Source organism: Rhodopirellula islandica, assembly GCF_001027925.1.
Classification (GTDB): Bacteria; Planctomycetota; Planctomycetia; order Pirellulales; family Pirellulaceae; genus Rhodopirellula; species Rhodopirellula islandica.
The window spans coordinates 172,366-230,036 of record NZ_LECT01000016.1; the positions used below are offsets into that span (position 1 = coordinate 172,366).

Annotated in this window: 43 protein-coding genes (2 of these 43 only partly in view); 21 read left to right on the top strand and 22 right to left on the bottom strand. The window is 56.9% G+C overall.

The genetic code is table 11. From position 1 onward, the window contains the following. Positions 1-1,159, bottom strand: partial view of a citrate synthase gene (locus tag RISK_RS07735; protein WP_047813690.1) — the 5' portion only. 158 nt of this gene lie to the left of the window's left edge; only the first 1,159 of its 1,317 coding nucleotides appear in the window; it begins with the start codon at positions 1,157-1,159; the stop codon falls past the left edge of the window. A gap of 935 nt (positions 1,160-2,094) precedes the next feature. Between RISK_RS07735 and RISK_RS07740 the strand changes: the two genes are divergently transcribed. The 5 genes from RISK_RS07740 to RISK_RS07760 all read left to right on the top strand — a co-directional run bounded on the left by RISK_RS07740 (position 2,095) and on the right by RISK_RS07760 (position 7,089). Further along, positions 2,095-2,844 carry a response regulator transcription factor gene (locus RISK_RS07740; RefSeq protein ID WP_047813691.1) on the top strand — a complete coding sequence of 250 codons (750 nt, stop codon included), beginning with the start codon at positions 2,095-2,097 and terminating at the stop codon, positions 2,842-2,844. 85 nt (positions 2,845-2,929) lie between these two features. After that, on the top strand, positions 2,930-3,553 hold the full coding sequence (locus tag RISK_RS07745) for a superoxide dismutase (protein ID WP_047813692.1): 624 nt from the start codon (positions 2,930-2,932) through the stop codon (positions 3,551-3,553). A 147-nt stretch (positions 3,554-3,700) separates the two neighbouring features. Then, positions 3,701-4,711 carry a class II fructose-bisphosphate aldolase gene (fba, locus tag RISK_RS07750; protein ID WP_047813693.1) on the top strand — a complete coding sequence of 337 codons (1,011 nt, stop codon included), beginning with the start codon at positions 3,701-3,703 and terminating at the stop codon, positions 4,709-4,711. Positions 4,712-5,690: 979 nt separating this feature from the next. After that, positions 5,691-6,329, top strand: a complete 639-nt coding sequence (locus RISK_RS07755; RefSeq protein ID WP_047813694.1) for a hypothetical protein — start codon at positions 5,691-5,693, stop codon at positions 6,327-6,329. 397 nt (positions 6,330-6,726) lie between these two features. Then, positions 6,727-7,089, top strand: coding sequence for a SpoIIAA family protein (locus RISK_RS07760; protein ID WP_047813695.1), 363 nt, complete (start codon positions 6,727-6,729; stop codon positions 7,087-7,089). A gap of 534 nt (positions 7,090-7,623) precedes the next feature. Here RISK_RS07760 and RISK_RS07765 read toward each other — a convergent pair. The 3 genes from RISK_RS07765 to RISK_RS07775 all read right to left on the bottom strand — a co-directional run bounded on the left by RISK_RS07765 (position 7,624) and on the right by RISK_RS07775 (position 11,069). Then, complete coding sequence (locus RISK_RS07765; protein WP_047813696.1) at positions 7,624-8,571, bottom strand: hypothetical protein; 948 nt, start codon at positions 8,569-8,571, stop codon at positions 7,624-7,626. Between the two features lie 29 nt (positions 8,572-8,600). Beyond that, entirely contained in the window at positions 8,601-10,007 is a 1,407-nt protein-coding gene (locus tag RISK_RS07770) for an ArsB/NhaD family transporter (RefSeq protein ID WP_047813697.1), read from the bottom strand. A 90-nt stretch (positions 10,008-10,097) separates the two neighbouring features. Continuing rightward, positions 10,098-11,069 carry an alpha/beta hydrolase gene (locus tag RISK_RS07775; protein ID WP_047813698.1) on the bottom strand — a complete coding sequence of 324 codons (972 nt, stop codon included), beginning with the start codon at positions 11,067-11,069 and terminating at the stop codon, positions 10,098-10,100. Between the two features lie 219 nt (positions 11,070-11,288). Between RISK_RS07775 and deoC the strand changes: the two genes are divergently transcribed. Then, a complete protein-coding gene (deoC, locus tag RISK_RS07785; RefSeq protein ID WP_047813700.1) occupies positions 11,289-12,014 on the top strand; it encodes a deoxyribose-phosphate aldolase in 726 nt (241 codons plus the stop codon). Between the two features lie 94 nt (positions 12,015-12,108). Here the strand turns inward: deoC and RISK_RS07790 are convergent, their stop codons facing one another. Both RISK_RS07790 and RISK_RS07795 read right to left on the bottom strand, forming a co-directional pair. Then, positions 12,109-13,656 (bottom strand): SGNH/GDSL hydrolase family protein, encoded by a 1,548-nt coding sequence (locus RISK_RS07790; RefSeq protein ID WP_047813831.1) that lies wholly within the window; start codon positions 13,654-13,656, stop codon positions 12,109-12,111. A gap of 288 nt (positions 13,657-13,944) precedes the next feature. Beyond that, a complete protein-coding gene (locus tag RISK_RS07795) occupies positions 13,945-15,318 on the bottom strand; it encodes an IS4 family transposase (protein WP_047813701.1) in 1,374 nt (457 codons plus the stop codon). 297 nt (positions 15,319-15,615) lie between these two features. Between RISK_RS07795 and RISK_RS07800 the strand changes: the two genes are divergently transcribed. Further along, positions 15,616-16,008 (top strand): GxxExxY protein, encoded by a 393-nt coding sequence (locus tag RISK_RS07800; RefSeq protein WP_047813702.1) that lies wholly within the window; start codon positions 15,616-15,618, stop codon positions 16,006-16,008. Positions 16,009-16,105: 97 nt separating this feature from the next. Here the strand turns inward: RISK_RS07800 and zigA are convergent, their stop codons facing one another. Together zigA and RISK_RS07810 are read right to left on the bottom strand one after the other, a co-directional pair. After that, positions 16,106-17,368, bottom strand: a complete 1,263-nt coding sequence (gene zigA, locus RISK_RS07805) for a zinc metallochaperone GTPase ZigA (protein ID WP_047813703.1) — start codon at positions 17,366-17,368, stop codon at positions 16,106-16,108. Positions 17,369-17,483: 115 nt separating this feature from the next. Beyond that, complete coding sequence (locus RISK_RS07810) at positions 17,484-17,948, bottom strand: hypothetical protein (RefSeq protein WP_047813704.1); 465 nt, start codon at positions 17,946-17,948, stop codon at positions 17,484-17,486. A 173-nt stretch (positions 17,949-18,121) separates the two neighbouring features. Here RISK_RS07810 and RISK_RS07815 point away from each other — a divergent pair, with 173 nt between their 5' ends. Further along, the gene (locus tag RISK_RS07815) at positions 18,122-19,132 is read left to right on the top strand and encodes a CobW family GTP-binding protein (protein WP_236696128.1); all 1,011 of its coding nucleotides are present in this window, start codon (positions 18,122-18,124) and stop codon (positions 19,130-19,132) included. 32 nt (positions 19,133-19,164) lie between these two features. Here the strand turns inward: RISK_RS07815 and RISK_RS07820 are convergent, their stop codons facing one another. The 9 genes from RISK_RS07820 to RISK_RS07860 all read right to left on the bottom strand — a co-directional run bounded on the left by RISK_RS07820 (position 19,165) and on the right by RISK_RS07860 (position 37,998). Further along, the gene (locus RISK_RS07820; RefSeq protein WP_047813705.1) at positions 19,165-19,803 is read right to left on the bottom strand and encodes a MerC domain-containing protein; all 639 of its coding nucleotides are present in this window, start codon (positions 19,801-19,803) and stop codon (positions 19,165-19,167) included. 276 nt (positions 19,804-20,079) lie between these two features. Further along, positions 20,080-21,012, bottom strand: a complete 933-nt coding sequence (locus RISK_RS07825; RefSeq protein ID WP_047813706.1) for a ZIP family metal transporter — start codon at positions 21,010-21,012, stop codon at positions 20,080-20,082. Positions 21,013-21,146: 134 nt separating this feature from the next. Beyond that, complete coding sequence (locus tag RISK_RS07830) at positions 21,147-21,806, bottom strand: hypothetical protein (RefSeq protein WP_150122516.1); 660 nt, start codon at positions 21,804-21,806, stop codon at positions 21,147-21,149. A 58-nt stretch (positions 21,807-21,864) separates the two neighbouring features. Further along, positions 21,865-22,512: a PEP-CTERM sorting domain-containing protein gene (locus RISK_RS07835; protein WP_047813708.1), complete on the bottom strand. Its 648-nt coding sequence runs from the start codon at positions 22,510-22,512 to the stop codon at positions 21,865-21,867. Positions 22,513-22,556: 44 nt separating this feature from the next. Beyond that, entirely contained in the window at positions 22,557-32,513 is a 9,957-nt protein-coding gene (locus tag RISK_RS07840; protein WP_047813709.1) for a choice-of-anchor M domain-containing protein, read from the bottom strand. A 135-nt stretch (positions 32,514-32,648) separates the two neighbouring features. Beyond that, on the bottom strand, positions 32,649-33,119 hold the full coding sequence (locus RISK_RS07845; RefSeq protein WP_047813710.1) for a hypothetical protein: 471 nt from the start codon (positions 33,117-33,119) through the stop codon (positions 32,649-32,651). After that, complete coding sequence (locus tag RISK_RS07850; RefSeq protein ID WP_047813711.1) at positions 33,116-34,255, bottom strand: DUF1559 domain-containing protein; 1,140 nt, start codon at positions 34,253-34,255, stop codon at positions 33,116-33,118. Before RISK_RS07850 ends, RISK_RS07845 begins: the two co-directional genes overlap by 4 nt. 10 nt (positions 34,256-34,265) lie before the next feature. Then, positions 34,266-36,953 (bottom strand): spermine/spermidine synthase domain-containing protein, encoded by a 2,688-nt coding sequence (locus RISK_RS07855; protein ID WP_047813712.1) that lies wholly within the window; start codon positions 36,951-36,953, stop codon positions 34,266-34,268. A 220-nt stretch (positions 36,954-37,173) separates the two neighbouring features. After that, positions 37,174-37,998 carry a choice-of-anchor M domain-containing protein gene (locus RISK_RS07860; protein ID WP_083434850.1) on the bottom strand — a complete coding sequence of 275 codons (825 nt, stop codon included), beginning with the start codon at positions 37,996-37,998 and terminating at the stop codon, positions 37,174-37,176. Between the two features lie 205 nt (positions 37,999-38,203). On the opposite strand from RISK_RS07860, the gene RISK_RS31430 reads away from it, so the two are divergent. The 4 genes from RISK_RS31430 to RISK_RS07875 all read left to right on the top strand — a co-directional run bounded on the left by RISK_RS31430 (position 38,204) and on the right by RISK_RS07875 (position 40,224). Beyond that, positions 38,204-38,425 (top strand): hypothetical protein, encoded by a 222-nt coding sequence (locus RISK_RS31430; RefSeq protein ID WP_150122518.1) that lies wholly within the window; start codon positions 38,204-38,206, stop codon positions 38,423-38,425. Positions 38,426-38,943: 518 nt separating this feature from the next. Beyond that, entirely contained in the window at positions 38,944-39,312 is a 369-nt protein-coding gene (locus tag RISK_RS32790; RefSeq protein WP_201778937.1) for an ArsR/SmtB family transcription factor, read from the top strand. 31 nt (positions 39,313-39,343) lie between these two features. Next, positions 39,344-39,691, top strand: a complete 348-nt coding sequence (locus tag RISK_RS32795) for a hypothetical protein (RefSeq protein ID WP_047813714.1) — start codon at positions 39,344-39,346, stop codon at positions 39,689-39,691. A gap of 101 nt (positions 39,692-39,792) precedes the next feature. Next, complete coding sequence (locus RISK_RS07875; protein ID WP_047813715.1) at positions 39,793-40,224, top strand: Fur family transcriptional regulator; 432 nt, start codon at positions 39,793-39,795, stop codon at positions 40,222-40,224. Between the two features lie 47 nt (positions 40,225-40,271). Here RISK_RS07875 and RISK_RS27960 read toward each other — a convergent pair whose 3' ends face one another. After that, a complete protein-coding gene (locus RISK_RS27960) occupies positions 40,272-41,708 on the bottom strand; it encodes a prepilin peptidase (protein ID WP_053061093.1) in 1,437 nt (478 codons plus the stop codon). Positions 41,709-42,155: 447 nt separating this feature from the next. On the opposite strand from RISK_RS27960, the gene RISK_RS07885 reads away from it, so the two are divergent. Genes RISK_RS07885 through RISK_RS07895 form a run of 3 tightly spaced genes read left to right on the top strand, consistent with a single transcriptional unit; the run spans position 42,156 to position 45,479 of the window. After that, positions 42,156-44,189 carry a type II and III secretion system protein family protein gene (locus RISK_RS07885; RefSeq protein ID WP_236696129.1) on the top strand — a complete coding sequence of 678 codons (2,034 nt, stop codon included), beginning with the start codon at positions 42,156-42,158 and terminating at the stop codon, positions 44,187-44,189. Then, positions 44,179-44,754, top strand: coding sequence for a hypothetical protein (locus RISK_RS07890; RefSeq protein WP_236696130.1), 576 nt, complete (start codon positions 44,179-44,181; stop codon positions 44,752-44,754). The genes RISK_RS07885 and RISK_RS07890 overlap by 11 nt, the downstream gene beginning before the upstream one ends. Then, on the top strand, positions 44,754-45,479 hold the full coding sequence (locus tag RISK_RS07895; protein WP_047813718.1) for a tetratricopeptide repeat protein: 726 nt from the start codon (positions 44,754-44,756) through the stop codon (positions 45,477-45,479). The genes RISK_RS07890 and RISK_RS07895 overlap by 1 nt, the downstream gene beginning before the upstream one ends. 100 nt (positions 45,480-45,579) lie before the next feature. Here the strand turns inward: RISK_RS07895 and RISK_RS07900 are convergent, their stop codons facing one another. After that, positions 45,580-46,908: an NAD(P)/FAD-dependent oxidoreductase gene (locus RISK_RS07900; RefSeq protein ID WP_047813835.1), complete on the bottom strand. Its 1,329-nt coding sequence runs from the start codon at positions 46,906-46,908 to the stop codon at positions 45,580-45,582. Between the two features lie 245 nt (positions 46,909-47,153). Here RISK_RS07900 and RISK_RS07905 point away from each other — a divergent pair, with 245 nt between their 5' ends. Beyond that, positions 47,154-47,603 carry an MgtC/SapB family protein gene (locus RISK_RS07905; protein ID WP_047813719.1) on the top strand — a complete coding sequence of 150 codons (450 nt, stop codon included), beginning with the start codon at positions 47,154-47,156 and terminating at the stop codon, positions 47,601-47,603. A 40-nt stretch (positions 47,604-47,643) separates the two neighbouring features. Here the strand turns inward: RISK_RS07905 and RISK_RS07910 are convergent, their stop codons facing one another. Together RISK_RS07910 and RISK_RS07920 are read right to left on the bottom strand one after the other, a co-directional pair. Next, a complete protein-coding gene (locus tag RISK_RS07910; protein ID WP_047813720.1) occupies positions 47,644-48,336 on the bottom strand; it encodes a DUF502 domain-containing protein in 693 nt (230 codons plus the stop codon). Positions 48,337-48,722: 386 nt separating this feature from the next. Continuing rightward, on the bottom strand, positions 48,723-49,556 hold the full coding sequence (locus RISK_RS07920) for a polysaccharide deacetylase family protein (protein WP_047813836.1): 834 nt from the start codon (positions 49,554-49,556) through the stop codon (positions 48,723-48,725). A 754-nt stretch (positions 49,557-50,310) separates the two neighbouring features. Here RISK_RS07920 and RISK_RS07925 point away from each other — a divergent pair. The 5 genes from RISK_RS07925 (at position 50,311) to RISK_RS07945 (ending at position 56,852) form a co-directional block, all read left to right on the top strand. Beyond that, positions 50,311-50,670, top strand: a complete 360-nt coding sequence (locus tag RISK_RS07925; RefSeq protein ID WP_047813722.1) for a hypothetical protein — start codon at positions 50,311-50,313, stop codon at positions 50,668-50,670. A gap of 381 nt (positions 50,671-51,051) precedes the next feature. Further along, positions 51,052-51,957 (top strand): hypothetical protein, encoded by a 906-nt coding sequence (locus RISK_RS07930; RefSeq protein WP_047813723.1) that lies wholly within the window; start codon positions 51,052-51,054, stop codon positions 51,955-51,957. A gap of 141 nt (positions 51,958-52,098) precedes the next feature. Then, complete coding sequence (locus RISK_RS07935) at positions 52,099-52,788, top strand: PRC-barrel domain-containing protein (protein WP_047813724.1); 690 nt, start codon at positions 52,099-52,101, stop codon at positions 52,786-52,788. Positions 52,789-53,020: 232 nt separating this feature from the next. Beyond that, positions 53,021-54,565 carry a sulfatase family protein gene (locus tag RISK_RS07940; protein WP_047813725.1) on the top strand — a complete coding sequence of 515 codons (1,545 nt, stop codon included), beginning with the start codon at positions 53,021-53,023 and terminating at the stop codon, positions 54,563-54,565. 214 nt (positions 54,566-54,779) lie between these two features. Then, a complete protein-coding gene (locus tag RISK_RS07945; protein WP_236696131.1) occupies positions 54,780-56,852 on the top strand; it encodes an ATP-binding protein in 2,073 nt (690 codons plus the stop codon). Between the two features lie 135 nt (positions 56,853-56,987). Here the strand turns inward: RISK_RS07945 and RISK_RS07950 are convergent, their stop codons facing one another. Beyond that, a protein-coding gene (locus RISK_RS07950; RefSeq protein ID WP_047813726.1) for a POT family MFS transporter crosses the window boundary here: on the bottom strand, positions 56,988-57,671 show its 3' end. It continues 732 nt past the right edge of the window; only the last 684 of its 1,416 coding nucleotides appear in the window; its start codon lies beyond the right edge, outside the window; the stop codon is at positions 56,988-56,990.

A 57,671-nucleotide genomic window follows, 5' to 3' on the forward strand; every position in this document is an offset into this window, starting at 1 on the left:
TGGGAATCCCAAGCGCTCGGTAAATCACGCCAGAATAGAAATCAACGTTCGGGTAAAGCTTCCGCTCGATGAAGTATTCGTCTTTGAGCGCCACTTCTTCCAACTTCTGAGCGACCTCGAACAAGGGATCATCCAGATTCAACTTGGCCAGCAATTTGTCACAGCTGGCTCGGATGATGGTCGCTCGGGGATCCGAGTTTTTATAAACGCGGTGACCGAAGCCCATGATGCGGAAGTCGTTCGTTTTGTCTTTCGCCATGTCGACGTATTTCTGAACGTTGCCGCCATCCGCTGCGATTTGCTCCAGCATGTTGACGCAGGCTTCGTTGGCACCGCCATGCAACGGTCCCCACAAGGCACCAATGCCGGCGGAGATCGATGCGAACAGGTTGGCGTTGCTGCTGCCAACCATGCGAACGGTCGAGGTGCTGCAGTTCTGCTCGTGGTCAGCGTGCACGATGAACAGCAAGTTCAGTGCTTCCGCGAAATCAGGATCGACCAGGTAATCCGAGGTCGGCGTCGCGAACATCATGTACAAGAAATTCTCGCAATAATCCAACTCGTTCTTGGGGTACATGAACGGTTGGCCCATCGATTTTTTGTAGCTGTAAGCTGCGATCGTGGGCAATTTCGCGATCAATCGATACATCGAGATCTCGACCTGGCGAGGGTCATTCAGATCCATCGAGTCCTGGTAGAACGTCGACAACGCTCCCACCACACTGCTGAGGATCGCCATCGGGTGAGCATCGCGAGGGAAGCCGTTGTAGAACGACCGCATGTCCTCGTGAATCATCGTGTGTTCACGAATGCCCGAACGGAATGTTTCGATTTCGTCCTTGCTGGGCAAATCACCAAAGATCAGCAAGTAGGCGACCTCGACGAAATCGCAACTCTTGGCCAGTTCTTCGATTGGATAACCGCGATAACGCAGGATGCCCTTTTCACCGTCCAAAAACGTGATGGCACTGCGAGTGCTGCCGGTGTTGACGAACCCGTCGTCCAAAGTGATCACGCCGGTGTCGGCACGCAGACGACTGACATCAATCGCCTGTTCACCTTCGGAACCTTCCAACAAAGGCAACTCAAGGTTGGTTTCCCCGAATTGGACTCGGACAGTGTCGGCTCGTTGAATTTCCAAACTGGAGGAGGAGCTCATGGGCGATCTATTGGATGCAATTTACGAGTGGGCGGGACGTCTTGGGGGCGACAGACGTAGTGTAGCCCTGCGTCCTGCGAGCGACAATCAGCGGACCCCCACATCGACCGCCAAGAACCACCGTTTTCACCCCCCCTGGAGTTTTTGAGCCGGCAACGTCTCCCGGTTGCATCAAGTCTCCGGATTGGGAGCCGAATCGAGGTCATGCAGTTGATCGAAGCCGCTTTTCAGCGGTTTCCGCCTGATGCACCGCTCCCGAAACGCCGTTTTGATTGATGAGCCTTTTCCTCGTTCCCAGGCTCTGCCTGGGAACGCAATGCACGGCAGGCTCCGCCTGCTGAGACACAACCGGGAGGCAGAGCCTCCAAGACAGTGTGTTCCCAGGCAGAGCCTGGGAACAAGAAAGAAAGGAAAGCCGCTCGTTCACAGGCGGCTTTCGCAAGTGGGAGCCACGCACGCTCCTCGTACCCAGGCTCTGCCTGGGAACGCGATGCACAGCAGGCTCCGCCTGCTGAGAAACAACCGGGAGGCAGAGCCTCCAAGACAGTGTGTTCCCAGGCAGAGCCTGGAACAAGAAAGAAAGGAAAGCCGCTCGTTCACAGGCGGCTTTCGCAAGTGGGAGGCACCGCACGCTCCTCGTACCCAGGCTCTGCCTGGGTACGCAATGCACGGCAGGCTCCGCCTGCTGAGAAACAACCGGGAGGCGGAGCCTCCAAGACGTTGTGTCCCCAGGCAGAGCCTGGGAACAAGAAATACCCCTGGCCCGAAGCGGTCCGCCCCTCCCCAAGGGAGAGTGAAGCAAAACGGCCCGACCTCCAACCGCGACGGCCAGGTTGCCACCGGCGTCTTGGTCGGAACCTTTTTCCGTGTCACAATTTCCCAGGCCCGCTAGGAACCGGGCCCGCGAAAGCACCTTCTAAGGATCAAGGGATCGGATGCGAGCTCACATATTGGTTGTCGAAGACGAGCGGCACCTCGGTGTCGGCATCAAATACAACCTGGAAGCCGAGGACTACCGTGTTTCATTGGTCGAAGACGGCCCTTCTGCCCTGCAACTGATCGAACATTCCGGCAGCTCGATCGATTTGATCGTGTTGGATTTGATGTTGCCGGGCATGAGCGGGTACACCGTTTGCGAACAAATTCGCGAATCGGGCAACATGACTCCCGTTCTGATGCTGTCAGCTCGCACGTTGTCCGAAGATCGCGCCCGCGGGTTCGACGTCGGTGCGAACCAGTACATGAGCAAACCGTTTGACTTGTCCGAACTGATCAGCCGCGTCAAAAACTTGCTGCAAGCCGCCCCCGTTGGCGCGGTGACTCGCACCGCACCCGTGTCGGAAAGCGTGGACTCCATTGCTTTCGGCCGGGTGGAAGCGGACTTTCGAACCCACCAAGTCTCCGTCGACGGCCAGCCCATCAAAATGACCCCGAAGGAACTCCGTTTGCTCCGGTACTTTGTCGAAAATCCCGAACGCGTGATCAACCGCTCCGAGCTGTTGACTCAGGTCTGGGAAATGTCCGGCAATCTGCAGACTCGAGCGGTCGATCAATTCATCGCGAGATTGCGGAAAGCCATTGAACCGTCTCCTGCTGACCCGATTCATTTATTGACCGTGCGGGACGCGGGTTACCGATTCGTTCTCGACCCCGAAACATTGGAACCGGAAACGTCCGCGAATTGACCCGCTCGCCCGCCCCTAGACGGCTTGGTACGCTATCGCGAATCACAATTTTTACTTCCGCCAACCACAAACCCCCACGAGCACCATGGCTTTCACGCTGCCCGAATTGCCGTATGCCTACGACGCCCTCGAGCCGCACATTGACGCGCGGACGATGGAAATCCACCACACGAAGCACCACAATGCTTACGTGACCAAGACCAACGACGCGTTGGCTGGCACCGACTTGGCTTCCAAGTCGATCGAAGAAGTCATCTCCGACCTGTCGGCTGTGCCCGATGACAAACGCGGAGCCGTTCGCAACAACGGTGGCGGACACGCCAACCACTCGTTGTTCTGGACCATCCTGGGCCCCGGCAAGGGCGGCGCCCCCTCCGGCGACCTGGCCGCTGCCATCGACGAAGCCTGCGGCTCGTTCGATGCCTTCAAAGAACAGTTCGCCAACGCAGCTGCCACTCGCTTTGGTAGCGGCTGGGCTTGGCTCTACGTTTCCGACGGCAAGCTGAAAGTTGGCAGCACCGCCAACCAAGACAGCCCGTTGATGGGTGAAGCCGTTGCCGGCATCGCTGGCACGCCGATCCTGGGATTGGACGTTTGGGAGCACGCTTACTACTTGCACTACCAAAATCGTCGCCCCGACTACATTTCTGCATTTTGGAGCGTGGTCGACTGGGATGCCGTTGCCACCCGCTTTGCGGCTGCCAAGTAGCCCCTGAGCGACCAACTCCATTGACTTGCCAGACCGCTTGCCCCTCCACGGGCGAGCGGTTTTTTCATGCCCTTGCGAAATGGGGTTCCACCGAGATAATTGCGGCTTTCCCACTAAAAACACACGACTTCTCAGGAACTGAACGCCATGCCACTCGTCCCCCTTCGCGTTGTCTTGGATCACGCCGCCGAAAACGATTACGGTGTTGCGGCGTTCAACGTCAACAACATGGAGCAGATCCAGGCGATCATGGAAGCTGCTGATGAAACCGATTCGCCGGTCATCATCCAAGCCTCGCGTGGCGCTCGCGCTTACACCCAAGACATCTACCTTCGCCACCTGATGCTCGCCGCAGCGGAACTGTACCCACAGCTTCCCATCGTCATGCACCAAGACCACGGCAACAGCCCCGAGACCTGCTTGTCGGCCATCGAAAATGGCTTCACCAGCGTCATGATGGACGGTTCGCTGGAAGCTGACGGCCAAACCCCAGCCGACTACGACTACAACGTCAAAGTCACCGCGGAAGTCGTCAAAATGGCCCACGCTCGTGGCGTCAGCGTCGAAGGCGAACTCGGTTGCCTGGGATCGCTGGAAGACGGCGGCGGCGAACAAGAAGACGGTCACGGTGCCGTTGGAACACTGACGCACGACCAATTGCTGACCGACCCCGATGAAGCCCAACGCTTCGTCGAAGAAACCGGCTGCGATGCCTTGGCGGTTGCCATTGGAACCAGCCACGGTGCCTACAAGTTCACCAAGAAACCAACCGGTGAAGTTTTGGCCATGGATCGCATCGAAGCCATCCACGCCAAGCTCCCCAACACGCACTTGGTCATGCACGGCAGCAGCAGCGTGCCACAAGAATTGCAAGACATCATCAACCAGTACGGTGGTGAGATGAAGCAAACTTACGGTGTGCCCGTCGAAGAAATCCAACGTGGTATCAAGAGCGGTGTTCGCAAGATCAACGTCGACACCGACTGCCGCATGGCCATCACCGGTGCGATCCGCAAAGTCTTGACCGAAGACAAAGCCGCCTTCGACCCACGTGCGTACCTGAAACCAGCCCGCGCTGCCATGAAAGCTGTCTGCGTCGCTCGCATGACCGCCTTCGGCCAAGCCGGCAACGGTGCCAAACTGCGTGCGACTCTCTAAGCAGTTGGGAGTGATCGAGAAGACCTGTGAACCGCCTGGGCGTTAAGCAGGTCGGCAGGAATGATCGGGCATCATCATGTGAGCCGTTTGGGCGTTAGCCCCGGTTGGACGTGGGAGCAACGACGCTTACCGAAACAGTCCAAATACCGACCTGTTTAGCCGCCTGTGGATTGAATCAGCCGCAACGCGCTCGCGTCCGGTTCGTCTCCTGCAGCCACGGGCGAACCCCGATCGGCCGATCGCTCCATCTGCGAAACGCATCGAATCAAAAGCCTGGAACGGAACCCTCCGCTCCAGGCTTTTTTCATGCGTTCTTGGACCAGTCACAACGCCACGGACGAGCAATCTCTCACGCCCCCAAAGCAGAAGGTCACAGCCGTAGCGAAAGTCGTCAAGACTTTCGATCTCCCCGCACAACCAAAAGCGAGACGAGTTGCGCCACACCAGCCCTGGAACAGACCACCAAGCAATGGATGCCCACCAGCCCTTCACGCCGAAGGCATGAAAAAAACCAACCAACGGACGAGCAAAGCGAACACCACCGAAGCCGTGTTGCAAACCTCCCAGCCCGCCCCCAAACGCGATCGCCCATCGCCCATGCTGAATTCCGCGACACCCTTTCGGGGTCGGCTGCAATGGTGTCTTCCCATGTTCCGCCGGTCCGTTCCGCGACCAACGGCTACCATCTAAAATCCCTCACGGAATAACACGCTGACTGCCGGGCAAGCAACAGCTAGCTCGCGAATCTTCACAGGACGCGAATTCACTACTCCGGCGTCGGCCGCCGGTGCATCGAAACTTGCCAAGGTCTCCACAACCTCTCCCATCCCCCAGGTTCTGCTAAGTTCTATATCAAATAGATTGTTCACACGTGATTGGCTTCGGGAAGTTAAAACGTTCGGTGCTCTTACGGCGTCTCGATCTTCATTTAATCATGCTTAGGAACGTGTGTAATCGAGTATAAAGGAGCTGATTGCAAATGAATTTCTCGGATTGGATTGCTTTCTCTGCGCTACTTGTTTCTGGTGTCGGGCTGCTTGTCACTATTGTCGGATTAATTTGGGGGCCACGCCTCCATGCCTACTTCCATCGAATAGTTCTGACAATTGAACTCAAGAATCAATTTGGTACTACGTACCAGCCGAAAACACCGAATCCTCCTTCCAAGCACGTTCGACACATCAAAATCTCAACCGCGAGTAAAGTCCCGGCTGAGAACGTCACTGTTTTTCTCGAACGGATTGAAAAACTTGATGATGAGGGCGAATGGTCCCCCGTCTTCGAAGAGGGGAGGCTTGCTTTGAAGTGGCAATACGAGCAAGATGGCGGTAAACGCATCGGCCCGTATTTGTTCTGCAATCTCGTTCGCATTGAGCAGGGCAAGGCTCTCCATTTCGTCCCTCAAAAGAACACTGCCAGCCTCAACGAAGACACAGCTATTCCTGCGACGGGCGGCCGAATGAAGGTCTGGATTCAAGCTGTGGGCGATAATGGGGAGTCACCAATTGTAATAATGGAAATCAATTACCGCGGTGGATGGGCATCGACCAAAGAAGAGTGGGGAGAGATTCTGACGATCAGCGAACCAAAGCCATGCCAACAATTGCCCAAGCAGTAAGGCTGTCGCATGTCAAATAGAGACAATAAAGATCAGTGAAGAAGAAAACGTACGCGGACTCACTTCCGGCGAGGCTTGACGCTTTCGTCGCACCGGTGGCCGACACCGTCGCGTAAACCTCTTTGTTCGATGCACACCGTTTACATCGACCGAACGAAACGCTTTCACTGGTGCCCCCCCTCCGACAGAGAACGTTGAATATTGGCCGGAGCGTTTTGCTTCTGTGAGACAAGACCTCGGAGGCAGGCCGCTCGTAGGAAACTACCGGATCACGAGAACTCGCTCACGCCAACCGCTGAGCGAGCTATTTGGCGCGGACACCACCAGCCATTCGTACCCTTCGCTAAACTAATCTGGAACGTTTGACGTCCATTCATTCACTCACACGGAAACCAGCATGTCGTACGAAATCACGGAACTCGCTGACGGCAAAGTCATCGAACTCATCCTCTCTGGCAAATTGACCGGGGAAGCTTACGAGCAGTTTGTCCCGGTGGTGGATGCCCAAATCGAACGCTGGGGGAAAGTCCGGATGATGGTCGTGCTCACCGATTTTCATGGCTGGGACGCTGCCGCACTCTGGGCCGACACCAAGTTCGCAATGAAACATTTCAGCGACATCGAACGACTCGCACTCGTCGGCGAATCGAAGTGGGAAGCCGGCATGGCTACCTTCTGCAAACCGTTCACCAAAGCCGCCGTCAAATACTTTGACCACGCGGACATCGAAGATGCCCGGGCTTGGATCCAAGAAGCCTGAGCAGGTTGGCCACTCTTGGCCGACATCCGCCACTCGGACGGGCAAGAGTGCCCATCCCACAGGCGTTGAAATGCCGTTGACGAATCAATCAACAATCCAAGAAAGGATTGGGTGCAATCAGGTGACTGCCGTTTGGGCGTTGGGTAGGCCATGCGCAAGTTTCATCCCGCAGGGATGAAGAACGACTTCGCCCCATCGGGGCAGTTCTATTCCAGCCCAGGGCAACGCCCTGGGTTGTGGCGGCACCAAGATTGCAAAGCCCCAACGGGGGCGGTCCTAACGAAGCAGGCTCCCTAGAATGCAGGCCAACACGGTTCTTCACGCGATGTGAATTGGACCGCACCAACCAGCTCTCAATCACAACCCGAAGCGTCAGCGGGGGATCAACAGGCTCGCTGCAATGGCACGCGATCCCTCGCTCACGCTTCGGGTTAGGATTCAATCAACAAGCCGTCACGAGTTTCGACTTGCCTGACAAATCCCCGAAAGTCTTCACGACTTTCGCTACGGGGCTGCAGACCGACCACCAGAAAATCACTCCGCGATCACGTGCCCAGGCACGATCAACAACGGATGCGGGCTGCGACGAAGGCGATCGTTCACAAAGCCTTGGATGAAACGGTCATCGACTTCCAATGGCATGACCAGCAACTGCTGCGTCGAATCCGAGAGTGGATGCGGAGGCGCGAGCTCGCCGGCTTGTGGCACCAACGCGTAATTCATTTTCATCTCGCGAGCGGTCGCGTTCATCGCGGCGTGCAATTGCGTGTGCGATTGCGCGAGAGCATCACTCAACTTGTCGACGTCAAACGTTTCTCCAGGACGAATCGCTTCCAAAATGCTGCGCACGTTTTCGAAGTGCTCTTTCTCAACGACCAAGTTCAACGAGACCTCCGCTCCCGGTGCCGCCAAACCAAACGCCCACGCCGCCGCTCGACTCTCGACATCGCATTCACTGCCCGCCATCAGCAGGACCCGTTTGCGACAGGTCTGAAAGACTTGATCGGCTCGGCGTGTCACCAAGATCGGAACCGGACACCGCGACAGCAGCACGTCCATCACGGTGCCCACACTGTCCGTGCCGACTCGTTCGAAGGAGCGACCAAACGGGCAGGGAACGATGACCATGTTCACGTCGTGGGTTCGCAACGCCTGCAAGATGACTTCGAACGCCTCGCCTTCTCCTCGCGCGATCGCGCGGCCACCGCTCATTTGACGAGCGGCCTGAATCGCGTCTTCCGTGGCCACATCGGTCGCCTCCGCGCCATCGCGAGCGTCCAGCACCAACGTCTCGGTATTGAACTCGTCGCGAAGCGTTTTCGCGGTTTCGATGGACGTTGCATCCTGGGGCGATCCATCCAATACCAAGATCACTCGGGCCGGACGAATCGGCGTCAGTGGCGTTGCCGAGCCCACTTTCGCTCGTTCGAACATCCGCATCGCATCATCGACATCACGATCCAAATCGGGTGATTGATCCATTACTCAAGTCGCTCGCTAGAAAAGAAATCTCAGTGGACAGGCAACGTCGGCACCGCCGTGATATCAGGAATGTAACCCTGATGGTGCATCCACATCACGTAGAAAATCGCGCCGATGACTTGCACCACCATGATGCCGCCACCCAGCTTCAAAAACGTGCCCCAACCCACGTGAATGCCGGCCTCCCGTTTCAAAGCGTAAATCGCGATCACGCAGGAAATCGAACCAATCGGCGTTCCGTTGCCGCCCAGATTGCAGCAAATCACCAGCGTCCACCACAGCGGCTCCGCAGGCACGCCGGTGTCGCCACCTGAAACGTCTTGGACGATCGGGATCAGGGTCGCCGCGACCGGGATGTTGTCGACGATCGAACTGGCCACCGCGGAAAAACCGCCCATCAATGGCACCAGCAACTCAATCCGATTGTCGGACACCATCACGACTTGCTGCGCCACCCATTTCAATGCCCCGGTGTGTTTGACGCAGCCGATGATGATGAACAGTCCCATGAAAAACAAAATCACGGTCCAGTTCACCTTGCCAATCGCGTCCTCGACGCCTTTGCCAGAGAACAGCAAGGCGGCGGTGGCTCCCACCATCGCGACAAAATCCATGCCCACGCCCATTGGCTGAGCCAACGCAAAACCAACGACCGTGCCCAACAAAATGAACGTGCTTCGCAGCAAGACGCCTTTGTCCTCCACCAACGCCCAGGGATCGAACCCTTCAATCTGTTGCTTCAGCGCGGCCTTGTCCTCCTCGGATTGCTTCCACGGCAAATCGTTCCGGAAGAACCATCGCAGCCCCGCGATCGCAACGACCAAACTGACCACGGCGTAGGGCAACGACACTCGCAAGAAGTCGACGTAAGGAATCCCGGCTGCGGTTCCGATCATGATGTTGGGCAAACCACTGGCGAACGTCGCGATCGCACCGCTGTTGGCACACACGGCCACCGACAACAACAACGGCATCGGTTTGTAACCGAGCGAACGGCAGATCACCAAAACCAATGAACTCAGAATCAACATCGCCGGAACGATGGTCAGCACGCTGACGAACAAGAACGTGACCACACACAACGTCATGAACAACCGATTCGCTTGGCCTCCCGTCAGCCGCACGATCCACATGCTGATGAAGTGAAACAGCCCGCTTTTGCCAACCACGTCCACCAAAATCCCGGTGCCGATGATGACACCAAAGATGTTGAGATCTTCTTTCAGGAAGTTGTAAACCGTCGGGTACTCAAACAACCCCAGCGAGACGCTCAGGATCACCAGAACCGCTGCACCGCACAGGGCCGCCACCGTTTTATGAAAACGCTCGACCGCCACCCCCACGTAGGTCGCCATCATCACGACAGCGAACAACACCATCACCCAAGCGGGCGCGGACGCAGTGGGCATTTCAGTGAGCGACGCGGCCAACATCATAGAATCACTCCGGAAAGAACTCGGACTCGTTCATGCGGCAGCCTAACGCACGGCCCGAAAGCAACCAACCGCGGATCCCCACCAATCCGATCAGCCCAGCTGATTCGAGATTCGCTTTCCAAGTGACCGCATCGCGGTGACTCCCGTCTCAAACTGGCCGGCAAAGTGAACGAAACCGTGCAGCATGTCGGACGCACATTCTCGAGTCACTTCCACTCCCGACGCGTCCAACTTGTCCGCGAGAGCCAACCCTTCGTCTCGCAACACGTCGTACCCCGCCACCAAGACATGCGTCGGCGGAAACCCACCGAAGTCGGCCTTCAGCAGATCGGCCAACGGATCCGCCTCGTGACAAGCGTCGACATCAAAGAGTTCCGCTCCGTCCCGGCCGAAATAGTTGGCCCAGAACCACTGCATCGTCCGCTTGGTCAATCCAAACCCTGACTCAAATTCGCGGTACGACCCGGAATCGAACGTTGGCGTCACCACGGGGTACACCAACACGGCGTACTTCACCGAGACATCGGGATCGTCTTTGGCGAGCAATGCCACCGCCGCTGCCAAGTTCCCTCCCGCACTGTCGCCCATGACCGCCATCCGGCCCGCGTCCAAACTAAATTTCCCCGCCATTTTCGCGATCGCTTTCGTCGCGACAAAGCAATCCTGAACGGGCCCAGGAAAGGGTGCCTCGGGTGACAAGCGATAGTCAACGGACGCCACCACTGCCCCGGAAGCATCCGCCAAACGACGACACGTTGAATCGTGCGACTCAACATTCCCCAGCACCCAACCGCCGCCGTGATAGAACATGATCACGGGAGCATCGACAGGCAAACCGGTGGGACGATACAGCCGAACCGGCACGGACAGCCGCTGGCCCTCGACAGTGGTTTCCTCCACCAAACGATCCTCGACGGTTTGCATCCTCGGCCCTTCGCCAAAGCTGTCGACCAAAGCAGCAAACCCACGACGAGCTTTTTCAACACCGAGCTCTTCCCAGCGTGGCGGCTGAGCTTCTCGCAACCAAGCGACGAACGTTTGAGCTTGCGGGTGAAGTGTCATGAATCAATTCCGTCGGGGGCCGTGATGTCCGGCGTATCGTAACAATCTACCTCCTCGATGCACGCCCCCACCGGATCGAGATTCGCGCCAGCGTGTGCATCAACTGCTTTGATTGTGGCTACGTCGCTTGGGCGGTAAGCTTTGGCCGTTTCGACTCCGTCGTTCCATGACTCGAAACACCTCCCCCCTTCGCAATCGCTCCACGGACACCCGCTCCCCATGGCTGACTACCAGTACCACGACGTTTCCAAGATGGTGGACCACTCGCTGCTTTCACCAACGCTGATCGAAGCCGACTTGAATTCCGGAATCGACCTGGCGATTGCCTACGAGGTCGCCAGCGTTTGCATCCTGCCGTACTACCTGAAACGCTGTGCGGAACGACTGGCGGGAACCGGCGTGAAAGCATCGACCACCATTGGTTTCCCACACGGTGGGCACACCACGGCGATCAAGAAAGCCGAAGCCGAGCAAGCGATCCAAGATGGCTGCGAAGAGCTCGACTACGTCGTCAACATCTCGCAGGTCCTCAGCGGTGGCTGGGACTACGTTCAAAACGAAATCGGTGCGGTGACCGAACTGGCGCATGCGGCCGGGCAAAAGATCAAAGTGATCTTCGAGAATTGCTACCTGCAAGACGAACACAAAATCCGCCTGTGTGAAATCTGCACCGAGCTCCAAGTCGACTGGGTCAAAACCTCCACCGGCTACGGCACCGGCGGCGCGACCATGGACGACTTGCGTTTGATGCGAGCGCACTCGGGCGAGAACGTCCAAGTCAAAGCCGCCGGCGGCGTCCGAGACCTGAAGACCCTGCTCGAAGTGCGAGCCCTTGGTGTGACCCGCTGCGGCGCCAGCCGAACCGCTGAGATGCTCGGCGAAGCCCGCCAACAACTCGGCTTGCCGGCAATCAACATCACCGCAACCGGCAGCTCTGGCTACTGATTCGTTCGGCTTGGCCGTGGAAGAACAAACGGTCGGGCACCGAACTGGATGGGTCCATCTCATTCGATTGAAACGGCCTGATCGACCAACCTGATCAGGGACGCTTCTGCTTGTCTTGCAAGTTGGATGGGTCCTCATCGATTTCGGTCGCCAATTGCCCCGCCCGTCCCTGGGTCCACAATCGCAGTCCTTCCAAACGCTGCTTGCCACGAACGTAGTAATCCTGCCCGAGCATCCCAAGGTGCTCTTTGACGGCATTCGCGTTGAGCTCCGCACTGGACTCGGTCAGCGCGACCCAACCAAGCTTCTGAAATTCCAGCGCCAAGGCAGCCGCGATTCTTTGGTGACCCGCAATGCTCGGGTGCACATGATCGACAAACCGCCCCGGGTCAGGAACTTGGTCCGCAATCATGTCGCCATGGACATTTCGCTCGTCCAGCAACGCTGGCGTGTCGACCAACGGGACGCCGTACCGATCGGCAATCTCCCTGGTCGCCCCAATGATCGCACTCGGTGCTCGCAACGGACAAACATCATGGTCACGAGCCGCGATCACGTAGGGACGCGCTGAATCACTGTCACCTTGGTCATAGAGCAGTCGCCCCAAGGCGTAGTTTGCCCCAGCATGATCTCGGTCAATCCGCAAGCATTCTCGAAGAGCGTCGATCCGCCGCGTTGGATTCAGCTCCAGATCACAAGCGATCGTCCATGCGGACCGAAAACGATCTTCCTCTTCGTCCGTCCAATCCGCTCGCGTTTGCATTTTAAACGGCGGCGTGTTGACCAGATCCGACGCGGGCACACACACGATCAGCGGCAGGTTGTTCTTCTGTGTTCGCTCAACCATCTTTTCCAGTGTGGCTGCAAAGTGTTCTTCCACACCACGTTGCCATGATGGGTCGCGTTGGTAACTGTCCAATCCACCAGGATGGTCCAATTTCATGTCAACATTCGCAGCCAACTCCGGCCGTTCTTGCGACGCAATGAACAACGATTGCACCCAACGAACCGTGTGCAATTTCGATCCGATCCCGGTTGCCCAACGACTCACCGTGCCCATCTCGCGAACATGTGCGTAGGTGCGGTCTTCTAAGAATTCATTGTGCCCTGTGTACAGCACAATCGCATCGGGTTCGTGCTCCAAGACTTCGTCCAGAATCTTGGCCACCCGGTAGCTGGCGTAACCTGTTCCACCACAATTGATGACTTCGTACTTCGTTTCGCGGTCAGCCGATTCCAACGACAGACGCAACCAAGTTGAGAAAGCCGTTTCCGTCGCGTAGGGTCGCCCTTGAACCGTCGACCCGCCCAAAACGAACACACGTCGAGTCCCAGGTGCTTTCTTCGCGGAGAAAGATTCCGGCCGGAAGAAATTGTATCGCTCCGATGGGATTTCCCATCGATCTGATTCTTCATTCAGAACAAACAGCGGTCGCAGTTGATTCAGCCCCACATACGGATCGTAGTCGATTGCCTGGGGCTCGGAATTGTCCAGGCCACGCAGTCCCAATTCCAACAGCAAAACCGGTAGGCATGCGAGCAGCGAAGCCATCAACCGCATCGTCCATCGCCTGCGTCGTCTCTTCCAGGCACGAACATCCTCGCTTGCACACCCGTCGTCAGTGAAAGGCTCGTACTTCAACGAAATGCCCTGGTGAGCTTGATGGTTGACTTGCAAGAAAGACGAGGAGCATGATTGTCTGGAAACGATCGACCATGACTGACGAGCGGTCTCAGGTCCCGGACGCTCCTTTCCGGCACTCAATTTACAGTACTCGCTCAACCACCGTTCATCAAAAAAGCACATCCACTCCTCCTGGCAACCCGACGCGTCAGTCAGCCAGGCACGCGTGGCAGACCCGACGCCGGCCCCGTCCGGGGCGACCGTCTGTGGTCCGCGATCGGTCTCGGGGCTTCCGCCGAATGGCACTTACTTTAGATCCGAGTCTTTCAGTTTTGACGGTGGTTTCTTTCGCTTTTCGAATTGCGCGTCTTTGGGCCGTTTGCGGTACGCCTCGCGTCGGTATCTGCGTTTGCCTCGAATTGGCAACTTGTCTTTGCGGGCGATCGCCAGGGCGGTTCGGTAGGCCTCGCGCCACTGGCTAGGCTCGGTGTGCATGTGTCGCAACAAAAAAGTCTGAAAGGTGGTCCACGTTCGCTTGAAACTCATTCGACGCGGCCGAACTTCCTCCATGGCGGCCGCTTCGATACGAAGCTGACTGGTCAGGTTGTAAGCCACGACTGACGTGTAGAGTTCTTTCATGAATGTGTCGACACTCTTGGCACGGATATTCTCGGCATCCATCACCACCTTGAAGTTGCAAATGTCAATTTCTACATCGTAGCGACGCTCAAATAATGCGGCCAACGTGAAAGCTTCGTCGGCCAGCGTGCTGACCAGATAAAGCGTCAGCGAGTCGGTAACCTTGACCTCGTGCAGAAAAACATCGCACTGGCAATCCGCGGGCAACTCCGGTTGGGTCTGGCGATTCTTCTTCGTGGGTATCCACGTGTGTCGGTAACTTTTGTGATGTTCGGATTGCTCAATCAGCTCGGCATTCTTCTGCAGCGAATGAAAGTTAGCCTTCTTCATTCGCAGCAAAATGTCGTGCCCTGCATTGATGGCTTCATACGCGACTCCAAAGATCCCAAAGCCCGCATCGGACATAATGATCGAGTGCTCGGGAAGCTGCTCAAAACCTTGGCGAGCAAGTTGCGTCTCGGAGACTGCCTCGGGCCCGTACATCGGTCCGACTTGCGGAAGCATTGCAGCGCCGCTGGCAAGTTCATGAAAGACGGTTAACAACGCGCATGGCCAGATACCTTCGCCGAGTTGGTTGCTTGCCGGTGGAAACGCTTGTTGGAGTTCTTTTTCCGGTGCAAGAGCCATCGTGGTTCCGTCAATCAGGAACACGCGTTGTTGGTTGAATGTAGGCTCGGTGGCCGAAATGATGCCGGAGCTGACTTCCTCGGCAAACCAACGAACGACTTCTAGAGGCAGTCGAGATCGCGCTCGGCTGTAGGCACCCGATGCGGTCGAGATCGTGTTTTCGTCGAGTCGTTTGTTCTCGGGAAGATAGCTCGGCCGAGTATCGATCAGGTGTTTCACCGCGTTTTCGAGTGAGGCATCGGGCTTGAGACGCTGGTAGACGAGCATCCAAAGGACAACGCAGGCGGTGTAGACAGTGTGAGCTCGCTGGGCAAAAAGCTCGTTCGCATCTTCGAAGTTGACAAGCTGATGCAGCAGTTCGAAGGAGCGGTCAAACTGCTGGTCGGCTTCCATGCTTCGCTCGGAATCGTTCATGCCAAAATGGCTCCTTTTTGAGAAAGGAAGCCTGAATGCGCAAAAACTGTGCCAAGATTATCGCAGCTGAAGACTCAATCTAAAGTAAGTGCCATTCGGCTAACGCCCAAACGGCTCACATGGTTGTGCTTGATCATTCCTGCCGACCTGCTTAACGGTCGTCTTGCACCGCATTCGTTTGGCCACAAAGGCACAGAGGGCACAAATAAAGATCGACTTTGTAGCCAAAACCTCTGTGCTCTTTGTGTCTCTGTGGCGAAACTGTTTATGCACCATGTTTTTGAATAGGCCTAGGAGATGAGTGTCAATCAAGACTGGAGTGACGTGCGAGTCAAAGAGCTTTGCGATCGGGTTCGACAGATCGCTTACGATTTGCATGTCTATTTGGGCACCGGTTACCTCGAGAAGATTTACGAAAACGGATTGCTTCATCGTCTGGCTAAAGCGGGTATTCGCTGTGAAAAGCAGGTGCCGGTGCAGGTGCTTGATGACGACCAATTTTGTTTAGGCGAATACAAGTTAGACCTTGTCGTCGAAGAAATTCTGGTGGTTGAGATCAAAGCCGCTCGAGGAATCGATGACAAACATGTTGCACAAATCCTCGGCTATCCAAAAGCGACCACGCTGAGTCACGGGCTGCTCGTCAACTTCGGATCAGCGAAATTTCAAATCAGGAAATTTAAGATGTAGGATTTGGGTTTGCGGCAGAGACAAGGAGGGCACAGAGAGCTCGCTCGTTGGCGTTGCTGCGTTTTGTGCCCCTTTGTGTCTCTGTGGCGAATTACAATCAGCTGGAAACGGTTTCTTCGTCATATTCCAGCTCGATGGGCGGCAATGGATCTTCCATGTTCGTCCAGGCTTCCGGGCCTTGAGCAAATTCAACGTCCGTCAGCAAGCAGTCATCGAGAATCTGGGTGATTCGTTCTCGGCTCATCGCGTTTCCGATGAACACCAATTCTTGATGGCGATCGCCATGTTCGCCGACGAACTTGGATCGAATTTCTTCAATGGACTCGGAGTCGTCGGGCCATTCCTCTTCCGGTGCGGCTGCCCACCAGAAACCGGCTGGGTTCATCCGGATCGAGCACCCGGCTTGCGACCAGTCGTAGGCCCAGTCGTGTCGCGACGCGATCCACATCAATCCTTTGCTACGAAGCACTCCGGTGAACAAACCTTCTTCCATGTCGGCGTCGAGAGCGCTGGTCAAACGTTTGGGATGAAATGGGCGTTGGGCTTGATAGACGAAGTTCGAGATGCCGTATTCTTCGGTCTCGGTTTCTTCTTCCCCACGCGGTACCTCCAACCATCCGGGTTGCTCCTCGGCTTCACTTAGAGAGTAGAGCCCGGTGCCCATGATTTCGGATAGCTCAATGCGGCTTTCTGTCGTGGTCAGGATTTTGGCCTCGGCGTTGAGTTGACGTAGAATCTGTTTGAGCTGCTCCAGTTCATATGGTGAGATCAAGTCGGTTTTGTTGACGACGATGACATTGGCAAATTCAACTTGATCGACCAACAGATCCACAATGTTGCGAGTGTCTTCTTCGCTCAGACCCAAACGTCGATCGGTGAGATCGTCCCACGAGCCAAAGTCCTTCATGAAGTTGCCTGCGTCGACAACGGTCACCATCGTGTCCAGTTCAGCGACCAACGACAGGCTGTCGCCCTCTTCGTCTTCGAAGGTGAAGGTTTCTGCGACCGGCATCGGTTCGGAGATGCCGGTGGATTCGATCAGCAGGTAGTCGAAGCGGCCGTCGCGAGCGAGCCGGCGAACTTCAATCAGCAGGTCTTCGCGTAGCGTGCAACAGATGCAACCGTTGGACATCTCAACGAGCTGTTCTTCCGTTCGCGAAAGATTCGCGTCACCTGATTTGACCAACGCCGCGTCGATGTTGATTTCGCTCATGTCATTGACGATCACCGCGACTCGTAGGCCTTCGCGGTTGGTCAGAATGTGGTTGAGCAGCGTCGTCTTGCCGGCTCCGAGAAATCCGGAAAGCACGGTGACAGGAAGACGTTCCGCCTGGGGCGTTGTTGGATCGGTTGGGTTCATTGGATTTTCAAGAGGGTGGTTGGGATGGGTGCGGCATAGGCTTCCAGCCTGTGTTGGTCTTCCACAGGCTGGAAGCCTATGCCACTTGGAGTTATCCGTTCGGTTCGATTGCTGCTTACTGCAACTTGGCCAACAGCGCACTCTTCTGCAGTTCTTGATTGCGACGCTGGGACGGTGAGGCAATGGGAATGACTTTCACGCCATGGTTTGCCAGACGCTCTCGATAGATGGCTTCGATGGGCAGTTCTTCGCTTGGGCAATAGAGGTAGCACTTCGCGTTGAGCAATCGAGCGATGGGTAAAGCCGGCACGGTCCGTTGAGCGTTGTCGTCGGCTAGGTTTTCTCGATCGAAGAGGCATTCTGCCGGAGCGTCGGTCCACGTCGCAATTCTGTCGAGCAAGCTCTTGTGAGCAACGACAAGAATCGGGCGATCTTCGTGCACCGACTCGCCGGTGCCATTCGCGGCGATGTTGCTAGCGGTGTCAGTGGGCTGCTGCGGAGAGGGTTGGTCGGCCGCGGCGAGGGGCCCGCAACCAGCCAAGGCAACGACCAAGCAGAGTGTTCGGAACTTGAGCAACATAGAAGAACCCTTCGTAGGAAAAGAAGCGATGAGTGCCGTCAGGACACGTTCAGTTTATGACAATACGACGCACATGCAATACGTGTGCAGAAAGGAAGTGTTCTTGGGGATCTGCTAAAGTATCCAAAATGGATGCCAAACCTCAGCCAGTAAAACAGCCCCGTTCGAGTTCGATGATGCCGATCCCAACCAATTTGATCACGGGATTCCTTGGGTCAGGGAAGACCACGGCGATCAATCGCTTGCTTGAGCATCGACCGGATGGCGAACGATGGTCGATTTTCGTGAACGAGTACGGCATGGTGACCGTGGACGAGTTGCTGATCGACTCGGAGTGTCCGGAGGTCAACGTGCAGGAACTTGGCGGCGGTTGCCTGTGCTGTACCGTCGCGTTCGCTTTTGATGCGGTCTTCAGCCAATTCATTCGCCGCAGCAAGCCAGATCGGCTTCTGCTTGAACCCAGCGGCGCGGGGCATCCAGCGGCATTGGTTGACAAGTTGAGGGACGACAACTTTCGACGGGCAATTGATCTGCGGGCGACAATCTGTTTGATCGACCCTGAAGACTGGAGCAAGCCGCAATGGCGTGATTCCGAAGTCTTTCATGACCAGGTTCAAATGGCCGACGTCGTCGCCATCAACTTCACCGACAAACGAGACCCTGAGTTGACGCGGCAATGCCGTGAATGGGTGGAATCATTTGACCCGCCCAAAATGCTGATTGCTGAAACGGACCACGGGCGAATTGATCCCGCGTGGCTCGATCTCCAGGGCACGGTCGTTCGCCCACCGAAGTTTGGTGAAGCCCATGCCCACAATCATTCCCATGCCGCGGATCACGTGGATGCGGGCGGGCTGACCTCGATCGAAGTCCCGCCGATGTTGGGGAAGCCCAAGCGGATTGAAAACGAGGGCGACGGCCAGTGGGCGTGTGGCTGGATCTTTTCCGTCGACGAGGTTTTCGACCGAGACCAATTGCTCGACCTGCTTGGCTACCTGCAACCGGTCGTGCGGCTCAAAGGTGTGTTTCGCTGCCAGGATGATTGGTGGGTGATCAATCGTAGCAAGAATGAGACCTCGTTCAGCACCACGGCGTATCGTCGCGATAGCCGCCTAGAAATCATCACCGACAGTCCAACCTCCGGCTGGGAGGAACTGGAGCAACTGCTACTGAAGTGCAAGTAGCGGATGAAGGTCGTGCCTTGATGCCAGGCGGGTCACGCAGCTTGTGTGGCTGGTTCGCAGCACCCGCAGAGGCATCCGTATCGACGGTTCAGCAAGTGAGCGCAGACCAGCAGGAGTCCACCGATCGGTGTGATCCAAAGTGCGAAGGGAGCGACCAAAGCTTGCAGCCCGGAAACTTCAGGGGGGCCTCCGCTCGCGGCGAGGCTGCTCAGGTTGGCTTCCGACTCATCTGGACCGGCTTCTGCCTCTGCGGTGCAATGCTCGCAACATGCGTCGGTGCAAACGGCGGCATCGGTTGCCGCGATGGTGGAAGTCTCGCAGGCCGCACAGCAGTCACCAGCCATGCCAAATGCCGCGCTGGTGATCAGAACCAAGCCCACGCTGGCGATTGCGATCGGTGTCATCCGGCGATGCTTGCGGAAGCCAGGGACGAAAGCTGCGATCGCGATCAGGAAACAGGCCAGAGCCATCCACTGGTGAAACGATTCATCCGCCAGGAAGCTGAGTCCCAGTGCGGGCAAAAATGCGATCACAAACGGCATGGCCGCACAATGAATCGCACACCCGATCGAAGCAACGATCCCGACCCAGTCACGCCAGGTGGCAATTTTGGTGGGTTCGGGACTGCTGAGCGGTAGAGGACTGGCGGGTTGATACGGGACATCGCTCATTGATCAGGCTCCATCAGGTCGTCGGGGACGCCCGATTTCAACGGTGGAAACGCGGCTGGCTTCCCTACGGCGATCCTACGAATCGCTCGTGACGGCCAGCACGCAAATGCAAGTAGTGTGCATTAAAGAAGTCTGGGCTTTCCCTGTCAAGTGATAATGCAATCGTTGTGCAAAGACTGGGGAGGCGCAACGATTGGCGACTCTTGGAGCGGTTGGCCCCCGCCTCCAGGGGAAAACCACTGGGATCGTGCAGCAGCGATCGTCCTGCTTCCGATATCAATGATCGTGATCGTGATCGTGGACGCTGTGGTCGTGGTCATGTCCGTGATCTTCGTGCCCGTGATCTTCGTGCCCGTGCTCAACCTGCCCACCAGCAGGATGGTGTTCGTGGCTGTGCCCGGGCAGGTTCTCGATACCGACTGCAATCGCGACCCCAAAAAGGAACGCCATCGTCAGCTTGACGCGATCATGGTCGTGAAAGGCGACCTCAGGCAGGAGGTCCGCCAGGGCGATGCCCAGGAAGAAACCGGCTGAAATCGCGAGTCCCCAGCCAAGGAACGCATTGTTCGCGTCAAACTTCATCGCTCCGAAGTAAAACGCGGCGGCACCGATGGGACAGGCCAACGAGAACGCGGCGTTCGCGATGTTTTGGGCGGACACAGACCACTTTTGTTTGTTCATCACCGAGGTGATGGCAAAGGCGTCGAGCGGTTTGTGCAGCGCAACCGCCAGAAAGGTCCCCAGGCCAGCCAAGCCCAACCAGGCACCGTGCTCGGCATCAATCAGAACACTGCTGGCCAGGGCAACACCGTCGACCAACGTGTGAAGTGCAAGCCCGAAGAACAAGCCGAACCAACTGATGCCTTTCTCGGAATGATGGTGATCGTGACCATGGTCGCATTCGGAGTTGGTGCCGTCTGACTCGACCGGGACTCCGTGGTCATGGGTGTGGAACAGGCGAATCGTCAGGAACATGACCAACAGGCCGATCAGTGCACCGCGGCAAGCTTTCGTTGGGGAATTCAACACTTCAGTGGCGTGCGGCAGTAAATGCAGCAACGCGATTCCCAGCATCAATCCCCCGACGCCGCTCATCAAGAGTTGCGTCCGCAGGTGTGTCATCCGCAGCAGGGACGAAAGTCGCCCGCCCGCCATCGACGCGGCCAAAACGAAAACACAATAGACAAGAAGGAGCCAGTGAGCAGGCATGACAGGAAGGTCTCAGCGGTCAAAACCCCAAGTGTACCTTGACGCAAACTGCTTGCACATGCGGTCGTTGCGTCATTGTTTTCGAACGGCACTTCACCAGATTGCCTCTCGTTTGAGTGTTATCTCAAATGAGATCACGCGGGACGTGTTCTCACGGAGACGGCTCGACGATGCCTGCGATGTGCACGAACCCCACCACCAATCAGGATGGCTGTTATCAGAGTGACGGTTGTTGGCTCGGGAACCGCCGCGACCGTCAAACTAACACGATCAGGGGTGAACGAAATGGGTTGGACGGAGTCATCGAAGAAGCTGGAACTGTCAAGGAGATCGATCGTGAAGTCTCCCGGACGCAATGCGGTCAGGTCGATTGTCGCCAACAGCCAATTTTGATCTTCGAGGTCTCGTGGGAACGCATCGCCACGCTCGTCAACGCTGAGGTCTGTCACCGCAAGTCGTGACGGACCATCATTCGTCACGGCTGAAAGACCAAAGGATTCGGATCCGCTGCGATTGGCAAAGACATAGCGTGAATCTTGGATGTGCGTCTCACGCTGCACCTCCGAAAAACGGAGTCCATCTCCCCCCGAAATTGCCAGCTCGATTGAAAACGAATCCAATTGATCGTCGGAATTGGAAGTGATGAACACGTCAATCGTCGTTGCGGTTCCGGCGGCCAAGCTCGTCTCTGCCGGCACCAGCGAGGCGACGATCGCCGCGGATGCTTCGGGCGGCGCGAACAACCATGTCAGGCCAATGAGCACGGGCGCCCAGCGGGTAGTGCGAAATTTCATGAATGCACTGGCAGAGATGGTTGAGATGTGACTTGAGCGTCCAGTGTGCTGCAACATTTCACGCCCGCTGTGTCTTACCGCGACGACGCCATGCAAGTCCCCCTGCCACCCCAGCCATGGCGAGCAGGCTGGATGGCTCCGGCACGGCCGTGACACTGAGCGGAGTTGAGCTGAACGGGGTTAAATTGAAGCTCAAATCATTGAAAGATGATGTGGGATCGATCGCGATTGAGAATGTTCCTGCACTGACCGCATCTACCGAAAACTGCCCAATCAGTTGTGAGTCCACGCCAAGAGTGAACGGGTCGGGCAATCCGACGTCAGGAGCAGCGCTCTGATCGTCCGAGAAATCCGCGATGCTCAAGGAACCGCCCGCCAAAGTCGTCGCCGGCAACCCCAACGCCACATTGCCGCTCCGGTCGAAAAACACGTAGTCCGGGTTGGTTAAAAAGTCATCGCTTTGGGTAGCGGAAAAGGCAAGCCCCGGATCGCCAGAGATCGTGAATAGCATTGCAAAGAAATCCACTTCGTCGTCGTTGTCGCTCGTGCCAAAAACACTGTACGTCGCTGATTGACCGACTGTCAGTTCCTGAGGCCCGTCAATCGTTAGCGTCAGTGCCGCCCTTGCTTCGGTGCTGGCCAAGGAGGAAAGAGTCAGGCCGATCGCGAGCAAGGCAATCTTCATCGTCAAGTTTGTCATCTTCATGGTGGTGGTAACTCAAGTAGTAGGTTCAGTGATCCATTGTTTGTTTAGTCATCCCAGCCGAGACCGTCGGCCAATCGGCGATTCATTGCACGGGATGTCAGCACGAAGTCCAGACTGTTGACCACGCCATCGCCGTTGACGTCGGCTTCGTCCGACTGCGAACTCAAGCCGCGTTGCACACGCAGACGGTCCAGGGCATCGACCCGGCCGTTGCCATCGGTATCACCGAGCAAGCGGTAGAATTCCTGGAACACATCGGCCGTCCCGTCGCCATCCATGTCGATGCCGATGCGGTAGTGACCGTCACCCGCGTTGGAGTTGCGATTGCCGCCAAGACCTTCGTCGCCAAAGTCCAGGCTCAAGCGGTTGCCGTCGACGCTGGCCGAGTAGTCCGAATCGTCCATCAAAACGCCGTTGTTGCCATCCAAGTCATACTTGGTGATTTGAACCCGTCCGGCAGCCATCAGATCATCAAGGCCGTCATCCTGGCCAAACACCAGATCGACGTTGCCAACGTGCGAACGCTGAGTTTCGCCATTTTCGACGTCCAGAGCCTCGACCGTGTTTCCGACTTGGAAGTAGTAAGTCACCGGGCCACTGTCGGTGGCGTGTCCGTCCGCATCGATGCCCGAGGCAATGAAGGTGACCGCGTACATCCCCATTTTGGTGAACGCGAAGTTCATGTGGTTGTGGCTGCCCGCTGGCACTTCGATTTGGTCCGTCTCGTCGACGCCATCGCTGGTCGCCATCTTGACGTCAGGAGTGCCAAACGTGCCGGTTTGCCACACCGAGAAATCGCCCGGCCCAGAGACCGCTGCCAGTTGAAGTGTTGCAGTATCGCCCTGCAGCACTCCCTCTTCGAGTTCTTCACCACCGATGCCCAAGAACAAAAGGTTTGGATTCTGGGTTTGTGGCAATACAAACAGCGATTCACCAGCATCGACCCCCAGGAAGTCGAAACCAGTGGTTGCCGCGGGGAGTGTGATTTGGGCATCCATCCCCACGTACAACAATGCCTCACTCGGTTCGTATTCAAGGTCGCCCGCATCGTGTGCGTGGATGTGAAGATCCCACGAAGGTTCTTCCTCATCATGATCGTGGTCATGGTCGTGCTCACCGAAAGCCACACCGATGTCGGTGTCGCCTGTTGTGAGGACCGACTCGAAGTCACCCAGCACGGGAGCAGCCGTGATGCTCACCGTTGCGAAGGTGTCGGCAGTTCCATCGCTGAGCATGTAGTTGAACGAATCTTCACCATCGAAACTGTCGTCGGGTGTGTAGGTGAAGGTGCCATTGGCGTTCAGCACCAAGCTGCCGTGTTCCGGAGCCGTGGATTCACTGATCACCGGCGTTGCTCCAGCGGCGACTGCGTCGTTGAGCAACACGTTGCCGCGAACTGTGTTTCCGGAGCCCACCATGTAGACGTCCTCAGCAGCAATCGACATGTCGCCAATGATGAACGTCAGCGTCACCGCTTCGCTGGAAACCGGTGTTGAACCGTCTTGCAGGACCCCAGAGGTCTGCACGGTGACCCGATACGTTCCTTCTTGGGTGAAGCCCCAGTTGTAGTGGGCGTGTGTGCCTTCGGGCAGATCCACAACGTCGGCGTCGGTGATCCCATCGCTGCTGGCCAAGAGGACTTCGGGTGTGCCGAAAGCGTCTTGCTGCCACAGCGAGAATTCGCCAGGACCGTCGACCGCCACCAAGTGGAGAGAAAACTCGTTGCCCACGAACGTATCGACTTCGACCTCTTCCGAGTTCAAGCCCAGGAAGGGAAGTTCCGGCAAGTTCGCTTGAGGCAAGACATGCAAGGTCTCACCCGCTGCCGCACCGGTGAAGTCAAAGGCGGAATCCGCAGGCCGGGTGATCGCCGCCTCGGCACCGCCATAGATGATCACTTCATCCAGGTGCAAGCCTTCCCCGTGATCATGTTCGTCACCTTCGTCATGGTCATGATCATCGTCGTCCTCGTGGTCGTCGTGATCATCTCCTTCGTCATGCTCATCGTCGTGACCATGCTCATGACCGTCTTCGCCGAGGACGGAGAAGTCCCAGTGGTCGCCGTGGTAGTTGATCAGGAAGTCCGCGTGTCCTTCGGCGATCACCTCGCCTTGAGGCAGAGCGGCCGCCGTAATGCTCACCGTTGCGAAGGTGTCGGCTGTTCCATCGCTGAGCATGTAGTTGAACGAATCTTCACCATCGAAACTGTCGTCGGGTGTGTAGGTGAAGGTGCCATTGGCGTTCAACACCAAGCTGCCGTGTTCCGGAGCCATGGATTCACTGATCACCGGCGTTGCTCCAGCGGCGACTGCGTCGTTGAGCAACACGTTGCCGCGAACTGTGTTTCCGGAGCCCACCATGTAGACGTCCTCAGCAGCAATCGACATGTCGCCAATGATGAACGTCAGCGTCACCGCTTCGCTGGAAACCGGTGTTGAACCGTCTTGCAGGACCCCAGAGGTCTGCACGGTGACCCGATACGTTCCTTCTTGGGTGAAGCCCCAGTTGTAGTGGGCGTGTGTGCCTTCGGGCAGATCCACAACGTCGGCGTCGGTGATCCCATCGCTGCTGGCCAAGAGGACTTCGGGTGTGCCGAAAGCGTCTTGCTGCCACAGCGAGAATTCGCCAGGACCGTCGACCGCCACCAAGTGGAGAGAAAACTCGTTGCCCACGAACGTATCGACTTCGACCTCTTCCGAGTTCAAGCCCAGGAAGGGAAGTTCCGGCAAGTTCGCTTGAGGCAAGACATGCAAGGTCTCACCCGCTGCCGCACCGGTGAAGTCAAAGGCGGAATCCGCAGGCCGGGTGATCGCCGCCTCGGCACCGCCATAGATGATCACTTCATCCAGGTGCAAGCCTTCCCCGTGATCATGTTCGTCACCTTCGTCATGGTCATGATCATCGTCGTCCTCGTGGTCGTCGTGATCATCTCCTTCGTCATGCTCATCGTCGTGACCATGCTCATGGCCGTCTTCGCCGAGGACGGAGAAGTCCCAGTGGTCGCCGTGGTAATTGATCAGGAAGTCCGCGTGTCCTTCGGCGATCACCTCGCCTTGTGGCAGAGCGGCGGCAGTGATGGTCACCGAAGCCATGGTGTCGGAGGTGCCATCGCTGAGCATGTAGCTGAACGAATCCGATCCGTCGAATCCAGACCCGGGCGTGTACACAAACGTGCCGTCGGAATTCAGTTCCAAGTTTCCTCGGAGTGGCCCCATGGTACTGGTGACCACCGGGGTGATTCCGGCGGCCAATGTGTCGTTGAGCAACACATTGCCGCGAACCGAATTTCCGGCACCCACCATGAAGGCATCATCGGCAGCCAAGGAGACATCGATGGTCGCTGTTGCGGTCGTGAAGCCACCGCGTTCGTTGGTGATTCGATAGTCGAAACTATCCTGACCAGCGAATCCTTCATTTGCCTCATAGGTGAACGTGCCATCGGCATTCAGCGTCAGGATTCCATTGGCAGGCTCCGTTTCGACGGTCGCGACATAGTCGCCCATCGACTCATGCCATTCGTCGTTCACCGACACATCACCGTTCAGGGTTTCTCCTTCGAAGACCGTGAATGAATCCTCCACGGCACCCAGCGTGTCGACACCGAAGACCATGGTCTGGATGCCACTTTCATAGTACGGATCCAAGCCTTCTTCGTAGGTCCCATTGGCGTTGACATCGAGGTAACCACTGAGGAATACGTCAACTTCGTAGATGCCCGGCTTCGAGAATCCAAGGTTGCGATGAAGGTGGCCGGAACTCCAGAGAACATCGTCGCTGGAGATGCCATCGCTGGTCGTCATGTAGACACGCGGTCCGGCACTCGGTGACGACCACATCGAGAACTCACCGCCACTACTGCTACGCATGTCCGTCATTTCATAGCGAAGGTACTGTCGCGGCGTGCTGGAGGTGATGCGTGGATCGTCGGGTACATAACTGGCAAAAAGATCACTCGGAACATCGCCGTTGGTGAAACCCAGGTAGGGTACGCCCGGCACTGAAGAGCTCGGCAGCACGTACAGTGATTCACCCGCACCGACACCGACGAAATCGTACGCGGCGTCATCCGATCGCTCGACAAGTGCGTTCGAGTCGGCGTAGGTGTAGAGCTGGTTGCTGGCGATTTCACCGCCGGGGATCACGTCGTCCGTACCGTGGACCGCCAGCGTCATCTCACCGTCGTTCCAAACCGGACGGTAGTCCGCGTGCTCGTCCGTGTAGTAGTGCTCGATCGGATCGGGAGTTCCGCGTCGCAACGTGTACACTTCGCCGCCAAAGTAGCTGCGTGCCAGCGGATGCCCTCCGCCGTTGGTGATGCTCGCGTCGTCTTTGACACTCAGGGCAAGTGTCCCACTTCCAGTTCCGGTCAGGACGGTGACAACATAGGTCGCACCCGAACCGGTCACCGAAACAATCGTTGCACCCGATAGGTCGCCCGCGTTCATCACGACTTCAAAATCGGCCGCGTCGACATCCATCACATCTTCGGAAAATTCAACTTCAAATTGAACGGAGTCAGCATCCGTGGGAGTTGTATCCACTCGCTTGATTCCGCTGACGAGAGCTCCGACCGCGTTGACGACCACGCCATCAAAAACGGTGTTCGGGAACTCAAGAACAGCTTCGCCCCCAATCGGATCGGTGAGCGTGCCACCATTGAGGTCAATGAGGTTGCTTGTTAGCTGAACGCCGTCCAAGTCCAGGTCAGTGTCTGCAACGGTGTATCGGAAGTCCAGAAACGGAGTGCCTGAGCCCGAGACGTAGTCGGCATAAACGACGTTGTCACCGACCTGCAATGCAACCCGTGGGGTTCCTGTCACGTCAATCGGGAATCCGAAGTAGACTTGGAAGTCGATCGGATCTCCACTGATGCGAGTGCGTGCATCCGGCGGCAACAACACCATCGGGTTTTCGCCCGTTTTGTTAATAAAGACGCCGGTTGGTGCGAGCCGTGCCCCGCCAACGCCTCCCGCGTTGATGATGTCCGGGTAGGAATCGTTGTCGACGTCGGCTATGTGTAGTCCCCCATTGTTCACATCCGACGAAATGACAATCGCGTCGCCGAACACGCCGTCGCCTTGATTGGGCGACCAAACTAAACGGTAGCCGCCGTTCGAATACCCATAACTAACGATGTCCGGCAGGCCGTCACCGTTCATGTCTGCCGCGACGTTCACCTGAGAATAGAGATAGCCTGGCGTCAGCGTGACTCGGTCGCCGAAGGTGCCATCTTCCAACTGTGGGTAGTAGCCGACGTGGCTATCCGCACCGCGATCGTAGACAACAAGATCGTTCCGGCCGTCGCCATTGAGGTCAATGACTTGATGAATGTAGGGGGAGGGGTTCGAGTTCACATCTTGAGGAGCATCAAATGTTCCGTCACCGTTCCCCGGAAAAATATGCAGGTAGGCCGTTGAAGTAAACGTGCTGGAGTCGAAAACGCTTCCGGTCGAAACAATGTCGAGATGGCTATCACCATCGACATCCGCCATGAGCAATTCGCCGTAGTACTCATCCGTGAGAACTGTTTTTTCGCCCAGCGTTCCATCGGTTTGCTGGAGCAGCACTGCCTTTTCTGCGGTGGTCACTCGCGTCTCAAAATCGTAGCGATTCGCACCATAAACCACATCGGCACGGCCGTCACCGTTTAGATCGCCCGCATCTATCCAATAGCCGACTATCAATCCGTCAAACACGACTTCACGAGTGAAGTTTGCGTTGCCGTCGTTACGATACAGAGTGATCGTGCCTTCGCTCGCGCCTTCAGTCCGCGTGGCAGCGTTGTATTCGTAAACGAGCACATCGGTGTCACCATCGCCGTCGTAGTCAACGCTGGTCACGCCCTCGGAATAGACTCCGGAATCAGCATTCAATAACTGTTCCGGCTGGAATGTCCCGTCGCCGTTGCCCTGCATGTAGGTCAACGCATTCTCGTCAGTTCCAGCAACGACTAAATCGACATTGCCATCGCCGTTGAAATCACCTGTCACTTGCCCCCAAGTTCCTTCCGCAAACTCACCACCGAAGTACTCCGGCAGCGCGAACGGAACCAATTGATTGGCCGGAATGAGATCGGCCGCGATGGTGTACGGCTGCGGTCCTTCCGCCGGATCGATGCTGAAGTAGTAGGTGACGATGCCGCTTTCGGTGTAGCGGTCGACGCCTTCGTCGTAGGTGCCATTGCCGTTTTGATCCGCGAAGCCGCTGGCGAACAGGTCGATCTCATAGATGCCGGGTTTCGTAAACGCCCAGTTGTAGTGGCCGTGACTGTTCGCAAAAGCGAAAACGGTGTCCTGGTCGTCGATGCCATCGCTGGACGCAACCCACACGTTGGGCTCAGTTGCCCCGGACGAGTACAAACTGAATTGACCGCCTTCAGGCAATCGCACATCGACCACCTGCAACTCAACCCAGGAGCCGGTCGAATCGACTCGTGGATCATCATTGAAGTAACTGGCCATCGAGTCGGAATTGATCCCACCGGCACCAATCCCCAGATCTGGAATCGTCGCGGGCACATTCGACTGCGGCAGAACGTAGATCTCGGAACCGGCCTCAGCGCCTAAGAAATCGTATGCGGTGTCGCTGGGGGCCGTCACCTTGCTGTCCGGACCTCCGACGATCAAGACTTCGTCGGGCGCGAACTCGGTGTACAGATCGTCCACATACGCATGCAAATCCCACTGACCATCAGAGTATCCGACGCCGATATCACCATGCCCCTGGGTAAAGAAGTTCGTGATCTCACGCGCCGGGCGACGATTGAGAGTGAACACCTCGCCGCCGACAAAGCCCTCGCCAATCACGTTCGCTTCGGTGTCCGTGATCGTTGCCGTTTCCAGGACTTCCAATCCGATTGTGCCGCTACCGGTTCCTGTGGACACCGTGACAAAGTATTCGTCGCCCGAACCGCTGACGCCGGTCACCGATGCGTCGGTAACGCCGTTCAGGGTGACACCAAAGTCGGCCACGTCGACGCCGGAGACGGATTCGCTAAACGTCACCTGGAAAGTCACGTCATGGGCCGCCATCGGGTTGTCGGATGATCGCTCAACTGAATGCACAACCGGAGCCGATCCGTTGACTAGCACGCCGGACAGATCGACGGCCGGCAATGTCAAGTCGACGGGATCGCCGGTCGGGCCGATCAGCGACCCGCCGTTGAGGTCGATCGAAGTGCTGACCAACTCGATGCCGTCGTCGTCCGCATCGGTTTCCACGACCATGTAGCGGAACAGCAATTCCGTTGTGCCGCCGCCTGAGACGTAGGTCGCTTCAACGGTTTCGTCCCCGACCTGCAGCGACACGCTCGGTGTCCCGGTTACCTCAACTGGATAGCCGAAATGAATCGATAAATCCAAGTTCTGGCCGGCTGGATAGATCCGCGTCGCTGGTGGGCGAATCGTGGTGGCGAATTCACCGAGTCGGTTTGGAAGAACAACGACCTCGCCACGTATCAGATCAGCAGCCACCACGTCCGGATCGCCATCGCCATCGATGTCAGCGGTCGCGATGCCGTTGACCTGTCCAACGTCACGGGTGATCTCAATCGAATCGCTGAAGTTGCCGCCGCCAAAGTTTTGCAGCCAGAAGACGGCGCCACCATACGATCCGATCAGGACATCAAAGTCCCCGTCCTGGTCAAAGTCAGCCGAGGTGGCGGCGGCGGGCTTGCTCACGCTTGGCAATGCGGTGAATGCCCCGATCGTTCCGTCTGACTGCCCGGCGTGGAAACCAATCTCCAACGAGTCGAGACCGACCACCAGAAGATCGTCAATGCCATCCCCGTTCAGGTCGTCGGCAGCAAAAACCGACGATCCGGATGTGGAAGCGACCGTTTGTTTCGCTCCAAACGTGCCGTCGCCGTTGTTGACGAAGTATGCGAGTTGGCTCGCCCCGTATTCGCCGGTGATGGCCTCGGGACGACCGTCCCCGTTCAGGTCGCGGACGACGAATCCTGTCGCTTCGCTCAAGCCAGTGGCGATGACGTTGGCCGAGCCGAACACGCCGGCCCCTTCGTTGCGATACCAGTAGATATCGCCGCCCCAGTCTCTCGCGACGAGCACGTCCAATTTTCCGTCCCCGTCGACATCGGCCGATCGGATGAACGGCCCATACAGTCCCGTGTCGATCGATTGAGCCGGGCCGAAACTCTCGCCTAGATTTTCGTGCCAAACCAAATCGCCGAAGTAGCCACCGACGATAACGTCCTGATCGCCATCAGCATCCAGATCGGCGAGGTGAGCTTCCCATGGATAGCCCGCCTCAGCGGAAACAACCTGTTCTGGTCCGTAGGTTCCGTCGCCGAGGTTCTCGAACCAGACCACTTTGTCTGCCGCGTATGACGCGGTCAGGATGTCCACGTGACCATCCCCATTGATGTCGGCCAGTTCCGGTTCAAAGACGTAATCCAAACCCGATCCAACCACCTCTGGCACACCAAATGGCACCAGGTGATCTGTCGCGGCAATCACTTGGAAACTCGCGTTGGTTTGCAAACCGTCACCGTCGGTCACGGTGATCGTGATCGTCGATGATCCGATTTGACCCGCCACGGAGTTCACCGAAATGGTGCGATCCGCTCCGCTTCCCCCGAGGGTGATGTTCGCGTTTGGAACGAGCGTCGTGTTGGACGAAGTTGCTGTGACGGCTAACGCTTCCGCTGCCGTCTCAGCGTCGCCGACGGTGAACGCCAACCCTCCAGTCGAGTCGCCTGCCTTCACCACCTGATTGTCCAGTGTTGAGATGGTCGGAGGCGAGTTTGCCGGTTGATCGTTGTCCTGAATCGAGACGGTGGTGGATGTTACGGTGCCGAGCAGTCCGCCGGTGGCACCTTCGATTGTTTTGATGTAGCCATCAATGGTGTCCGGTGCTGCGTCCGACAATTCGATCGTGAACGATTCATTGGACTCCACTTCCGTGTCGTCGAGAATCGGGATGGTGATCGTGTTGACGGTCTGACCGTCTGCAAAATCAACGGTGCCGCTGGTCGCGGTGAAGTCCGCAGCAGTCGCGGTGCCGCTGGTCGTTGCGTAATCGACACTGATCCGCCCATCGCTGCCACCGACGCGGACCACATCGATCGAGGCCATTCCGGCGTCTTCGTCCACCGAAACACTAGACGCGTCAAACTCCAGTTTTCCAACGCTTCCAACCGAAAAATGGACCGTGATCGGATCGCTTTCGCTGAAGCCGGTGGTGTTCGGTGTTGGCTGACCGTCGTCACCAAAGTGGGCCGAAAGCACGAGGTCGATCTCGTAGCGGCCTGGTTCGCTAAATCCGAAGTTATAGTGCGAATGATTGCCAGTGTTGATCCACATCGCGTCGTCGGTCGTGATGCCATCGGTCACGTCCAATCCGTTGCCGTTCGGATTGGAAACTCCATCGTCATAGGAAGCCATGGAGACGATTGGCACACCAAACGAGTCCGATTGATACATCGAAAATTCGCCAGTCCCGCTGGTGCCATCGGGGTTGGTATGCCGCATGTCCGAGAGGGTTACTTTGGCCCATTGCGCCGGCGCCGAACCGATGCGTCCCTTCGATTCGAACGATGCGTCGTACCCGTCGACCGTGCTGTCGAGACCGTAGGCTGCGAAACCGGGCCACAGAATGTCCGTGTCCTGAGCTTGGGGTAGCAGGTGGAACGATTCACCTGCATCGACGCCAAGGAAATCATAGGCTGCCGATGCCGGCCCGGTGATTTCCGCCGGGGAACCCACGTACAGCACCGCCTGTTCATTGTCGTACTGAATCTGCCCACCGACTTCATCCGCGCGAACACCGAGACTCCACTCTCCGGATTCATGCTGAAGGTTCAGGTCGACATGCTGGTTGGTCAGGAAATTGTCCAGCTCAGCCGCCAGCAATTGCCGTCGCTCGAGCGTTTCCATTCGAAGGCCGCCGCGGCGGGTTGTGCGTGATTTTCGACCACCTGGAATTCGGCGGGCACCTGAGATTCGACGGGCACCGGACAAACGATCAAGGCGGAATGGATTCATCGAACAGGTAACTCCAGGCGGGGCGTCAACGAGGGAGATGCTTAACTCAAGCACATGCAATGTAGTTGCAAGAGTAAAAGCGTGTTGATAGTAGGTCAACTAGCCAATTTGACCTAACCCGCAAATTTTCGGCAGTCAGTCGAACTGGAACTCCACCGCGGTCAGCCATCCGCTGGTCGTGGGTGCCTCGCGGTAGTGATATTGCCCTTTCTCAACCTGCCCCACATGCGCGACGCCCCGCTCGCTAGCAAGCTCCGGGACGTCGTCCTCGGAAACTTCACAAGCTGCCAGCAGGTTCAGCAGTGCGGATGCAGGAAAACCGGTTCCTTTCGGACGTTTTGCTTGCTTGGGGCGACGCCTCGCCGCAGGTTGGTCTCCGACCGGAAGTGGCAGTGGTTCCGAGCTCGTGATCAAGCAAACGATGGTCGATCCGGAAGGCCCTGAAGACTCCGATCCGCCGATCACCTTGCTCTCGCTGAGAAACGAAACTCCTAGAACCTGCTCCATTTTTTCAAGCTCTGGCGCAGGTGGGGGAGCAGCGTCGCAACCTAGCAGTGCGAGCGATGACAGCAGCAGGAGGTTTCGGTTGAAGAGCCGAATGTTCATTCGAGTTGCCCGTTCGCTTCGCCGCCATTGGCACTGCCCATCGCCCACCAAAGCTGCAGGTCAATTGACTCACTGCGGAAGCCAACGCTTCCATCAGCCATTAGCACGTGAACGCCACCGGTGTGGTAACTTCCCGGCGTGACCAGATTGTTGCCCAGCCCTTCCCCGCCATAGACATGGCAGTTTCGCTCGCCGATCGGCATCACATGCATGTAGGTGTTTGCCGCGAAGGTCCAGCCGCTGATCCACGAATGGCCGTGTTTTTCGATGTAGCTGGGGTCACCGTGGGTCACTGATCCACAGTAGGGGACCCATTTTTCGAGCGACCGGGCGCTGATGGAACTTCCGCAGAACGACTGCATGTTCTCGTCGGTTTCGGGTGATACCGTGCGACCGCCCCACCAAGTGTCGACAATGGTTGCGGCACTGATTTTTCGCTCGGCGACCGCGGCGGTATTAGACAGCCCGTCGGTGATGTCACGGAATTTGATATCGCGAACCTGCCAAGAGCCCGGCTGGGACGGATTGTGCAGCCCGAACACGCCGTTTTGTCGCTCCAACGGTTGGTCATGTCCCGGCCAGTGAGATCGCATCGGCCATCCTACGTTGGCGGCATAATTTCCCGGTGCAAGTTGTTCGCCATCCTCGTGCAACTGCAAGGCACCTGCTGGATCGGAGGGGCAAAGGTACGTTCCAACCAAGGTGCGAGCCGCTTCGGCATTGGGATGGCTCGGGGCGATGCTGTAGTCCAGGTAGTCGCTGCTGAAGGAGTAGTTGCAGTGGTCGGAAAGAGCGACGTCGAAGTCAATCGAATCGTGCAGATTCTGTTGCTCGACATAAGGAAGGATCATGGCAAGCCAACTGTAGAACCCGCTTCCACAACTGGAGCCCGAAGTATCCGGTCCTGTCGAGGTCGTCGGAATGGAGCGAAAGGCCCCGTGGTAGTTGTGGACCGCCAAGCCAATTTGTTTCATGTTGTTACTGCATTGCATTCGTCTCGCCGCCTCGCGGGCTGCTTGGACCGCCGGCAAAAGGACGCCGACCAGGATGCCAATGATGGCGATGACAACGAGCAATTCGATCAAGGTGAATGCATCACGCAAGCGATGCAAACGTTTGGGGGTTATCGGAAGCATCTTCGTTTCCTTACTTTTCTGCTGGGCGGGTCGTAACAAAATGTGGCGGTGTCGAACCGCCTGTCTCATCTGTGTCTGTCGTATTCAAGTCGTTCACCCATCGGATTCCTGGGGCACCTGGCCAGCGATCCCAGTCAGCCAAGTGGTCATCCCGGAGGCAACGCGGGATCGATCTCGCAACACGCGAGCCGATTGAGTCTGCCAACTTGTTTCTGGTCCGGCGTGCATGATCCCATTCCAAAAGCCCAGTGGCGAGCAACGTCAGTTCCGCTTGTGATCCAGGTGCGGCAGGTGGTTCTCGGGCGATCCTTTTCTGACACTCGCGGCAGAACTCAATCCATCTCACTGGCTGGAAGTAGTGCTTGCCAGCATGGGCTGAAAGACGAACGGCGGCCGCGGAGTATTCCAGTGACGGGTCGGCAAGCGACACCAGCCGCGTTCGACCCCGCTCGTTCTTCCATGATCCAAGATGAAGCAGTCGGACGCCGGATTCGTGCCTGAGCAGGGGGGCATGAATCGCCTCCATTTCACGCAACTGATCGCAATGTTGGCCAACCTGTTTCCAGTCGAGGCACCCGAGATCTTTTCCGCCCACCAATGCGATCATCGGAGACGCGACCCGAAAGTGGTTCATGAACAAGTGAGTTTCGTTGAACTCGCTCGAAAAGGTATCCGCGATCAGCTCGAATTGCTCCGGTGTCAGCTGGTACATCGGAAGCCATTGGCAAAAGATACCGCCTGGCTTCAAAGCATTCCGGACGGACGCGAAATGTTCCCGGCTATACAAACGCGAGGTACCAGACGCCCAAGGCAAAAACAGATCGCCGGTGATGACATCGAATTGCTCCGTCATGGACGCGAGATAGGTTCTTCCATCACCTACCACCACGGTTGCCAGATCGCTTTGACAGATGTCGTGATTGAATTCGCTGAAATGTCTCTCCGCTGCTCGTGCCACCAAGGGCGAGATTTCGATTGAAACCACCGCGTCGACCGTCGGGATGGACAAGGACGCTCCCGGGGTAATGCCTGTCGCCAGTCCAATGCACGCAACCTTGGATGGTTGCTTGTGCAGCACCAGGGGCAAGAGCGTCTGGCGTTCTTGGTCGTAGCGAACCGCAGTCCCTCCAAGCAAATATTGATTCGCGACCAGGATCGAGCGTTCACCGCGCCGGTCTTCGATCACCGCAACCGTTCCCTCGCGACCGGACTGGACGTCAATCGGATCGATCCCTGGTGGCGGATTGATGACGGGAAGGAAGGTGTTCACGAACCCCAGTAGCAACACGATGCTGACGCACAGTGCTGCTGAGACGCGGGTGACGACCGAAGCATGCGGTGAACCGGAGAGAACCACACAGGGAAGCATTGAGAACAGGGCTGCAACCGTGGCGAATGCCATTCCAATGGCCGTCATCGTCCCATAGACGCCTAAAGTTGGCAGGAGCACTCGGTAGGTCAGCTCCGCTCCCAGCATGCCACCAATTCCGTTGACCGACAAAAGCAAGCCGACCCGTTGGCCCGATTGAATGGGTGAGCACTGCCGGCCGGCACTGGCAATCGCGAAGGGGAATATCAAACCAGCGATGACCCAGGCTGGGCCAACCGACAGCAGTGCCATTGCCCCTAGCTTCAATACGAAAAGGGCGACACTCGTATTTTCAGCAAACCAATTGGATTGCCGAGCAAATGCCATGAATACCTGAGGCGCCAAAACCACGAACACACTGCTGGTCGCAAGAACCAGAACAATGGTCCTTTGACTGGATGGGGAGACGAACAGCGATTCAAAACGGGCAAACAAAGCCGCTGCAATGCCGAGAGAAGCGATGGCACAAAACAGAACGGCAGCCGGCGAAAACACCGAGATCGTTGCGACCAGCTGAAACATCTGAAAGGCTGCAACCTCGATCGCTAAAACCGCCGCGCCTGAAAAGAATGCCAGCCAGAGCGCTCTGCTGAATGCGATGGTCAACGCAGCTTCTTCTGCTCTGGAGATGATCGCTTTCTCAGGTGCAGTCCTACGAGGAGGCAGGGTTGGGAAAGCTTTCGCGCAAATCAAGAGTGCGATGCCGATCGCCCCGTCGACGCTCGCCGCCAAAACCATTGATGCAAAGTTCCCCCATTGAGGAATCGCCACCATGATTGTGAACAGCACTCCCATCGCTCCACCGATCGTATTGACCGCGTAAAGGTTGATGCCGGATCGCCCCAGACGACCTCCATTCGATCTCAACAGTCCGGCAACAATCAGGGGAAACGACAGTCCCATGATGGCCGCAGGCGGGAGCACGAAGCCGAGAGTCAGCAGTGATCGAATGGCAAAACCATTGGATCCGTGCGTCGCGTCCGCACCGACCAGAGGCCAAATCCAATCGGTCAGCTGGGACAAGTAGAGGACCGGAACGACCAGAAACGGAATGCTTAGTTGTGCCAGGCCAGCAAGTCTTAGCGGGTTTCGAGTGCGTCCAACCAACAACGCGGCGATTGCTGATCCAATCGAGAGCCCCAGAAAGAAGGTGCCGAAGACACGCGCCGTCGATTCACCACTGGCACCCAGCAGATCGGCCAGCCGCCGAGTCCACAGCAACTGATGCCCCAACGCAGCCATCCCACTCAGGAACGTAAGTGCCCCCAGAAGAACTCCGGGCAGAGCTTCAAGTCGATGTTCAATTCGAGGAGGGGTGTTGTTGCTCATCTCTACGTAGAGTCGTGCCTGCTATTCGGAAGGCAGGTGCTTTTTTGCCGCTCATGCATGCGTCTCAGCCGTTTGCCCTGGGATCATTCACGGTCGTCGCCGAACTCACATGGGTTTGAATCGAGACTGGATTTTCTAAAGTCTTGCAACATTCGGCTACATTCAAATCTCACTTGTTTTCGGTTCGGTCCTTGGTCGCTGCGTGCCAAGCCGACGCAGCCTATTTCAGTTGAGGGCGACGGCGACGTCGCACCAGCATTCCGGCAATGCCCAAAGATGCCAGCACGGCCAAACTGCCCGGCTCCGGAACAGCAGTTACGGCGGTTGAATTTCCAACAGCGAACAAAAAGGTCTCAGTGTCGGATTTGAAACCGTCATTGATGTGAGTGCCACTTGCTTCAAGTGTCACCTCATACAATCCTTGCTCGGTGAAGCCCCAAACAAAGTGGTCGTGCCCATTTGGCGCCATTTCAACCTCATCGGAGGAATCAAATCCGTTTAGCGAATCCATGTTCACATCGAACCCACCAGTCGAACCCGGTTGGTAGACCGAGAAATAGCCCTGTCCGGCGACACCGTCGCCCTGCGGTGTGAACTGAACGTCCGTCAGGCGAAACGACAGGTTGTTGTCCCAGTCGGCCGAATTCAGCTCCCCAGTACCAAACCCAAGGAACGGCACGCCGGCCGTAGTGACCTGAGGGAGCACCCAGAAATCGATCGCCGGGGTGCCATCTGGGTTCATGCCTGTAAACTCCAGTCCAGACGGTACCGACGTGAAGCTGGCGCTCGACGTGTTGGGGACCCGAACGTAAACGCCATCGTTCGTCGGGTTGAATTCGGCTTCGGCTGCTAACGCTACCCCATTGAGCACGGCTCCTCCGCCAAAGTGGTAGTGGAGATTGAGTTCTCCATCTTCGTACGCGAGGCCAATGTCGGCGTGGCCCGACGAATATTCTGTCAGCGTTGCCGCTGACACGTTTTCGGTTTGTAGGCACAGCATGCCGATACAACAAACAAGTGCAAAGTTCTTTACAAGGAAGCTCATCACGATCTCCAAAGGGGGCTAAATCGAAGGTTCGAAACTGGTCGCAAAAACCGTTGTCGATGCAACTGCAATCAATCGCAGGGCAAAGACAACAGGGAAGCTCATTCGCGGGCACGAATGGCATGAAGAGAACTGCCACAAGGACGCCCAACATCGTTTTGCAATGATGCGGCGAGAACTCTTATGAAGCAGAAATGCGTGAGCGATGAGCGCTCACGCGGAGTGCGACGGCGGACCTCGCAAGCGAACGACCACCCACGACGATGCCGTGGGGGCACAGGGGACCTCCGGTTTCCAAGCAACCAACCGCCCAGTGCAGACAGGCGGCAAGACACGCGGCCAAGACGCCCCTGCAGGCGCATTGAGCGAGTGGCAGATCACGCAAGAATCAGGGCACTCACCATGGTTGCGATGCCCCTTCCCCTGATCTTCGCTCGCCGAGTCTCCGCATTGATTGGACGCGACACGCTGGCTTGAAGCACAACAGCATGCGCAATGCCCGACCGCGCCGGGTTGGTCCGTGCTTGTGATTTCGGTTCCAGAACAAGCCTGCTGGGCCACATGCAACCATGCTGGTGCATGACCGATGCAGGCGAACCCACACAGCAATGCGACGACAACAGGATGCAACGGAGAGGTCATGGAGGGCGTTCAGAAGATTGAAATGGAGGCAACAAGTTCCCTGCGTCGGCTCCAAGGATAACGCCCTGTCCTGCAATGTGCAACTGAAGTGCATCTGCATTGAAAGGTTGTTCTGTCTCAGGATTGTGCCGTCTCCGCCGTGAGCTGATGTTCATCTGTGGAAACAGCAGTGCTCACAACCGCGCCCCCCGCTGTGACAACGCAATTCGCTGCACTGCATTTTCGATGCGATCCGGGGCTTTCCAATTGACAAACCATGACAAAGTTGTACACTTGCAGAGTTGTGCAACTGTAGGGAGAGAGATGGCAAAGACAAAAACATCAAAAACGAATGAAACCGATGAGCCGAGCTGCGACGGGCGCGATCATCGAGGTCTGCCGGTCACGATCGATGCGGAAGCTTGCGAGCGAGCGGCGGCGATTTTCCGAGCGTTGGGTGACCCCCAGCGACTGAGATTGCTGATGCTGCTCGAAGCGTCCGAGCGATGCGTTTCGGAGGTTTGTGAGTTGCTTGATGAGTCGATGCCAGCGATTTCGCAGCGGTTGCGGTTGCTCAAAAGCGAGCGGATTGTCCGTTCGCGACGCGATGGCAAGCATGTTTTTTACTCGCTCGCCGACGACCACATCTCCCGTTTGGTGACCAATGGCGTCATGCATGCGATGGAGAAATGACCCTTTTTTCTGTCTTCAAAGGACTCTCGAAATGTCTCACGTTCACGCCAACCACGATCACCAACATGGCCCGGATTGCGAGCACACCGGTGTTCAGCACGGCGACCACGTCGATTACCTGCACGATGGACACCTTCACCATGTCCGCGAAGACGGCCAGGTCGAAGAGCACAAGCTGGAAGTGACGTCGACCAACCCGAGTGAGTGCACCTCGGGGCACCAGTGCAGCGGGCACGACGCTGGCCATGTGCATGGTCCTGGTTGTGGACACGAAGCGGTTCCCCATGGTGACCACATCGATTATCTGGTTGACGGCCATTTGCATCATCCGCACGGTGATCACTGCGACGATCACGGTCCCCTGTCGGTCGTCAGCTGAACACCGGATGCCGGTCAAACATTTGCAAACGGGTTGCAGCTTGTTATGATGTCAATCCGTTGTGGAATCCTGGTCAGGTTCATTTCTTTTGGGTCACCTCTGTGAGTAAGTCGTCTGAGTCGATTGAGGCAATCAAGCAGGCTATTCGTGATGCGGGGTTGCGGGCAACACCCGCGCGAATCGCGACACTGATGATGCTCCGGGACTCAAACTCTCCGTTGACTCATGCCAATGTCGCGGACCAACTCGCCGCCAATGGGGTGGATAAAGCGACAGCGTTTCGCAACTTGAATGACATGGCTGATGCCGGTTTGCTACGCCGGACGGAACTGGGCGATCATGTTTGGCGATTCGAAGCGATCGCGGAGGGAGAGCATGACCAATCGGCTCATCCGCACTTTCTGTGCGTCGATTGCGGTACCGTGTCCTGCTTGGATGATGTGAAATTGACCGCTGGCAGTCAACGGGAAAGCGGCAAGTTCGGCGAGGTGACGGAAATCTTGCTTCGCGGACACTGCAACGACTGCCGATAGCGAAGCCCTTCGCCGAAATCGCACGAGTTTACGGCTCGGATCGACTTTCACCAGATTCCTGCGATCAACTTCCAAAACGGATGGTGGAGCATGGCGGCGGCCAGTAGGATCGCGGTTGGTTGAAGAAGTCGATGCTGTGCTCCGCTGACATTGAAGTGGCGAATCGCTAGCAATGATGCAACAAAGATTGCAGCGATGGTGACGGTCGCCTGCCAGCCAAGCGAAACGCCAATCAGCGTCAAAGCAAGCGGCAGAGCTTGACTTCTTTTGCCGAGTTGGCTGACTCGCTGGATTGCGATCCCCAGTCCAGCTCCTGTGACGGCACCGACCAGGATGGTTGATACACGCCAGAAAGCATCTGGGACGGATGATGGAAGTGCCAGTGTGAAGGGTTGCAATTGGCTTGCAATCATCGGCAGCCCGGCGAAAACGATCACTGACGTCCATCTAAACCAACCTGGAAGGCGTCGCCGATCCAGGTCGGTCAGTGCCAGCGTCAACAGAGTGCACATCAAAGCAGCGTGGTACAAAACGATTCCAACGACGGGCCACTTGGTATACAGGATGATCCACAGGATTCCCGTGTGAGCATAATGCTGGAAGCCAGGAACATTGGCCGCTCCCGTGACAAGTTCGACCAGGAACAGCGACGCGAAGATTCCTGCGGCGACCAGTTCCACGATCAGGTATCGCACGGGAATCGCCACACCGCAGTCGCGACATCGTCCACCGAGATTCAGGTAGCTGAAGATGGGCAGGTTATCGAGTCGACGGATCGGAACGCCGCACTTTGGGCACGCCGATGACCGCAGCGTGATCGACTCGCTGCGTGGAATGCTATACGCGACCACATTCAAGAAACTGCCCCAGCATGCGCCGACGTAGGTGAAGATTGCAAAGATCGCGAATTTGGCACTGCGAATTCGCAGGCTCTCCCCAATCGTTAGCTCGGTGATCGTGTAGTTCGCAGGGCGGTCACGGAAAAGCTCGAGGACTGCACTCACCGATGGAACCACGATCATATAGACAATTGCAATCAGCAACCCGATCGCGATTCCAAGCGTGCGATAGGACCGAAGAGAACTTCGCGAAGATCGTTGTTGAAAGTTGTGCACGACTGCAAACAAATCCCGAACCGTAAGAAACCCAAGCGATGCCACAGCAACCGCTGGTGAGAAGAAGACGATCGGTGACCACCAAGCGAGGGGAGTTTCCGATCGAGCTGTGAACCAAGAGACCAGCAGGGCAGCGGTTGCCAGGATCGTCAGCCGCAGGGTTCCTGCCGGACGTGCGGAAATGAGGCTCGCGAGAACAATCGCGTTGCCAATCACCATTGCGATGGCACTCGGATCCACTGCCATTCGGAGCACCGCTGCAACTGCCGAGCAACCAGCGGTGCCAACCAGCAGCATCCGTGCGTACTCGCCAAAAAGCGAGCGGTTGAGCGGTTCGGCGGCGGATGTGAAAGCGGAGTCGGTATTCACTGGCAGTGTGTCAGATGTGTTGTGGATCCACTGCGCCGACCCGCGAGTGACAATGGAATCAAACTGTTTTTATCTTGATTGATATGCATGCTGTGTGCAAGTGCGAGCGAGTTGCGTATCTGGTTCTGGTCGCAGGCATGGCTTACGAGATGAGCTTCTTCTTTTGAAAGCTCGGCTCTGCGATCATTGAGCGGTCCTCGTCGGGGGAAGGAAGCCAGATCTCAGCAGCAAGCTTGCCCTAAAGACCGAAGCGTTGGTTTTCACTCAGCTATCACGTCGGGTTCGAACAACCTGCCGACGCAGCGACTGCCAGCGCGGCTCAAGTTGTCTTCCGATTGTGCCGATTGAGAGGATTGTCCTGTGGTCGGACCCCTCCTGCTGATGCTACGTCGATTGAGGCAAGGTTTCACGCGGGTTTTCACACTGTCCATTCACGGAAGACCTTCCATGACGTCAAAGTCGGCAATGCCGCTGAATTCGCCGCTTTGTCGCGTTGTGGTGACCCTGCTCATGGGGTGGATCGCGATGCCTGCGTTCGCGCAAGAACACGGTCCGGTCCGGTTGCCGGAAACCAATCTGCAACCCGGTGAGCCTCGACCGATCCGCTCGGGCTTGGAACTTCCAAGCGACGATCGCGTTGTTCCGTGGCAACCAATCCCGGATGTCGGACCTTCACGGATTCAATCCGGGTTGCCCACGGAGTTGATCTTGCCGCCGCCCAGTGACGCTGCCAAGCAGCGGGCGAGTCGCTTTGTCGAATCGGAAATCGATCCTGAGATTCCACTTTCGCTGGTCCTCGGTCGTCCGAAAATTCTTCGACTGGCTGATACTCCGGCACGAATTTATGTCCCCGATGAGGACACGATTCGCACCGAAATCATTGACCAAGAGAGTGGGCGTGAACTGGCCGTCACAGGGATTCGGCCGGGAACGACAACGCTGATGCTGTGGTTCCAAGACAGGGATGCGCCGAGCGGGCAAAGCGTCGTCAGCTACTTGGTACGTGTTTACGAAGATCCCATTCTGGCCAAGCCGGTCGGGGACCTCGAGTCGGAACTGAACGAGAAGTTTCCCAATAGCTTTGTCGAACTCGATGAGATCGCTGATCGATTGATTGTTCGAGGGCAAGCTCCGGACGCGATTGAGATGTCGCAGATCTTGCAAATTCTCGCGGGTGCCCGTGGGGTTCGAGCAGGTTTGACCAGGCCGGCAAATCCGGTCACGGTTGCGGCGGCCTATGACTTCGTCGGTGCGGTGGATGCACTTTCCAGCGAGGAAGCCGCCGCGGAGCGACGTCGAAACCTGGATCCAGTTGCACTGGCTCAGGCGGGGATCATCAACCAGATGAAGATCGTCGGCGAGCAACAGGTGATGTTGAAAGTCACCGTTGCGGAAGTCAATCGAAGTGCCGCTCGCAGCATTGGGTTGAACTTTGGCGTCGACAATGACAATGGACTGACGGTTTTTCAATCGTTGACCGGCAACCTGGCCAGCACTCAAAACCAATCGAGCGCGAACATCCTTGCATCGTTGGACATGGGCCAGGTCCGCTTGGCCATTGAAGCACTTCGGCGAATGAATCTTTCTCGAACGTTGGCGGAGCCGAACTTGGTCGCGATGAACGGCCAGCCTGCGGATTTTCAAGCTGGTGGGCAGTTCCCGATTCCGATCATCAGCAGCGGTGGCACCGGGGGGAACAACCTCCAGGGCGTCTCGTTTGTTCCCTTTGGCGTTCAGTTGCAGTTCACGCCGTTCATTCAAGATCGCGATGTGATCCGGTTGCAGATGAATGCGGAAGTCAGCACGCGAGACGAGTCGTTGGGGACCAGCATTGGCGGCGGAGGCGGCGGGACTCAGGTCTCGGGGCTGAACAGCCGCAACTTTTCCACGACGGTGCAACTCCGAAGCGGCCAAACAATCGCTGTCGCCGGACTACTGCAAACCAACTACGGAGCCAGTTCTGATCGAACTCCGTTCTGGGGCGATTTGCCGATCATCGGGGCGACGGGCGGCGTCAACCGCAGCAGCAGCGGCGAACAAGAGCTTGTCATTCTGGTCACACCGCATTTGGTCGCTCCGATCGACGCCTGCGAAACCCCTGCCCTTCCCGGCAGCGACGTTCACGAGCCCAGTGACATTGAGTTCTACATCGCGAATCGTTTGGAGAGTCGACGGTCCAAAGACCATCGCTCATCCGTTCGCACCGACTACGCCCGGCAAAAACGAGCCGAGCACTGTTGCCCGGAGCTCTTCATGATCGGCGACGTTGGTCCGACGGATCGTTGTTGTCCACGACCATCGCCGGTGCCGCACACGGCCATTCGATCCAGTCAGCAACCGTTGAATTATCAACCGACCACTCCCAGCATCGACAGCGGTTCGATGGAGCCGTTCCCTGACGTGAAGCCGTTCCAGCCAGACGCTGCCGGGGATGGTTCGTCGCTACGTGAAATGATTCAGCGAGGCAATCATGCTCAATAAACGGAAGATGATCGGACTCGCCACAATTGGATTGGCAGCCGCTTCGCTCACCACACTGGGATGCACGTCTCGCGGTGGGGTCCTGGGCGTCGATCGCTGTGCGGATATTCCCGCTGGCGCGATTCCCGAACCCGCTGGATCGAAGGTATGCAATTGGCAGTCCGCGCAGGTCACCGGTGCGGTCGCTGATCAAACGGTGCTTTACCATGCCGATTTCGTTGGAACGAGTGCGGAGCTTTCCCCTGGTGCGATCGAGCGAATGGCTCGCAATGCCAACAGTGGGCTCGCTGGCATCCAGCCATCCTTCGTTGAGCCCTCGGGCAGCAACGAATTGGACGCAGCGCGAGTCAACGCGGTCACCGTGCAGCTTGCGTCGTTCGGGATCCCGTCCCCGGTGGTCGAAGTCGCTTCACCTGCCGCACTCGGGTTGCGTGGTCCACAGGCGGAGCGTGTTGCCAGCGGATTTGGGACCATTCGCAATTCATCCTCGGGCACTGGTGCACCGATTTCGCAGCCTTCTGGTCTGGGTGGTCAATCCAATGGCTTCTCCGGAGGGATCTTTTGATGAGCATGGGCATCATTCAGTGGCGACCATTGCGTGTTCTGCTTTGGTCGTTGTTGCCGTTGGCAGTGGGGTGCAACAGCATTGAGAAGGATCATGGGGCTGACTTTTTAAAGCCGTTTGCTTCGGTGGAGTCAATGGATGCCCAGGCAAAACGTCAACCAATTCCCGACGAACGTTCGCTGTGCATCGAAACGGCCAAGACGGTGGCAACGAAAGGGCACGCCGAAGAAGCAATCAAGCTTTTTGAGCGAGCCGAAGAACTGGATCCCAACGCCTCGACGCTCGATCGCAACCTTGCGCCCCTGTACGCCGAAGTCGGCAATCACGCCGCCGCCATTGAGAGATACAAGCTGATTCTGCAAGCAACGCCGGACGACGCCGATTTGATCAACAATTACGCTTGGACACTGATGGAAGCAGGTCGTTTTGATCAAGCGATCGAGGAAGCGATGAAAGGGTTGCAGAAATCGCCGGAGAACAAGCGGCTGCGGTCGACCCTCGCGATGACTTACTATCGACAGGGCGACCACGGGAATGCCTTCCAACAGTGGGAAATGGCGGTGGGGAAAACGGCCGCGCTCCACAATCTCGCGTTGCTCGACATTGAAGCCGGTGAGATTGATTCCGCTCGGAAGAACCTGCAGCGAGCCAAGCAGGATCCGAACCTGGATGACCAGACCAATGCCCTGGTGGCAGCTCTCGAGACGTCAACACAGCAGCGCTAGCCGGGTTCGGCCACCCACGGAGTTACCAAGCGACCGCGGGACGAACCGCGAACGCGAAGCCGATTTGCAGCCAACCATTCACTTGGTTTGCGATGGTTTTTCATCCGGAGGCTGATTTGCCGGGTTGCGAAATGAGTTGGACCGGTTGTTCACCCGTGATGATGCGATTGCTGCGGTTGAAGGTGACGTAGCTCCACGCCCATTGGACCAAGATCAACATCCGGTTTTGAAACTGGACGATCAGCATCAAGTGAACAAACAGCCAAAGCAGCCAAGCGAATAGCCCGTAGAAGCGACGCTTGCCAATCAGAGCCACCGCAGCGGCGCGACCGATCGTTGCCATCGTTCCTCGGTCGGTGTACTGAAACGTTTCGTCGATGGATTCTCCGCTTGTCAGTTGCGGAATCGCCTTGGCAACATAGCGTCCCTGTTGGATCGCGACGGAGGCCAGTCCCGGCAGAGATTTGCCATCGGAATCCGTAAACGAAGCGATGTCACCGATTGCGAAGATGCGGTCTTGGCCGGCGAGTTGGCAGGATTGATTGACTGGCAAGCGGCCGCCTCGATCGACTTCGATCCCCAATGCCAACGCGAGCTTCTTCCCTAACGGGTTGGCTTGCACGCCGGCGCCCCACAACACGGTTTCGGTGGCCACAATCGTCTCGCCATTGGGGCCGGACAGGTGAACCGCATCGGCGTTGATCGCGGTGACTTTTGTGTGGGTGTGAACTTCGATTCCAAACGAGCGGATTTTTTCAGCGGCTCGTTCGCAGAGGTCCTCGGGGTAGTGGGCAAGCACATGGGGTGCTGCCTCGACGATCATGATCCGAGCATCCTGGGGTTGGATGTGACGGAAGTCATGTTTGAGGGTGTGTTGAGCGATCTCTGACAGTGCCCCCGCGAGTTCCACGCCGGTGGGGCCGCCGCCGACGATGACAAACGTCAGTTTGGCCTGGCGCCGTTCTGGATCCGTTTCTCGCTCAGCGGCTTCAAAGGCCAAGTAGATGCGACGTCGGATTTCGGCTGCGTCGCCGATTGTTTTCAGGCCGGGGGCAAACTTCGCCCATTCATCGTGGCCGAAATAGCTGTGGGTGGCTCCGGCAGCGAGCACCAGGTAGTCATAGTTCAGTTCGCCGTCGGCGAGCATCAGTCGTTGATGAGCGACGTCGAAGTCGGTGACTTCCGCCATCAGCACTTCGCAGTTGGCTTGTTTGCGAACAATCGATCGCAGTGGAGTGGCGATGTTGGCGGGCGACAGTCCACCGGTGGCGACTTGATACAGAAGAGGTTGGAACAGGTGGTAGTTGTGTCGATCCACGATTGTCACGCGAACATTCGATTTACGAAGGCGTTGAGCTGTTTCGAGACCGCCAAAACCGCCGCCGACAATGACGACGTGAGGAAGTCTGGTTGAGGGAGTGGAGTTCATGGAGGAGCGTTCTCGTCGTTGGGTGGAGGACGTGCTGTCAGCATCGGGGCGGCAGATCGCATTCATTGCGAGAAGGAGTCTGAGTTCACCTTTCGGCCCCTGGTTCCAATGGGATTGGGAAGGGAGTGATCGGGGGCGTCCGCCATGTGCAGTATCCAGGCAAACACGAAACGCACACAATGGGCGGAGGGTGATCTCGTCGTCATCAACACCATCAAATTTGCTTTGAAATCGCCAGTTGCCGCATGACTTTCTCCGATACCTTGATTCCAACGCTCGCCGCGGTCCTGCTTGGTGGAGCAATCGGTTTGGAACGCCAAACACGTGGGCACGCGGCAGGACTGCGCACTCATATCCTGGTTTCCTTGGCTGCATCGATCTTCATCCTTGCGAGCCGTGAAATGACCAGCCATTCCGGAGGCGACATGACGCGAGTGGTTCAGGGAATTGCAGCGGGGGTCGGATTCATCGGGGCCGGAGCGATTCTGAAGATGAGTCAGGAACACGAGGTGATTGGACTCACTTCCGCCAGCACCATCTGGCTGGCCGCAGCGGTTGGAACCGCGTGCGGACTGCGAGAGTATCCGTTGGCCGTGACCAGCGTGGTGACGACGGTGGTGGTGTTGGTGATCCTGCAACCGATCGAGGCCCACTTTGACCGGAAGCAAAAGCCACCCAACGATCAAAAAGGTTGACTTCCACTCCGCGAATCGAAGACGCCGGGTTTGGCGGCCTTTATGTCGGTCCCGGTTTCTGTTTTGGAAGGACAACTCCGGGTGGAACCACGGTCGACGTCATCACGCCCAGCGAAAAATAGACCTGCATCAAATCGTCAACGCCCATGTCCACAACGGTGACATGATCGACCGGAATGAACATGTTGAAGCCGGTCATCGGCATCGGGGCGGACGGCAGGTAAATGACGTGGCATTCTTTGTCTTGGAATCGATAGGTGTCGGTGCTGGGAAGCAACCCCAGAAAGCCCGCTGACTCGTCATCGCCGACGTAGCAGTGCACGACTTTCATTCCGGTCATCGCGGACTCGTCTTGCTTGGAGAACATCTCAACGACTTGCTTCACAGGTCCGTAGACGCTCTTGACCACGGGGATCTTTTTGAAGCTGCCATCGAACCATTCTTGCCAGCGGAAACGAGCGGTGCTGGAGACGAGCAGGCCGACCAACCAAATCGCGGCCACCACAAACACCCAACCGATTGCGGTGGCGAGCCATTGGTTGGCGGCAAAGTGCAATCCAATCGAACGCAATCCTTGGCCCAACAAGCTCTCTGCGCCGACAAACCCGCGGAGGATTCCGGCGACCCAGTTCATGATCCAAATCGTGATCACCAGTGGCAGCAATGCAAACAGGCCCGTCAAGAAGGTGCCGATGAACCCGCGTTGCCAAAGGGTCAGAAGGAAAGCACGCATGTTGAATGATCCAAGTTGTTAGCGGGAGAGGCTGCGTCGGAACACGCCCTGCCGCTACCTCGAAACGATTGCACTCGCGAGGCCAGGTGGAAAGCCAAAGAGGTGCGCAAAGTCAGCGGACAGCATGCGCCCTTGTTCGGGAAGGTGGGTGAAGGACCAGCCTGTGCGAAATGCCAAAACAACGATGATCGCTGCAACGATGAACCCGTGGTAGGGTGTTGCCGATCCAGCGATCGCCAAGCCAAGGCGTTGGGAAGACCTAAGCAGGTCGGCAGGAATGATCGGGCATAGCCATGTGAGCCGTTCGGGCGTTAGCCCCGGTTGTACGTGGAAACAACCACGCTTGCCAAGATATTTCAAATGCCGAAAGACTCCTGCCGACCTGCCTATTCCATTTCAATCGCGGCGGTTGGTGCGGCCGCTTGCTTTGATTTCACCCAAGCGGCAGCCTCCTGGAAAGTTGCGACCCAAACCGAATCGTCGTTCTGCAGGAATCGAAGGATCTCTTTGTGGTCGTCCGCGCTGATTGCCAGATGGTCGCCTCCCACACCATGGAACATGATCACGAGCCAGCCCTGTTTCTCTCGTGCGTTGGTGACCTGTTCGAGTTGATACGCCAAGTCACGTTCGTGGCCCGCGACGGTTTTGACTTCAAACAGATCGGTGTTGCCTTGGCTGGGGATCTCAAAACCAAACTGGGTGCCACGCGCGGCGAAGAATCGCTCTTTGACCAACGGGACATAGCTGTGATTGTCTTCCCCGATGGATGTGTTTCCGCACGGGTAAGCGAATGTCGCAAGTTCCCGCTTGACGCCGTTGTTGATGAGGTTGGCTAGGTTTTCATCGAGTTCTTTCGCCATCCGAGCATCGTCGTAATCTTCCGAGGCGTCGCCCGGTTTCACCCAGTCGTTCTTGCGAGCGCAGGGGTGAAGGATGGTGTGCCCCGCCAACTCGTGGCCCTGCTCGCGAACCTGGTCGAGGTCTTCCTGTGACCAACGATAGGTGACGCCACCCGCCGAAAAAAACGTGCCCTTGAGGTTCGCAGCCTTCAACTGTGGCAAGGCGTGAACGATCTGACTCGGAATGCCGTCGTCATAGGTCAGCGTGACGCAATAGGTTTTGCCGTCTGGCCAGTAACCCTCTTCGGCGACGCCCGTCGATGGAAAAGCGATGGAAACGGCAAGCAGCAAAAGCCAATTGGGTTGGGTTGAGCGAAACATGGAACGAACTGGACCCAATTGAATGAGATGGACAGAATCAATGTCGGTCAAAAACGACACCCGCCACAGCGATGCAGCGCACCTATGTTAGTGCGGATGCGAACGGAAGTCGATCAAATCAGGGCAAGTTGCAGTGCGATTCACCTGGGCTGGGTAAGGTGTGATATTGCCGTACTGATAGCGGATGCAACTTTTCGTCCGGCATCTGCCTTTCTTGATCCCGGTAGGGATGTCGGAGGGTAGCCGGGGGTTGCTGCGTAGCAGCCCACCCCCGGGAAGCGAGCCCTAAGAAACACTCCATCCCGCCGTGGCGTCCGGCCACGGCGGGATGGAGTGTGGCGACGTGGGGTCACGTGTCCGTCGGTGGCGCGATCGCTTACCGATGGCTACCCTCCTATGTAAGCAGGTCGGCAGGAATGATCGGGTAGAACCTCACGCAGGCGAGTCTCTTTGAGACTCGCAAATGACAGCGTCTCGGAGAGACGCCGCTACGTGATCAAGCCCAATGACTCCCGCTCACGTGCTTAGCCACGGCTGCAATTGGGAGCAGTGGCGGTTGCCATCACAGTTCAAATGCCGAAAGACTTCTGCCGACCTGCTTAGTAGAGGCACGATCAATTTGTCGTTCTTGGATGAGTCGGATCCATTCGATCTGAATTGATGTTTGGGGATCCCCCAGGTTGCGTTACAGTAACGCTCGATATCACGTTCTCGCACTTAGCAAGAGACAAACGCAACTTAAAAGGATTGAACAATGCATCTGCAGTGCGGTGCCCTGTTGCTGGGTTTGATGTTGGCGGGAATGGCAGTGACAACCAATTCGCAAGTGTCGGCGGATGCGGCGGATGGAGAGGTCCTGGTCGATCCAGGAACAACCTTTGTCAAGGTCTATCGGCTTCATGATTTGCCGGCGTGGTCCAAAGACGGGGCCTTTCGACCTGCCTTGATCATGCAAACAGTGCAAGATCAGGTCTTGCCAAAGCACTGGGAAGCTCGTGGTGGAACCGCCACGATGGCTCCCTATCCTCAGGACGGCGCATTGGTTATTGCGGCACCAGAGAAAATGCATGAAAGAATCCAAGCCTTTCTCGACAAACAGCGTCCGGACAAATGATGGTTGGATCCTCGCCGTCAAAGACTGAGGTGCTAGCAGACTGTTGATCGAAAGCGTTTCCCAGATCGAAGGATCTGCCGACGGATGCTAGCCCACGGTTACCGGACGCGAACGCGTTCCGGCTGACCAAAGCAACAGGTTGCTAGTGGTCTGTCACGACTTGTTTTTAGGGTAGTGGACGAGGCGACGAGTCCTGAACTGGCGTCAAATCCAAGGACTCGTCGCCTCGTCCACTACGATCAACCCTCACTTTTAGCTTTGACAGACCACTAGTGATGGCTGGCCGATTTCATTGAGAAATTGGTGTCGGTTGCTGTGAACGGTTAAACTCGTTGAGCTTCTCTTGGGCAGTCGCCCATCCTTCTCTCAGCGAGTGATCCGATGAAACGAAATGCGTGGAAACTCACCGGCCCGAAACCGGAGTCGTCGTCCAGAGGCGGATCGGCTGCGATGCGAACCAGTTGGTTTGATGCGGTGACTTCGTTTTTGATGGCGGTCTTGCTGATGCTGACCAGCATGGTCGGTGTCTTGTTTCTGCTCTGGGTGCTGCTGCCGGAAGACGATGTTGTGTTGACCGAGCCGGTGGCGGAGATCACACGCGTTTCGGTTGGAGGCAGCGCGATCGTTGATTCGACGTTTGTTGTTCCGACAGATCAAGAAACGGTGGCGTTTCGCACCACCGATTTGAAAGCGTCCGTTCGGTCACTTGTGTCGGCCGCCGAACAAATTGCGATGACCGAACCCAAAATGGATTCCATGGATCCATCGGCAGACGATGGCTCCGGAACAACCGGCAGAAGCGGTTTGGACGAAACCGGAGATGCCGATGCCGATATCATTCCAAGATTCAAACGATGGCAGATTGATTGGAGGGCCAACGATTTGAAGGAATATGCCAGGCAGTTGGACCACCTCGGGATCGAATTGGGCGTTGTCGGCGGAACGCGACCAGGAGTCGACTTGGTGAATCAGTTTTCATCAAATCCTCAGGCTCGCTATCTGGACGATTCCAGCGAAGAGAAGCGACTGTACTTCCTTTGGACTCGCCCCAGTCCACTGCAGCGATTTGAAGAACGTTTGCTGATCCAGGCCGGCGTATCCACTCGTGATCGTCAGATCCTCAAGTTGATTCCAGGGGAGTTGGAAGTGCAGCTGGCAACGCTGGAGCTTCGCCATGCGGTCAAGGCAGGGCACGATTCGGTGGATGAGATTGCAAACACGGTCTTCGAGTGTGTTTCAAAGAGCGGTGGGTTTGAGTTGCGTGTCGTCTCGCAGCGTTATCGCTGATTGGACCTCGCCAACTATCTCTCGATCTTCACCTGAAGAATCCTGCATGCCTGCTCAGTCGACTTCGCATTCGGTTTCGGAACGTTCTTTGCACGCGATGTGCTTCACGCAACCAGTCCGCTTTTCCAGAGGAACCATGTCATGTTGATTTCCACCGAGACCATCTTGGGCACAGAATTGCTCGGATCCGATCGAAGTGTCGGAACGATCTGTGACCTGTTGTTTGATGACGAGACTTGGGTCGTCAGGCACCTGGTCGTTGACACAGGGCATTGGCTGCCTGGGCGTCAGGTCTTGTTGCCACCGGGCGTTGTTGAGAACGCGGACTGGAGTGCTGCGAGTGCTGCCGTCCCATTGACCAGTCAACAGGTCAGCGACAGCCCTTCGGTTGAGTCCGATCGCCCGGTATCGCGTCAGATGGAGATCGAGCTGTACCAGCATTTTGATGTGCCGTACTACTGGGGACCCGCGGGGGCAACGTTGGCCGGCAGCGGTTACACGCCGATGCCGTTGGCGGCAGGTTTGCTGCCGATGGACCAAGTCGAAACGGATGACATCCAGCGGAATCACCTCCGCAGTGCGAACGAAGTTTCAGGCTACAACATCCAGGGCCGCGATGAGCATGTCGGGCACGTTCAAGGATTGTTGATCGATGATGTGAACTGGTCCCTTCAAAAATTGATCGTGGACACTCGGAATTGGTGGCCAGGCAAAAAAGTGCTGATCAGCCGCGAGCTGATTCGAGAGATTTCGTGGGCGGAAGCGACCGTCACAGTGGGTTTGACGCAAGAGCAGATCAAGGGTTCGCCTCTCTATGAGCCGGCCTCGTGAGCGAATTCTGAACGCTGCCAGGTTGTCGCAATTCATTCCGCGGTTGTCGCATTCGCTGGGGAAGCGTTTTTGGGCTGCGAGTTTGTGCTTCCATTCCGAGAAGGTGCATCCGTTCTTTGGTAGTTTGAGGGGCCACGCGGGGTCTCACGAGAAGCTTTCTGCATCAGAATGCTTCGTGTCTAGAATGTGCGATCCCCCTTTTTCCTTCCCCACTCTGATTGATTGGCTACTGATGAATTGGTTGCGATGGTTTGTTGTTTCCGCGGTTGTTGCTGTTCCCTGTCTGATGGATGTGGAGGCGACGCAGGTTCGTGCCGACGATTCTACGGCTCGTCCAAATATCATTCTGGTGATGGCGGATGACTTGGGGATCGGCGATGTCTCGCCGACCAATCCGGAATGCAAGATCAAGACGCCGCGTCTGCAGCAGATGGCGGATGAAGGGCTGACATTCTTGGATGCTCACACGCCCAGTTCGGTGTGCACCCCAACACGGTACGGGCTGTTGACCGGTCGTTACAACTGGCGTTCGCGATTGGCCAAGGGCGTTTTGAGTGGAACCAGCGAGCACTTGATCCCAGGTGACCGAGCGACTTTGGGGCATCTGCTTCAAGGTGCCGGGTATCACACGGCGATGATCGGCAAGTGGCACCTCGGTTGGGATTGGCACAAGGACGGCAAAGAAATTGACTTTTCAAAGCCGGTTTTTAACGGTCCCGACAGCAACGGTTTCGACCAGTACTACGCTCACTGTGGATCACTGGACATGCCTCCGTACGTCTGGGTGGACACTGGCAAGCCAACTTCTGTGCCGACTCGAAAAGAGGGAGTGACGAAGAAGGAGAATCCCTACGGTTGGTATCGCAACGGACCGATCGGAGATGACTTTGAGATCGAACAGGTGTTGCCGCATTTGTTTGACAAGTCGATCGCCTATGTCGAAGAACGCGTGAAGGAGGACAAGCCGTTCTTCTTGTATCTGCCGCTTCCTGCCCCGCACACGCCGATCGTTCCGGTGCCGCCGTTCAAAGACGCCAGTGGGATGAACCCTTACGCGGACTTTGTGATGCAGATGGATCACCACATGGGGCAATTGCTCGATGCGGTTGCCAAGGCGGGCATCGAAGAGAACACATTGGTGATCTTCACCAGCGACAATGGTTGTTCACCGGAAGCCAATTTTGGTGCGCTCGCCAAGTATGAACATGATCCGAGTGCAGGCTACCGAGGGCACAAAGCAGACATCTACGAAGGCGGTCACCGTGTTCCCTTCATCGCGCGATGGCCAGGGAAAGTTGTGGCGGGCAAGACGACCAATGCGGTCGCTTGTTTGACCGATGTGTACACGACCTTGCAGTCGATCACGGATCAACCGCGGGAAGCGACAGGCGGTGAAGATGGGTTTGATTTGACCGGCGTGTTTGGTGGTGACGAAGCATCGGAACGCGAAGCGTTGGTCAGCCACAGCATCGGCGGTTCGTTCGCGATTCGTCGCGGCAAATGGAAGCTCTGCCTGTCGCGTGGCAGTGGCGGCTGGAGCGACCCGCGTGAGCCCAAAGCCAAGCAGCAGGGACTTCCGCCGATGCAATTGTTTGATTTGCAAGCGGACCCCTCAGAGAGATCCAATGTCGCGAAGCAGAATCCTGAAGTCGTCGATTCGTTGTTGCGCTTACTCAACGATTACGTTGACTCAGGCCGCAGCACCGAGGGACCCAAGGTCGCGAACGATCGCGAGATCACGTTCTTGCCAGCGGGCGTGTCCTTCCCAAGTCCTTGATGGGCGAATCGAAAGTGGCAGAATCGTTCCCGTCGGCGGTTGCGGTTGGCTCGGGAGCAGCTGATTCTTCAGCTGCAGGGGCGGACCGGTTGCTGCCCCAAGACAAAGGCGAGGGACGCAGATAAGATCGATGCGGTGTGAGTTTCGGGGGACGGGGCGTTGAACCGTCCCCCTTTTTTTGTCATTGACCTTGCGAATGGCCGCGAAAGCATCGATGAATCGAACCGTTGACCCGATCACAGATCCATTGAGGCTGAAAGCTCTGCGAAGTCTGTCGTTGGTGGACAGTCCCGCTGACGAGTCGTTTGATCGGATCACTCGTTTGGCCGCCCGTTTGCTGCGATGCCCTGCCTCGGTGGTCACGCTGATCGAGGAGGATCGGCAATTCTTCAAGAGTTGCGTTGGTTTGCCGGAGCCTCTCGCAACCCTGCGTGGTTCACCGCTGAGTCACTCGTTTTGCAAACTGACGGTACGTGCGGGAGAGCGTTTCCTGATAGAAGATGCCCGCGTGGATCCTCGAGTGGAGTCGCATCCTGCCATCAAAGAGTACGGGATCGTTTCTTACGCTGGCTTTCCCATCCGAACACGATCGGGTGAAGTGCTCGGTACGCTTTGCGTTGTCGACGTTGTTCCGCGTGAATGGACGGAAGACGAACTCGAAACGTTGCGTGAACTGTCGGCGTCGGTTGAGTCAGAGATCGAACTGATCGCTGCGGCCGAACGGGAACGCGACCAAGCACGCATGTTTCAAACAATGATCCAAGCGTCGCCGCTGTCGGTCATTGTCATCGATTGTGACGGACGCGTGAAGCTTTGGAACGACGCCTCCGAAGCCATCTTTGGCTGGACCAGCGCCGAGGTGCTGGGGTATCCCTTGCCGATCATTCCCGATCGGAGGCTTGACGAGTGCCAGCGAATCCGTGATGCGGTGGGCGACGGAAGCGTGTTCCGCTGCGTGGATACCTACTGTGCCAAGGGCGAGGATGCCGATGGGCAAAAGCGAACTGTGCACGTCAACGTTTCGGCGGTTTCCTTGCACCGATATGACGGGCATTCAGATCAGATTTTACTGATCATCGATGACGTCTCGCAGTCGCACGAAAACACACTCGAACGCGAGCGGTTGTTTCGCGAATTGAAGAATGAGAAGGCGTTGCTCAGTGAGATGGATGAACGCAAGAATCGCTTTCTCGCATTGTTAGCACACGAATTACGCAACCCACTGACACCGATTGGCAACGCTGTTGACCTGCTTCGTTTCGCGGCGAAGGACCCTGGTCAGGTCAATGAGATCAGCACCGTTTTGGAAAACCAAGTCCGCCAGTTGGTGCGATTGATCGATGATCTGATGGACGTTTCACGCATCACGCGTGGGCGGATTGATTTGCAGCGAGAGACGGTGTCGATTCACGAAGTTGTTGCAAATTCTTGTCGAGCGGTGGAGTCACTTTGCAACGAGATGGGCCATCAGCTGATTCGTCGAGCAGATCCGGAAGAAGCTCTGCATGTGCATGGCGACGACGTCCGGCTGACGCAGGTGGTGACCAATCTGCTCAACAATGCATGCAAGTACACACCGCCAAATGGTCGCATCGAAGTCTCCTGCGGCCGATCCAATGGGCAGGTGGAGATCACAGTCAAGGACAATGGAGTTGGTATCCCACCGGAGCATCGGAGGGCCATCTTCGAAATGTTCACGCAGGTGGAAGGCACATTGAAGGACAGTCGCGGCGGGCTCGGCATCGGCTTGACGTTGGTCAAGCAGTTGGTCGAACTGCACGGTGGAGAGGTCCTGTTGATGGACAGTGACGAGACGTCGAGCGGGAGTGAGTTTCGGATTCATTTGCCGCGTTTGGATGCCCCGCCCGGTGAGCTGAATCCGGGCGTCCAAGTGGAGGAGCCGAGGAAACGTTTCCGGGTGTTGGTGGTGGACGACGTCCCCGCGATCGCAAAAATGTTCACGATGTTGGTCGGCGCGATGGGGCACGAGGTGAGTTCAGCACCCAGTGCTCCCATTGGCATTGAGCGGGCTCGTGAGCTGCAGCCTGACATCGTCTTTTCAGACATCTGCATGCCGGACATGGATGGCTACGAGCTCGCGAGACAATTCCGTAGCTTGTCGGAATTAGATTCCAGCATGCTGATCGCGATGACCGGCAATGGGCAACCCGAAGACATTCGGATGGCAATGGAGGCCGGTTTTGACAGGCACATCACCAAACCCGCTTCGGTTCAACGCCTGCGAGAAATCTTTCTGGAATTGGAAGTGCGTCGCGGACTGAGGTGACCGCTCGACCCGATCACCGGTCGTTCAGCCCACGATGGTCTTCTTCGCTGCAAGCCACCCCATCGAACAACTCACCGCCACGGTTCCTGGGTGAGAACCGTGGCGAACCTCAGGCCGCCAGAACATTCTTGCGAATCAAGCGGTCATTGAGCTCTCAGCCGTCGATTCAGCGTCCAGGGTTTCGTCGTCCTGAATGTAGGTTTTACCCCGGTAAATCAGAGCGACGAAGATGAACAGGCAGGCCGCCACCAACATCAATCCAGCGAAGAACCAGTAGTAGGTTGCACCAGGGAGTTTGGAAGTGCCATCGGCGTTGGAGATGATCGCGTTGACACCAGCGGCGATGAAGTTGCCCAGAGCGACGGACAGCAGGTAAAAGCTCATGATGATGCTCTTGATGCTGTTTGGCGCTTGGGTGTAGCTGAATTCCAGACAGGTGATCGAGACCATGACTTCTGCGGCCGTCAGGATTGTGTAGGCCAGCACTTGCCAAGTGATCGAGGGTGTCCCGCCATCTTGAATGTTTTGTTCGATCAAAGCGATGATCGCGAACGAGGACACGGTCAGGAACATGCCCATGGAGATCTTTCGCAAGGGCGTCAGAGTGAACACACGGTTGATCGCCGGGTACAGCACGTAGCTGAACAGCGGCACGAAAATGAGGATCAAGAATGGGTTCGCCGCCTGGATTTGGCTGGACAGCAACTCAAAGCCAAAGACATTTCGATCCATGCTCTCGGCTTGGATCACCCATGAAGTGGCGGTTTGATCGAACAGGCTCCAGAACACAGCGACCAAGAGGTAGACGGGGATCAGGTT

Bases quoted from the DNA above. Each gene is read 5' to 3' on its own strand.
- RISK_RS07740 (WP_047813691.1), top strand. From the start codon at position 2,095: ATGCGAGCTCACATATTGGTTGTCGAAGACGAGCGGCACCTCGGTGTC.
- RISK_RS07745 (WP_047813692.1), top strand. From the start codon at position 2,930: ATGGCTTTCACGCTGCCCGAATTGCCGTATGCCTACGACGCCCTCGAG.
- fba (WP_047813693.1), top strand. From the start codon at position 3,701: ATGCCACTCGTCCCCCTTCGCGTTGTCTTGGATCACGCCGCCGAAAAC.
- RISK_RS07755 (WP_047813694.1), top strand. From the start codon at position 5,691: ATGAATTTCTCGGATTGGATTGCTTTCTCTGCGCTACTTGTTTCTGGT.
- RISK_RS07760 (WP_047813695.1), top strand. From the start codon at position 6,727: ATGTCGTACGAAATCACGGAACTCGCTGACGGCAAAGTCATCGAACTC.
- RISK_RS07765 (WP_047813696.1), bottom strand. From the start codon at position 8,571: ATGGATCAATCACCCGATTTGGATCGTGATGTCGATGATGCGATGCGG.
- RISK_RS07770 (WP_047813697.1), bottom strand. From the start codon at position 10,007: ATGATGTTGGCCGCGTCGCTCACTGAAATGCCCACTGCGTCCGCGCCC.
- RISK_RS07775 (WP_047813698.1), bottom strand. From the start codon at position 11,069: ATGACACTTCACCCGCAAGCTCAAACGTTCGTCGCTTGGTTGCGAGAA.
- deoC (WP_047813700.1), top strand. From the start codon at position 11,289: ATGGCTGACTACCAGTACCACGACGTTTCCAAGATGGTGGACCACTCG.
- RISK_RS07795 (WP_047813701.1), bottom strand. From the start codon at position 15,318: ATGAACGATTCCGAGCGAAGCATGGAAGCCGACCAGCAGTTTGACCGC.
- RISK_RS07800 (WP_047813702.1), top strand. From the start codon at position 15,616: ATGAGTGTCAATCAAGACTGGAGTGACGTGCGAGTCAAAGAGCTTTGC.
- zigA (WP_047813703.1), bottom strand. From the start codon at position 17,368: ATGAACCCAACCGATCCAACAACGCCCCAGGCGGAACGTCTTCCTGTC.
- RISK_RS07810 (WP_047813704.1), bottom strand. From the start codon at position 17,948: ATGTTGCTCAAGTTCCGAACACTCTGCTTGGTCGTTGCCTTGGCTGGT.
- RISK_RS07815 (WP_236696128.1), top strand. From the start codon at position 18,122: ATGATGCCGATCCCAACCAATTTGATCACGGGATTCCTTGGGTCAGGG.
- RISK_RS07820 (WP_047813705.1), bottom strand. From the start codon at position 19,803: ATGAGCGATGTCCCGTATCAACCCGCCAGTCCTCTACCGCTCAGCAGT.
- RISK_RS07825 (WP_047813706.1), bottom strand. From the start codon at position 21,012: ATGCCTGCTCACTGGCTCCTTCTTGTCTATTGTGTTTTCGTTTTGGCC.
- RISK_RS07830 (WP_150122516.1), bottom strand. From the start codon at position 21,806: ATGAAATTTCGCACTACCCGCTGGGCGCCCGTGCTCATTGGCCTGACA.
- RISK_RS07835 (WP_047813708.1), bottom strand. From the start codon at position 22,512: ATGAAGATGACAAACTTGACGATGAAGATTGCCTTGCTCGCGATCGGC.
- RISK_RS07840 (WP_047813709.1), bottom strand. From the start codon at position 32,513: ATGAATCCATTCCGCCTTGATCGTTTGTCCGGTGCCCGTCGAATCTCA.
- RISK_RS07845 (WP_047813710.1), bottom strand. From the start codon at position 33,119: ATGAACATTCGGCTCTTCAACCGAAACCTCCTGCTGCTGTCATCGCTC.
- RISK_RS07850 (WP_047813711.1), bottom strand. From the start codon at position 34,255: ATGCTTCCGATAACCCCCAAACGTTTGCATCGCTTGCGTGATGCATTC.
- RISK_RS07855 (WP_047813712.1), bottom strand. From the start codon at position 36,953: ATGAGCAACAACACCCCTCCTCGAATTGAACATCGACTTGAAGCTCTG.
- RISK_RS07860 (WP_083434850.1), bottom strand. From the start codon at position 37,998: ATGAGCTTCCTTGTAAAGAACTTTGCACTTGTTTGTTGTATCGGCATG.
- RISK_RS31430 (WP_150122518.1), top strand. From the start codon at position 38,204: ATGAGCGCTCACGCGGAGTGCGACGGCGGACCTCGCAAGCGAACGACC.
- RISK_RS32790 (WP_201778937.1), top strand. From the start codon at position 38,944: ATGGCAAAGACAAAAACATCAAAAACGAATGAAACCGATGAGCCGAGC.
- RISK_RS32795 (WP_047813714.1), top strand. From the start codon at position 39,344: ATGTCTCACGTTCACGCCAACCACGATCACCAACATGGCCCGGATTGC.
- RISK_RS07885 (WP_236696129.1), top strand. From the start codon at position 42,156: ATGACGTCAAAGTCGGCAATGCCGCTGAATTCGCCGCTTTGTCGCGTT.
- RISK_RS07890 (WP_236696130.1), top strand. From the start codon at position 44,179: ATGCTCAATAAACGGAAGATGATCGGACTCGCCACAATTGGATTGGCA.
- RISK_RS07895 (WP_047813718.1), top strand. From the start codon at position 44,754: ATGAGCATGGGCATCATTCAGTGGCGACCATTGCGTGTTCTGCTTTGG.
- RISK_RS07900 (WP_047813835.1), bottom strand. From the start codon at position 46,908: ATGAACTCCACTCCCTCAACCAGACTTCCTCACGTCGTCATTGTCGGC.
- RISK_RS07905 (WP_047813719.1), top strand. From the start codon at position 47,154: ATGACTTTCTCCGATACCTTGATTCCAACGCTCGCCGCGGTCCTGCTT.
- RISK_RS07910 (WP_047813720.1), bottom strand. From the start codon at position 48,336: ATGCGTGCTTTCCTTCTGACCCTTTGGCAACGCGGGTTCATCGGCACC.
- RISK_RS07920 (WP_047813836.1), bottom strand. From the start codon at position 49,556: ATGTTTCGCTCAACCCAACCCAATTGGCTTTTGCTGCTTGCCGTTTCC.
- RISK_RS07925 (WP_047813722.1), top strand. From the start codon at position 50,311: ATGCATCTGCAGTGCGGTGCCCTGTTGCTGGGTTTGATGTTGGCGGGA.
- RISK_RS07930 (WP_047813723.1), top strand. From the start codon at position 51,052: ATGAAACGAAATGCGTGGAAACTCACCGGCCCGAAACCGGAGTCGTCG.
- RISK_RS07935 (WP_047813724.1), top strand. From the start codon at position 52,099: ATGTTGATTTCCACCGAGACCATCTTGGGCACAGAATTGCTCGGATCC.
- RISK_RS07940 (WP_047813725.1), top strand. From the start codon at position 53,021: ATGAATTGGTTGCGATGGTTTGTTGTTTCCGCGGTTGTTGCTGTTCCC.
- RISK_RS07945 (WP_236696131.1), top strand. From the start codon at position 54,780: ATGAATCGAACCGTTGACCCGATCACAGATCCATTGAGGCTGAAAGCT.